The organism is Sphingomonas jatrophae (assembly GCF_900113315.1).
In the GTDB taxonomy this organism is placed as follows: domain Bacteria; phylum Pseudomonadota; class Alphaproteobacteria; order Sphingomonadales; family Sphingomonadaceae; genus Sphingomonas_P; species Sphingomonas_P jatrophae.
In genome coordinates this window covers 953,093-1,010,763 of sequence record NZ_FOZG01000002.1, presented here as the reverse complement: position 1 = coordinate 1,010,763, position 57,671 = coordinate 953,093, and the positions used below count along the sequence as shown (strand labels likewise).

At 70.4% G+C, this 57,671-nt stretch carries 35 protein-coding genes and 1 tRNA gene (2 of these 36 running past the window's edge); 24 read left to right on the top strand and 12 right to left on the bottom strand.

Features of this window, described 5'->3' with window-relative positions:
• Together BM360_RS14070 and infC are read right to left on the bottom strand one after the other, a co-directional pair.
• Positions 1-2,632 carry the 5' portion of a TonB-dependent receptor gene (locus BM360_RS14070; protein ID WP_093315652.1) on the bottom strand. Its footprint begins 197 nt before the window's first position, so the window shows 2,632 of its 2,829 coding nt (coding positions 1-2,632); the start codon lies at positions 2,630-2,632; the stop codon falls past the left edge of the window.
• A gap of 195 nt (positions 2,633-2,827) precedes the next feature.
• Positions 2,828-3,337 carry a translation initiation factor IF-3 gene (infC, locus tag BM360_RS14065; protein ID WP_242653516.1) on the bottom strand — a complete coding sequence of 170 codons (510 nt, stop codon included), beginning with the start codon at positions 3,335-3,337 and terminating at the stop codon, positions 2,828-2,830.
• Positions 3,338-3,484: 147 nt separating this feature from the next.
• Here infC and BM360_RS14060 point away from each other — a divergent pair, with 147 nt between their 5' ends.
• The 3 genes from BM360_RS14060 (at position 3,485) to BM360_RS14050 (ending at position 8,928) form a co-directional block, all read left to right on the top strand.
• Positions 3,485-4,249, top strand: a complete 765-nt coding sequence (locus BM360_RS14060; RefSeq protein WP_093315648.1) for a hypothetical protein — start codon at positions 3,485-3,487, stop codon at positions 4,247-4,249.
• 69 nt (positions 4,250-4,318) lie between these two features.
• Positions 4,319-6,469: an EAL domain-containing response regulator gene (locus BM360_RS14055; protein ID WP_093315646.1), complete on the top strand. Its 2,151-nt coding sequence runs from the start codon at positions 4,319-4,321 to the stop codon at positions 6,467-6,469.
• Complete coding sequence (locus BM360_RS14050; RefSeq protein WP_093315644.1) at positions 6,466-8,928, top strand: ATP-binding protein; 2,463 nt, start codon at positions 6,466-6,468, stop codon at positions 8,926-8,928. Before BM360_RS14055 ends, BM360_RS14050 begins: the two co-directional genes overlap by 4 nt.
• 4 nt (positions 8,929-8,932) lie before the next feature.
• On the opposite strand, the gene BM360_RS14045 is transcribed toward BM360_RS14050, so the two are convergent.
• Entirely contained in the window at positions 8,933-9,868 is a 936-nt protein-coding gene (locus BM360_RS14045; protein WP_207544600.1) for a crotonase/enoyl-CoA hydratase family protein, read from the bottom strand.
• Between the two features lie 259 nt (positions 9,869-10,127).
• Between BM360_RS14045 and BM360_RS14040 the strand changes: the two genes are divergently transcribed.
• Together BM360_RS14040 and BM360_RS14035 are read left to right on the top strand one after the other, a co-directional pair.
• Positions 10,128-10,703, top strand: coding sequence for a hemerythrin domain-containing protein (locus BM360_RS14040; RefSeq protein WP_093315640.1), 576 nt, complete (start codon positions 10,128-10,130; stop codon positions 10,701-10,703).
• Positions 10,704-10,723: 20 nt separating this feature from the next.
• On the top strand, positions 10,724-11,221 hold the full coding sequence (locus BM360_RS14035) for a hypothetical protein (RefSeq protein ID WP_093315638.1): 498 nt from the start codon (positions 10,724-10,726) through the stop codon (positions 11,219-11,221).
• Here the strand turns inward: BM360_RS14035 and BM360_RS14030 are convergent.
• The gene (locus BM360_RS14030; RefSeq protein ID WP_093315636.1) at positions 11,210-12,472 is read right to left on the bottom strand and encodes an MFS transporter; all 1,263 of its coding nucleotides are present in this window, start codon (positions 12,470-12,472) and stop codon (positions 11,210-11,212) included. The genes BM360_RS14035 and BM360_RS14030 overlap by 12 nt on opposite strands.
• 45 nt (positions 12,473-12,517) lie before the next feature.
• Here BM360_RS14030 and BM360_RS14025 point away from each other — a divergent pair, with 45 nt between their 5' ends.
• A complete protein-coding gene (locus BM360_RS14025) occupies positions 12,518-12,973 on the top strand; it encodes a YaiI/YqxD family protein (protein ID WP_093315634.1) in 456 nt (151 codons plus the stop codon).
• 178 nt (positions 12,974-13,151) lie between these two features.
• Here the strand turns inward: BM360_RS14025 and putA are convergent, their stop codons facing one another.
• Positions 13,152-16,262 (bottom strand): bifunctional proline dehydrogenase/L-glutamate gamma-semialdehyde dehydrogenase PutA, encoded by a 3,111-nt coding sequence (putA, locus tag BM360_RS14020; protein ID WP_093315632.1) that lies wholly within the window; start codon positions 16,260-16,262, stop codon positions 13,152-13,154.
• Positions 16,263-16,503: 241 nt separating this feature from the next.
• Here putA and infA point away from each other — a divergent pair, with 241 nt between their 5' ends.
• The 6 genes from infA to BM360_RS13990 all read left to right on the top strand — a co-directional run bounded on the left by infA (position 16,504) and on the right by BM360_RS13990 (position 19,314).
• The gene (gene infA / locus BM360_RS14015) at positions 16,504-16,749 is read left to right on the top strand and encodes a translation initiation factor IF-1 (RefSeq protein ID WP_093315630.1); all 246 of its coding nucleotides are present in this window, start codon (positions 16,504-16,506) and stop codon (positions 16,747-16,749) included.
• A gap of 22 nt (positions 16,750-16,771) precedes the next feature.
• Positions 16,772-17,341: a Maf family protein gene (locus BM360_RS14010; protein ID WP_093315628.1), complete on the top strand. Its 570-nt coding sequence runs from the start codon at positions 16,772-16,774 to the stop codon at positions 17,339-17,341.
• Positions 17,331-18,317, top strand: coding sequence for a ribonuclease (locus BM360_RS14005; protein ID WP_093315626.1), 987 nt, complete (start codon positions 17,331-17,333; stop codon positions 18,315-18,317). Before BM360_RS14010 ends, BM360_RS14005 begins: the two co-directional genes overlap by 11 nt.
• On the top strand, positions 18,298-18,468 hold the full coding sequence (locus BM360_RS14000; protein ID WP_093315624.1) for a DNA gyrase inhibitor YacG: 171 nt from the start codon (positions 18,298-18,300) through the stop codon (positions 18,466-18,468). The genes BM360_RS14005 and BM360_RS14000 overlap by 20 nt, the downstream gene beginning before the upstream one ends.
• Before the next feature lie 64 nt (positions 18,469-18,532).
• Positions 18,533-18,608: transfer RNA gene (locus BM360_RS13995), tRNA-Phe, on the top strand.
• A gap of 91 nt (positions 18,609-18,699) precedes the next feature.
• Positions 18,700-19,314 (top strand): hypothetical protein, encoded by a 615-nt coding sequence (locus tag BM360_RS13990; RefSeq protein ID WP_093315622.1) that lies wholly within the window; start codon positions 18,700-18,702, stop codon positions 19,312-19,314.
• Positions 19,315-19,329: 15 nt separating this feature from the next.
• Here BM360_RS13990 and gorA read toward each other — a convergent pair whose 3' ends face one another.
• Positions 19,330-20,679: a glutathione-disulfide reductase gene (gorA, locus tag BM360_RS13985; RefSeq protein ID WP_093315619.1), complete on the bottom strand. Its 1,350-nt coding sequence runs from the start codon at positions 20,677-20,679 to the stop codon at positions 19,330-19,332.
• Between the two features lie 122 nt (positions 20,680-20,801).
• Positions 20,802-22,742: an acetate--CoA ligase gene (gene acs / locus BM360_RS13980; protein ID WP_093315617.1), complete on the bottom strand. Its 1,941-nt coding sequence runs from the start codon at positions 22,740-22,742 to the stop codon at positions 20,802-20,804.
• Positions 22,743-23,093: 351 nt separating this feature from the next.
• Between acs and BM360_RS13975 the strand changes: the two genes are divergently transcribed.
• The 3 genes from BM360_RS13975 to BM360_RS13965 are packed head-to-tail and all read left to right on the top strand — an operon-like array spanning position 23,094 to position 40,523.
• The gene (locus BM360_RS13975) at positions 23,094-24,812 is read left to right on the top strand and encodes a ShlB/FhaC/HecB family hemolysin secretion/activation protein (RefSeq protein WP_131819274.1); all 1,719 of its coding nucleotides are present in this window, start codon (positions 23,094-23,096) and stop codon (positions 24,810-24,812) included.
• Between the two features lie 19 nt (positions 24,813-24,831).
• Entirely contained in the window at positions 24,832-37,326 is a 12,495-nt protein-coding gene (locus BM360_RS13970) for a filamentous hemagglutinin N-terminal domain-containing protein (protein WP_093315612.1), read from the top strand.
• Between the two features lie 11 nt (positions 37,327-37,337).
• Complete coding sequence (locus tag BM360_RS13965) at positions 37,338-40,523, top strand: CHAT domain-containing protein (protein WP_131819273.1); 3,186 nt, start codon at positions 37,338-37,340, stop codon at positions 40,521-40,523.
• 37 nt (positions 40,524-40,560) lie between these two features.
• Here BM360_RS13965 and BM360_RS13960 read toward each other — a convergent pair whose 3' ends face one another.
• The 3 genes from BM360_RS13960 to BM360_RS19790 are packed head-to-tail and all read right to left on the bottom strand — an operon-like array spanning position 40,561 to position 42,811.
• Positions 40,561-40,995: an acetyltransferase gene (locus BM360_RS13960; protein ID WP_093316061.1), complete on the bottom strand. Its 435-nt coding sequence runs from the start codon at positions 40,993-40,995 to the stop codon at positions 40,561-40,563.
• An 11-nt stretch (positions 40,996-41,006) separates the two neighbouring features.
• A complete protein-coding gene (locus BM360_RS13955) occupies positions 41,007-41,501 on the bottom strand; it encodes a DUF4123 domain-containing protein (protein ID WP_093315607.1) in 495 nt (164 codons plus the stop codon).
• A 5-nt stretch (positions 41,502-41,506) separates the two neighbouring features.
• Entirely contained in the window at positions 41,507-42,811 is a 1,305-nt protein-coding gene (locus tag BM360_RS19790; protein WP_207544599.1) for a PAAR domain-containing protein, read from the bottom strand.
• A gap of 203 nt (positions 42,812-43,014) precedes the next feature.
• Here BM360_RS19790 and BM360_RS13945 point away from each other — a divergent pair, with 203 nt between their 5' ends.
• Positions 43,015-44,028 carry a CPBP family intramembrane glutamic endopeptidase gene (locus BM360_RS13945; protein WP_093315604.1) on the top strand — a complete coding sequence of 338 codons (1,014 nt, stop codon included), beginning with the start codon at positions 43,015-43,017 and terminating at the stop codon, positions 44,026-44,028.
• A 501-nt stretch (positions 44,029-44,529) separates the two neighbouring features.
• Positions 44,530-44,763: a hypothetical protein gene (locus tag BM360_RS13940; protein WP_131819272.1), complete on the top strand. Its 234-nt coding sequence runs from the start codon at positions 44,530-44,532 to the stop codon at positions 44,761-44,763.
• Positions 44,764-44,782: 19 nt separating this feature from the next.
• Here BM360_RS13940 and BM360_RS13935 read toward each other — a convergent pair whose 3' ends face one another.
• Complete coding sequence (locus BM360_RS13935; protein WP_093315600.1) at positions 44,783-46,159, bottom strand: peptidoglycan DD-metalloendopeptidase family protein; 1,377 nt, start codon at positions 46,157-46,159, stop codon at positions 44,783-44,785.
• Positions 46,160-46,319: 160 nt separating this feature from the next.
• Here BM360_RS13935 and tssK point away from each other — a divergent pair, with 160 nt between their 5' ends.
• The 7 genes from tssK (at position 46,320) to BM360_RS13900 (ending at position 57,518) form a co-directional block, all read left to right on the top strand.
• Positions 46,320-47,660: a type VI secretion system baseplate subunit TssK gene (gene tssK / locus BM360_RS13930; protein ID WP_093315598.1), complete on the top strand. Its 1,341-nt coding sequence runs from the start codon at positions 46,320-46,322 to the stop codon at positions 47,658-47,660.
• Positions 47,657-49,135 carry a type IVB secretion system protein IcmH/DotU gene (gene icmH / locus BM360_RS13925; protein ID WP_093315596.1) on the top strand — a complete coding sequence of 493 codons (1,479 nt, stop codon included), beginning with the start codon at positions 47,657-47,659 and terminating at the stop codon, positions 49,133-49,135. Before tssK ends, icmH begins: the two co-directional genes overlap by 4 nt.
• Before the next feature lie 26 nt (positions 49,136-49,161).
• A complete protein-coding gene (tssM, locus tag BM360_RS13920) occupies positions 49,162-52,647 on the top strand; it encodes a type VI secretion system membrane subunit TssM (RefSeq protein WP_093315594.1) in 3,486 nt (1,161 codons plus the stop codon).
• Positions 52,617-53,186: a type VI secretion system-associated protein TagF gene (gene tagF, locus BM360_RS13915; protein ID WP_131819271.1), complete on the top strand. Its 570-nt coding sequence runs from the start codon at positions 52,617-52,619 to the stop codon at positions 53,184-53,186. Before tssM ends, tagF begins: the two co-directional genes overlap by 31 nt.
• Positions 53,183-53,944: a PP2C family protein-serine/threonine phosphatase gene (locus tag BM360_RS13910; RefSeq protein WP_242653485.1), complete on the top strand. Its 762-nt coding sequence runs from the start codon at positions 53,183-53,185 to the stop codon at positions 53,942-53,944. The genes tagF and BM360_RS13910 overlap by 4 nt, the downstream gene beginning before the upstream one ends.
• A gap of 4 nt (positions 53,945-53,948) precedes the next feature.
• Complete coding sequence (locus tag BM360_RS13905; RefSeq protein ID WP_093315590.1) at positions 53,949-56,051, top strand: serine/threonine-protein kinase; 2,103 nt, start codon at positions 53,949-53,951, stop codon at positions 56,049-56,051.
• 75 nt (positions 56,052-56,126) lie between these two features.
• Positions 56,127-57,518, top strand: a complete 1,392-nt coding sequence (locus tag BM360_RS13900; protein ID WP_093315588.1) for a M20/M25/M40 family metallo-hydrolase — start codon at positions 56,127-56,129, stop codon at positions 57,516-57,518.
• A gap of 58 nt (positions 57,519-57,576) precedes the next feature.
• Here the strand turns inward: BM360_RS13900 and BM360_RS13895 are convergent, their stop codons facing one another.
• Positions 57,577-57,671: the 3' end of a DUF5063 domain-containing protein gene (locus BM360_RS13895; protein ID WP_242653484.1), read on the bottom strand. 370 nt of this gene lie beyond the right edge of the window; 95 of the gene's 465 nt are visible here — the last part of the coding sequence; its start codon lies off the right edge, out of view — the gene reads right to left on this strand; it ends in the stop codon at positions 57,577-57,579.

Below are 57,671 nucleotides of genomic sequence, written 5' to 3'. Positions count from 1 at the left end.
CGGGCCCGCGAATGCCGATGCGGGCATTCACCACCTCATAACCCTGCTGCTCCTTCTCGGGCGCGAGATCGGAGCCGGTATTATATTTCGAGGTCATGCGGGTATCGACGTAGAGCAGGCCGCTGATCCCGCTGGAGGTCAGCTCCGGCGTCCAGGCGAAGCTCGCCGTCACCGTATTCTTCGGCGCGTTCGACAGTTGAGCGCCCGGCAGCAGGAACAGCGCAGGATCGAGCGGCGCGGTGGCGCCGCGCGACGTGCCGATCAGATTGTTGCGGAAATGCGTGTCGGCATAGGTGTAGCCGGCCGTCACCTGCACGTCGCGCACCGGGTTGATCGACGCTTCCAGCTCGACGCCCTGCGAGATCAGGCCGGCCTTCCCCTTTTCCGGGCAGGCGCCGGTGGTGCCCGACGCATCCCGATCCGCCCCGTTCAGGTCCGCGCCGCACGCCTGAACGTTCTGGACGATGAAGACGCTGCCGTTGAACGTGTTCAGCTGAAAGTTGGAGAATTCCTGCCGGAAGGCGGCGACGTTCAGGCTGAAGCGGCGCGTCGAATATTTCGCGCCGATCTCGAAGGCGTCGACCTTCTCGGCGGCATATTGCAGGTCGGCCACGTCGCCCGCGCTCCGCGGGGACAAGGCGGAGACGTTGCCCGGCGTCGAGCCGAGCGCCGAGCGATCGAGATTGAAGCCCCCCGCTTTGTAGCCCTTCGAATAGGAGGCGTAGGTCAGCAGCCGCGCCGATGGCTTGAACGAGATCACCGCGGTGCCGGTGAACTCATCCTCCTTGCGCTTGTCGTTCAGCGTGATCGCGTTGAGCAACGAGCTGCTATTGCCCTGGCAGGTCAGCGTGACGATGCCGGCAAGCAATGTTCGCAGCTGCGCGGGCGTGGCGGCGGAGGCGAGCAGCGGCCCGAGCGCCGCCTGCTGCGTCGGGCAGACGGTGTTGTTGTTGTTGAAATTGGCGTCGAGTGTCTTCGTCTCGTTGGTGTAGCGCAGACCGAGGGTCAGGCTGAGCTTGTCCGTGATGTTGAAGATGTTGTGCGTGAACAGCGCCCAATTCTCGCTCTTCTGGTCGAACTGCACGCCCTGATCGCCGACATTGTTGACCGTGCTCAGCCGGTCGAGCGCGCCCAGTACCGCAGGCGCCGCCGCGCCGAAGCTGGCACCCAGCGCACCGCGGCCGATCGGCGTGAGGCAGCCCGGCGCCGCGGGGTTGCGCAGCGCGCCGAGCGGGTTGGCGGTGGCGACGATGCGGCAGGCGGCGAAGGCGCCATATTGGGTGCCGAACACGATGCGATCGACCAGCCGCAGCTTCTCGTTGGTGTAGAAGCCGCCGACCAGCCAGTCGAGCCGATCGTTGAACAGCGAGCCCTGAAGCCGCAGCTCCTGCGTGAATGTCTTGAAGCGGCGGAAATTGTCGTCGGGCCGATAGGCGATATCGACGTTGGTATAATCGACGTCGCCTTCGCCGCCGGCGCGATACTGACGGTATGCGGTAATCGAGGTGAGCGTGGCCGCGTCACCCAGCTCCAGATCGGCCTGGAGCGAGCCGCCATAATCTGTCGTCTTGTTGCGGAAACTGCGGCCCGGCGTCACCGCGATGTCGCGGCTGTACGGATCGACCGTGTTGCCGGCGAGCGGGAAGGTGGCGCCGAGGCTGCGCAGCACGTCGACGATGCGGTTGTTGGGCGCGGTGGCGACGGCGCCGTCAGTGTTGGCGGCGCCCACGTTGACGGTCGGGTCGAACGTCTCGCGCTGCGAGATATAGACCGCGCCGCAGCAGCTCTCGTTGCGGCGCGTGTAATCGCCGATCAGGCGCAGCGTCAGCCGCTCGGTCGGCTCGAACAGCAGCTGGCCGCGGACGAACCAGCGGTCGCGGTCGTTCACGTCGCGCTCGCTCCCGCCGGCGGCCGTGACATTGTCGTAGAAGCCGTCGCGCTTCACGAACACGCCGTCGATGCGGTAGGCGAGCTTCTGGTCGATGATCGGGCCGGTCAGGCTGAGCTGGCCCCGATACATGTCGTAATTGCCGTACTGAAACTCGGCTGCGCCCGATTCCTCATAGGACGGGCGCTTCGACACGATGTTGATCAGGCCGGCCGATGCGTTGCGGCCAAAGAGGGTGCCCTGCGGCCCGCGCAGCACCTCGACCCGCTCCACCTCGCCCAGCTCGTTCAGGCCGATGCCGCTGCGTGAGCGGTACACGCCATCGACGAACACCGCGACCGAGGATTCGAGACCGGGATTGTCGCCGACCGTGCCGATGCCGCGCACGCGGGCGGAGCCGTTCGCCTCCGAGCCGGAGGAGGAGACGAGCAGCGAGGGGGCGAGCTGGTTGAGCTGGCGGATGTCGGTTGCGCCGCTGTTCTGGAGCGATGCGGCGGTGACGGCGGAAACCGCGATCGGCACGTCGGAGAGCGGGCTGGCGCGGCGTGTGGCGGTGACGATGATGTCGTTGCCCGCGCCCGTCTCCACCGCGGCGTCGGCCGCGGCCTCGGTCAGCGGCGGCGCGGCCGGCGTGCCTTGCGGGGCGGCGGGTGCCTGCGCCGGATTGCCCGTGGCATCCTGGGCGAGCGCCGGCGTCGATAGCGCGAGCAGGCCACAGGATAGCGACCATAGCGACGTCTTCATGGCATTCTCCCCTGTTCGCGCGCCACATGCGATCCGCAGCGCGTCATTCGGTGAGGGGAGTAAAACCCGAAAACCGGCCCGCTCCAAACGAAAAGCACGCGGCGTGCCGTGGCACATCCTGAGCGCAGCTTCGTGCGGTACGGTTGCAACAATGTTAAAGGGCAGGCGCCGGCGGCTGCGCCGGCGCCCGAACGCTTATTTGGGGGCGAGCACCATCAGCATCTGGCGTCCCTCCATGCGGGGGAACTGCTCGACCTTGGCGACTTCCGCCGTGTCGGCCTGGACGCGCTGCAGCACCATCATGCCCAGCTGCCCGTGCGCCAGCTCACGCCCGCGGAAACGCAGTGTGCACTTCACCTTGTCGCCCTCGGCCAGGAACTCATGCACCTTCTTCATCTTGGTGTCATAGTCATGGTCGTCGATGTTCGGACGCATCTTGATCTCCTTGATCTCCTGCGTCTTCTGCGACTTGCGGGCGAGGTTCGCCTTTTTCTGCGTCTCGTACTTGAACTTGCCGATGTCGAGGAACTTGGCGACCGGCGGATCCGCATTGGGCGAGACCTCGACTAGATCGAGACCGACCTCACGCGCCTGCTCCATCGCCTCGCGCGTGTACATGACGCCGAGATTCTCGCCATTTTCGTCGATCACCCGAACCTTCTGGCTCTGGATGAATTCGTTGAATCGCGGGCCGTTGAGCGGCATGGGGGTCGGCATGAAGCCGCGACGGGGCATGGGGGGCGGTATAGCGCAGTCTCCTGTTAGCGTTCGGCGGGGCCGCAATGTAGAGAAAAGGCGCGCCGAACGGAAGGGCGCTATAGGGTGCGCCCGACGCGGCATATGGGGATGAGAATGCTGGTCGTCCAGTCCTGGCGCGACGGAGATTGCCCACCCTGGCTGGCGCGCTGCCTCGATAGTGTCGAGGGCTGGGCGCGTGGTGCCGGATTCGCCTATCGCCGGCTGGGCGATGCCCTGTTCGATCCGCTGCCCGCGTGGACATTGGCCGCGGCCGATGGCGCGAGGCTGGCGCTGACCGATCTGGCGCGGCTGCTGTGGATCGAGCCGCTGCTGGACACGGCGGACGCGGTGCTGTGGCTCGATGCCGACGTGCTCGTGTTCGATCCCGCCGCGATGCGGCTGCCGGATGCGCCCGCTGCGCTGGCGCGGGAACGATGGATCTGGCGCGATTCGGCCAGCATCCATGCCGATGAGCGGTTGAGCAATGCCGCGATGCTGTTCACCGCGGGCGATGGCCTGCTCGCCTGGTATCGCCGCACGGCCGAGACGATCCTGCGCGATGCGCCCAAGCCGCTCAACCGCACCGCGCTGGGGCCGCAATTGCTCACCGCGCTCGGCCGCGCGCGGCCGGTGCCGCGGATCGAGTGCGTGCCGACCCTGTCGCCCGCGCTGATGGAGGATCTGCTGGCCGGCGACGGCCCGGCGCTGGCGAGTCACCGCGCCCACTGGGCGCACCCGGTCGGCGCGGCGCATCTTTGTCGGAGCCTCGGCGGCACGCCGGACGCGCCGGATCTGGTGGGCGAGGGCGTGCAGGCCGAGCTCGTCGAGCGACTGCTGCGCGAAGGTGGCACCGCGCTCTCGTCCGCCCAGACCTGCTGAGGCCAACGCAAACCCGCGGGGAACGCCCGTTAACCGAATATTTGCCCTGTTGACTGATAGGCTGAGGCCATGGGCACGCAACAGGTTCTGATCGTCGACGATCGGCCGACAAACCAGAATATCTTCGCGCGGCTGACCAGCGCGCTCGATCCCGACATCGTGGTGAAGACCTGCGGCGACCCGCGCGAGGCGCTGACCCTGATCGAGGGCTGGACGCCCGACCTCATCATCGTCGACTTCTCCATGCCTGAGATGAACGGTGCCGAATTCACCCGTGCCGTGCGCCGCCGTCCGGCAACGCACGAGGTGCCGATCGTAGTCATCACCGCTTATGACGACCGCGATTTCCGCCTTCTTGCGCTAGAGGCCGGTGCCACCGATTTCCTGCAGAGCCCGGTCGATCGGCGCGAATTTCAGTCGCGTGCGCGCACCCTGCTCGCCTTCCGGCGCCAGCAATTGTCCGCGCAGGTGCGCGCTGCCGAATATGAGACGGATGCGGCGCTCGGCAACGCGCTGTCGACGCTGTTCGGCGATGGCGCCGCGCTGATGGGCCAGGTGCTCGATGCCGTGCCCGTGATGGTCGCCGCGACCGACCGCGATGGCCGCTGCCTGTTCGTCAACGCGCATCAGGCCGCGATCAGCGGCCGCGCCCCTGCCGCCCTGGTCGGCAGCGACATTGCCGCCACCTATCCGGCGGATCGGGCCGAGCGCGACCGGGCGGCCAATGCGCGGGTGCTGGAGGGCGGCAGCGCAATCCCCGGCTATGAGGAAGAGATCGAACGCGACGGCGTGCGGCTCATCTACCTCGTCCACAAGGCGCCGCTGCGTGACGGGCAGGGCGAGGTCACCGGCGTGCTCACCTCCGCGATCGACATTACCGGGCGCAAGCGCGCGGAGACGCACCTCAACCACATGGCCCGGCACGACGCGTTGACCGGCCTGCCCAACCGCATCCTGTTCCGCGATCGCCTGCAATCGGCGGTGGCGAAGGCGCAGGCGGACGGCAACCGCGTCGCGGTCTATCTGCTCGATCTCGACCGGTTCAAGTTCGTCAACGATACGCGCGGCCACCGCGCCGGTGACCTGCTGCTGGAAAAGGTCGCCGCGACGGTCGGCCGTATGCTGAAGCCCGGCGAGTGCGCGGCGCGGCTGGGCGGCGACGAATTCGCCGTGCTGATCGGCGGGCTCGACACGCCGGACGAGGCGGCGCAGCGGGCCGAGGCGCTGCTCGCCGCGATCGACCGGACCTATTCGCTGGAGGGACATGACGTTGTCCTCTCCGCCAGTCTCGGCATCGCCTTGTCGCCCGATCACGCGACCGCGCCGGACGAGCTGCTGCGCACCGCCGATCTGGCGATGTATGCGGCCAAGGCCGCGGGCGGGAACACCTTCCGCTTCTTCCACCATGAGATGAACTGGGCGGCGCAGACCGCGGTCGCGCTGGAGGCTGATCTCCACGCCGCGATCGATCGGCAGGAGTTCGAGCTGTTCTATCAGCCCGTCTCGGCCGCGCGCACCGGCGCGATCGTCTCGGCCGAGGCGCTGCTGCGCTGGAACCACCCGGTGAAAGGGCGGCTTGGGCCCGGCGACTTCCTGCGCTGCGCAGAAGAGACCGGCATGATTATCCCGATCGGCGGGTGGGTGCTGCGCGAGGCGTGCCGCCAGCTGGCGGCATGGCGTGCGCGCGGCGTGCCGATCCCGCGCGTGTCGGTGAACCTGTCCGCGCTCCAGTTTCAGCGGACCGACGTGTTCGCGCTCGTCCGTCAGGCGGTGAGCGACTCGGGGCTCGAACCCGACTGCCTGGAGCTCGAGATCGTCGAGAGCCTGCTCGTCGCCAACCGCCAGGCCGCCGCCGAGACGCTGCAACGGCTGCGCGATTTCGGCGTGCGCGTGGCGGTGGACGATTTCGGCACCGGCTATTCCTCGCTGCAATACCTCCGCGACCTGCCGGTCGACCGGCTGAAGATCGACCGCAGCTTCGTCTCGGCATTGCCCTATGCCGCCAAGGACGCGGCGATCGTCCACGCCATCACCAGCATGGCGCACGATCTCGGCCTGGAGACCACGGCCGAGGGCGTCGAGACGGAAGAGCAGCAGGTCATGCTGCGCGCCATCGGCTGCGATCACCTGCAAGGCTATCATATCGGCCGGCCGCAATCCGCACTCGGCCTTGAAGCGCTGCTCGCCAGCCGGCCCGTCGCTCACCGGCGCGCATCGTGAGCGCGGCAGCGGCGCAAGGTGCGTCGCTGTTCAAGCGGCTGCGCGGCCGGCCGGACAGCGAACATGAGATGAGCTTCAATCGCGTCGCCTTCGCGCTGTTCGCGCTGGCGACGACGCTGATCTTCGGGCTCAATCCCGCGTCGATCCCGATCCTGATCGCCTTCCTCGTCCTCAGCACGATCGTGTTCGTCCAGCTATTGTTCGACACCAGCGCGAACGTGTCACGTCGCACGCTGATGATGTTTGTCGATTTCGGCATGATCCTGTCGTTCATCGCGTTGAGCGGCGCGGCATCGGCCGGTTTCTGGCCGCTGCTGTTATGGACCAGCCTCGGCAATGGCTTCCGCTTCGGCCGCAATTTCCTGTTCGCCGCGACGGTGATCTCCACCGCCGGCTTCATCTTCGTCGTCGCGGTGACGCCCTTCTGGCGCGCGAACCTGCCGCTCTCGATCGGGTTGACGCTCGGTCTGGTCGCCATTCCGCTCTATGCCGCGCAGCTGATCCAGAAACTGTCCAAGGCGACCGCCGCGGCCGAGGAGGCGAGCCGCGCGAAGAGCTACTTCCTCGCCAGCGTCAGCCATGAGCTGCGCACCCCGCTGACCGCGATCATCGGCCTGGGCGAGCATCTCGCCGCCACGTCGCGCGAAACGGACAAGCGCGAGACGGCGGGCACGATCGTCGAGGCCGGCCGGCAGCTGCTCACCATGATTACCCGGCTGCTCGATTTCTCACGCTTCGAGGCGAACGGCGCCGTGCTGGAGATCGCGTCCTTCGATCTGGCGCGCCTGCTCGGCTCGGTGCGCGCGCTGATGGAGCATCAGGCGCTGGACAAGGGGCTGAAGCTCAACCTCCATCTCGAACCGGACACGCCGACGGCGTTGCGCGGCGACGAGGCACGGCTGCGCGAGGTGCTCGTCAATCTTGTCGGCAATGCGCTCAAGTTCACCGACCAGGGCGCCATCACCATCATCGCGGGCATGGAGCCGGGTGCGTCCCGGCCGATGCTGCGCCTGGTGGTCGCGGATACCGGCATCGGCATTGCCGAGGAGGCGCAGGAGCATATCTTCGGCAGCTTCCGCCAGGCCGATGCGACCATCATCGACCGTTATGGCGGCACGGGCCTCGGCCTTGCCATCTGCCGCCAGATCGCAACCTTGATGGGCGGGCAGATCGGCGTCGACAGCCGGGTCGGCAGCGGCAGCCGCTTCTGGTTGACCGCGCGCGTCGAGATCGAGGAGGCAGCACCCGAGGCCACCGCACCGGCGCGGCTGCTGCTCTATTCCGACGACCCCGAGCTGGCGCTGGCGATCGGCCGCGGTGTGGTGCGGCGCGAAACCCGCGACAGTATCCGCCCCTTCTACGACCGCGCTGCCGCTACCGTGCTGCTGGTGGATGCGCGTCACCTTGCCGCGACGCGCGAGCTGAGCGACACGGTCGACCTGTCCGACACGCTCGGTCGCGGGGCCGTGCCGATCCTGCTCGCCGATCCCGGCGATCCCGTTCCGCCGCCGGACGAGATCGAGCGCATGTTCGTCTCCCGCCTGCCGCGCCAGCCGACCGCCGACGCGCTCGACCGCGCCGTTTCCACCGCGCTGCGGCTGGCGGGCATCGCCATCGAAGCGGATGCGGGGGAGGTCGCCGAGGTGATCCGCACGCCGCGTCGCATCCTCGTGGCGGACGACAATGCGGTGAACCAGCGCGTGTTCGGCATGATCCTCGACCGCGCCGGCCACGAGGTCGGCTTCGCCGACGATGGCGAGAAAGCGCTCGACCTGATGCGCGACGAGCAGTTCGATGCGGTGCTGATGGACGTCAACATGCCGATCATGAACGGCATCGAGACGACCAAGCTCTACCGCTTCGCCAGCGTCGGCCAGCCGCGCGTGCCGATCATCGCGGTGACGGCCGATGCCTCGCAGGACAATGCCGAGCGGTGCCTGGAGGCGGGCATGGATGCGTGCATCGCCAAGCCGATCGATGCGGAGCCGCTGCTGGACCTGATCGACAGTCTGGTCGAGCGGACGGCGGCACCGGCCGCCGTGCTGCCGGGCTATGATCCGGCAGGCGTCGTGACGCCGCTGACCCGCGCCGAGGCGCCGGCGGCCGAGGCGATCGACTGGTCGGCGCTGGCGGAACTCGACGAGCTGGGCGGCAGCGACTTCGTCGCCGAGCTGATCGGCGTCTACCTGAAGGATGCCGACGGGCTTGCCGCGGCGGTACGTGCTGCGGTGGTGGCGGGCGATGTGGTCGCCTTCCGCACCGACGCGCACGCTTTGTGCAGTTCGGCCGCCAACGTGGGCGCGACCATCGTCGCCGATCTCTGCCGCTATCTCCAGCGGATCGGCGAGGCCGAGTTCCACGAGCGCGGCGCATGGCAGGCGGACCGGCTGGACGATGCTCTGGCCCGCGCGCGCTCGGTGCTGGAAGACTGGCCGCAGCGCACCGCGCGCCGCGCCTGACGGATCAGACCAGCCGCACGCCCGCGCGCGCCGCAGCCATGCGTTTGTCCTGCGCCTGCACCAGCCGCTGCATGATCTTGAGGTCGCGGTCGGTCAGCCGCATCGCGGTTTCCGCCCAGATATCGACCACCTCGCGCAGCTCGTTCAGCGTGACCGGCATGACGCGGCGGCGCGCATCGTAGAGCGCCTTGTGCGTGCTGAAATTGCGCCGCGTGCGGGCGATATGCTCGCGCAGCGCCATCTCGCCGCAGCCGTCATCGGCCAGCACGTCGACCAGCCCCATGTCGTGCATCTCCTCGGCGGTATAGACCTTGCCCGAGAGGATCAGCGCTTCGGCCGCGCGCCGATCCAGCTTGCGGCTGATGAAGCTGTAGGCGCCCATGCCAGGAAACAGGTTGAACAGCACCTCGGGCAGGCCCATCCGCGCGCTGCGCTCCGCCACGATGAAGTCGTAGGACAAGGCGAACTCGAATCCGCCGCCCAGCGCATCGCCGCGAACCAGCGCCATGGTGATGACGGGGCAATCATAAGCGGACCAATTCTCGAACTGGCCCTCGACGCAGCCATAAGCGTATCGGCGCATCGGTTCGATGTCGCCCTGGCGGATACACTGCTGGAAGAAGCCGAGATCGCCGCCGAGATTGTAGACGCCGGGCGTGCGCGAGCCCGAGACGACATATTGGAACGGGGTGGGATCGCCTGGCCGAAGGCCGACGAACTGATCGCGGATCGCCAGCTGAAGCTCGCGATATTCGGCCATCATGCCGAAGCTGAAGCAGGGCCGGCCGGACGGCGCCATGTCGCACCATAGGATGCCGTCTTCCCGGTCGAGCCGTACGTCCAGCTCGCGGAAGCGTAGCTGGCGGATGTCGGCTGAGGCGCCGCCACCCCCGCGATACGGCTCGTCCGCCTCATATTCGCGATACGCCGTCGACCCCATGTCCATCGCCGCGACCCCATCGATCCGGGGGCTTCCGGCCCCTCCTGCGACGAACCGTCTCTTAAAAGTAAGTTAAGTGCAACCGCGCACGGACAAGTTTTGCCGCACTGCGGCAAAATTGTCGTAAGTGTCTGTAATACGCACTGGATCTACGTATTTTGACGTTACGGAATGCGTCAGTTTGCGACACCTGCGGAAAGCGGGAGCTTCGCATCTCCCGCTTCGTTGTGCCCTCCGTATTCCCGACCTGGAGGCTCCCATGGCGACCAAGACCGACTCTTCCACGATCGACCGCAACAGCGCGCTGGCATTCGGCGCTGTCGCCGCCGCCGGCGCGGTGGCCGGATTCGCCGCCAACTTCGTCCGCAAGGCGGTTGTGCAGGCGCCGACCTACCTTGCCGGCAGCTGGGACGAAGCACTGGCGACCGAGCACAAGATGACGCTCGCCATCTTCGACACGCTGGAGAAGACGACCGAGCAGCAGACCGCCAAGCGCGGCTTCCTGCTGATGCAACTGAAGCATGCGCTGGCCAAGCACGCCATGCAGGAAGAGAATGCCGTCTATGCAGCGCTCCGCGACGCGGGCGACCGCGAGACGGCGGACAAGCTGAACGGCGATCACGGCTATGTGAAGCAGTATCTCTACGATCTCGACATGATGCCGCGGTCCGATCCGGCCTGGTTGCCCAAGGCGCGCGAGTTCCGCGCCCTGATCGAGCGGCATGCCGGCGAGGAGGAGCGCGAGGTGTTCCCCGCGCTCAAGGCCAAGCTGACGGAGGAGCAGAACAAGGCGCTCACCGCGGTCATGAACAAGGAAGGGCTGAAGATCGCCTGACCGGTACGGAGGGCTGCCTTGTGTCGACGACGGCGAAGCGTGACGATCCCGCTTTGTGGGAGAAGGTAAAGAAGCGCGTCACCGACGGCGACAAGGGCGGCCATGCCGGCGAATGGTCCGCGCGCAAGGCGCAGCTCGCCGTCAGCGAGTATAAAAAGGCTGGCGGCGGCTATGTCGGCCGCAAGCGCGCGGACAATTCGCTGCACGAATGGACCGAGGAGGAGTGGGGCACCAAGTCGGGCAAGGAGAGCCTGGAGACGGGCGAGCGCTATCTGCCCAAGAAAGCGCGCGAGGCGCTGAGCGACGGGGATTATGCCCGCACCACCGCCAAGAAGCGGCGCGACCTGAAGAAGGGCCGGCAGCATTCCGCCCAGCCAAAGGACGTCGCCGAAAAGGCCGCCCGCGCCCGGCATGGCGAGCCGACCAAGGCAGACCTGCTGGCCGAGGCGCGCAAGCGCGACATTCCCGGCCGCTCCAAGATGGACAAGGCCGCCTTGATGAAGGCGCTAGGCCGCTGATCGCCGCCCCGCCGCCACAAGCGCCACAAGGCTGATCACCGCACACCCGCCGAGATACAGGCCGACCGGCGCCAGCCCGCGCTGCGCCGCCAGCGCCGTCGCCACCAGCGGCGCGAGCCCACCGCCGAGAATGCCGCCGACGTTGAACGCGATCGACGCGCCCGTATAGCGCACGCGCGGCGGGAACAGCCCCGGCAGCCACGCGCCGAGCGGCCCATAGACGAAGCCCATCGCCGTCAGCGCCAGCGCGAGCCAGACGAACACCAGCGCCAGCGATCCCGAGCCGAGCAGCGGCCCCAGCACCGCGCCGGTCACCACCGTCATCAGGCAGCCCCAGATCAGCACGCGGCGTGGATCGAACCGGTCGGACAGCCAGCCAGAGGCGAGAATGCCTGCCGCCATGAACAGGATGCCGCCGAGCTGCGCCTGCAGGAAGTCGGTGCGGCTGTAACCGCCCGCGCCGGTGCCCCAGCTGAGCGCGAAGGCGGTGGCGATATAATAAAGCGCGAAGCAGGCGACGACGCCGAACGTGCCCGCCAGCGTGGCACCGAGATGGCGCTGGAACACCGCGGCGAACGGCACTCGCTCAGGCGGTGCCTCCGCCAGCGCGGCGGCGAAGGCGGGCGTTTCGCTCAGCGTCAGCCGCACCCACAGGCCCAAGCCCACCAGCACGGCGGAAACGAGAAAGGGGATGCGCCAGCCCCACGCGGTCAGGGCCTCCGACGACATGGTCAGGCCGAGCACGAGGAAGAAGCCGTTGGCCGCGAGGAAACCGAGCGGCGCGCCGAGCTGCGGCACCATGCCGAACCGCCCACGCCAGCCGGGCGGCGCATGCTCCACCGCCAGCAAGGCCGCGCCGCCCCATTCGCCGCCAAGACCGAGACCCTGGCCGATCCGCAGCAGGCAGAGCAGCAGCGGCGCCAGCGCGCCCGCCATCTGGTAGGTCGGCAGGAAGGCGATCAGGGTGGTCGATCCGCCCATCAGCAGCAGCGAGGCGACCAGCGTCGACTTGCGCCCGATGCGATCGCCGAAATGGCCGAACAGGGCCGCCCCGATCGGTCGCGCGAAGAAGGCGAGAGCGAGGCTGGCGAACGCCGCCATCTGCTGCGCCAGCGCCGACGATGCGGGAAAGAAAAGCGGGCCGAAGAACAGGCTGGTCGCGGTCGCGAAGATGTAGAAATCGTAGAACTCGACGCCCGTGCCGGCGAGGCTCGCCAGCAGCACGCGGCGGGTGGTTGCGCGGTCGCTCATGCCCCTCTCCTTGCCCGGGCGCGTGCCTTAGCCCTAAGTCGCGCCATGCGCATCCTCGTCGACGCCGATGCCTGCCCGGTGAAGGAGGAGATCTACAAGGTCGCCTTTCGCCACGCCGTGCCGGTCGAGATCGTCTCCAACCAGCATCTCCGCATTCCCGCCCATCCGCTGCTGACGCGCACCGTCGTGGGCGCGAGCTTCGACGCGGCGGACGATCACATCGCGGAGCAGGCGGGACCCGACGCGGTGGTCGTCACCGCGGACATCCTGCTGGCGGATCGCTGCCTCAAGGCGGGCGCCACGGTGATCGCGCCCACAGGCAAGCCGTTCACCCTAGCGGGCATCGGCGCCGCCGTCGCCACCCGCGCGATCATGGCGGACCTGCGCGCAGGGATGGGCGACAACATCGGCGGCCCCGCGCCGTTCGCGAAGGCGGACCGCTCCCGCTTCCTGTCCGCCTTGGACGAGGCGCTGGTGCGCGGGAAACGGGCGGGGCGATAGAGGACCGCGCGCCGCCGGCTTACGCCCTCTCTTCGAAACCCGCAGAGCATTACCGCGGCGCTTTTTCTTACCTCGTCATGCTGAACTCGTTTCAGCATCCACCGGGCGGAACATCATGCGGCCGCTCAGCCAAGCCGCCCGGTGGATCCTGGAACAAGTTCAGGATGACGGAAGGGCTCTACAGATTCAGCAGCGCCGGATCGCCGCCCTGCGCCGCGATGTTCACCGACACCGCGCGCTCCACCGCATAGCGCAGCAGCGCGTGCGGCCCGCCTGCCTTGGGGCCGGTGCCCGAAAGCCCTTCGCCGCCGAAGGGCTGCACGCCGACCACCGCGCCGATGATCGAGCGATTCACATAGACGTTGCCCGCCGGCACCGCCGCGCGCACCTCCTCGGCGAAGCGTTCGATGCGGCTGTGGACGCCGAGCGTCAGGCCATAGCCGCGCTCGGCCAGCTTGCCCGTCACCTGCGGCAGCACCTCGGGATCGTAGCGATAGACGTGGAGGATCGGGCCGAACACCTCCCGCTCGAGGAAGTCGGGCGAGGGCACCTCGGCGATCACCGGGCCGAAATAGCAGCCCTTCTGGCCCCAAGCGCCCGGATCGAGCCGGCGGATCACCTTCGCCTCGCGCTCCAGCCGCGCGACATGCGCCTCGAGCTGCTTGCGCGCATCCTCGTCGATCACCGGGCCGATGTCGGTCGCCGGGTCTGCCGGATCGCCCACGACCAGCGCATCGAGCGCACCGGACAGGGTGGCGATGATCTCGTCCGCCGAATCATGCGGCAGATAGAGGACGCGGAGCGCCGAGCAGCGTTGCCCGGCCGAGCCGATGGCCGAGACGATCACGTCGTCCACCACCTGCTCGCGGAGCGCCGTCGTATCGACGAACATGCCGTTCAAGCCCCCCGTCTCGGCGATGAAGGGCAGGATCGGGCCGTTCCGCGCCGCCAGCTGGCGGTTGATCGCCCACGCCGTCTCGGTGCCGCCGGTGAAGGCGACGCCATGAATGTGCGGGTGCGCCACGAGCGCCGCGCCCACGTCCGTGCCCTCGCCCGGCAGCAGGGCCAGGAGATCGGGATTGAGCCCGGCGCGGTGGAACAGGCGAACCGCCTCCGCGGCGATGAGCGGGGTCTGCTCGGCGGGCTTGGCCAGCACCGCATTGCCCGCCGCCAGCGCGGCGGCGATCTGGCCGGTGAAGATCGCCAGCGGGAAGTTCCAGGGCGAGATGCAGACGAACGTGCCGCGTCCGCGCAGTTCAAGGCTGTTCACCTCGCCGACCGGGCCGTTGAGCGTCGTCGGCCCGGCAAACTGACGCTCGGCGAGGTGCGCGTAATAGCGGCAGAAATCGACCGCCTCGCGTACCTCGGCCACGGCGTCGTTCAGCGTCTTGCCCGCTTCCTCCGCCAGCAGCGCGACGAGCCGGTCCATGTCGGTCTCCAGCGCATCGCCCATGGCGCGCAGCGTCCGGGCGCGAGCCGGGCCGCCGCGGCGATCCCAGGCCGGCTGGGCCGCCCGCGCGCGCTTGGCGGCGGCGTCGATGTCGGCGCGCGTTGCCGCGCTGACCGCGCCGAGCAGCCGGCTGCGATCCACCGGCGAATGGAGCGGCACCGCGCCTGCCCCGGCGAGCAGCTGTCCGCCGACGATCGGCCCGGCCGCGATATGGTCGGCCAGGGCAAGGCCGGTCGCCCGCGCGGCTGCCGCGCGCACGTCCCAGCGGCTGTAATCGCGCCCGAGCGGGTTCTTGCGCTCCGCCCCGTAAAGGTCGGCGGGAACGGGAATCTTGGGATGGCGGCCGGGCTGCGCCTCGACCGCGGCGATCGGATCATGCACCACCTGCTCGGCGGGCACGCGCGAATCGGTCAGCGCGTGGACGAAGCTGGTATTGGCGCCATTTTCCAGCAGCCGGCGGACGAGATAGGGCAGCAATTCCTCATGCCCGCCGACCGGCGCATAAGCGCGCAGATGCGCTTTCGCGCCGTCATGCGGCACCTTGTAGAGCGCCTCGCCCATGCCGTGCAGCCGCTGATGCTCGATCGGCACGTTCGCGCGCGCCGCCATCAGCCGGACCGCGGCCAGCGTGTGCGCATTGTGCGTCGCGAACTGCGGATAAAGGTGCGGGCTCGCCGCGATCAGCGCCTCGGCGCAGACCAGATAGGACAGATCCGTCGCCGGCTTGGTGGTGAACACCGGATAGTCCGGCCGCCCGGCCAGCTGCGCGCGCTTGATCTCGCTGTCCCAATAGGCGCCCTTGACGAGGCGGACCATCAGCCGCCGTCCCGTCTCGCGCGACAGTGCCGCCAGCCGCTCGATCACGTGGATGCCGCGCTTCTGATAGGCCTGCACGACGACGCCGAGGCCGGTCCAGTCGCTTAAGTCCGCCTCGCGCGCCAGCCGCTCGATCAGCTTCAAGGAGAGGACCAGCCGGTCCGCCTCCTCCGCGTCGATGGCGAAGTTGAGATCGTGGCGCTTGGCGATCAGCGCCAGCCGCTTCATGCGGGGATAGAGCTCCTCCCACACGCGCGCTTCCTGCACCGCCTCATAGCGCGGGCAGAGCGCGGAGAGCTTGACCGACACGCCGTGCCCGTCCTCGGGCCGCTGACCCTGAGCGCGGGCGCGGCCGACCTTTTCGATCGCGTCGGCATAGATGCCTTCGTAGCGCGCCGCGTCCATCGCGGTGCGGGCGCCCTCGCCCAGCATGTCGAACGAGCAGAGCCAGCCCTCGCGCTTGGCCCGGCGGAGCGCCGCATCGACATCGCGCCCGAGCACGAACTGCTCGCCCATCATGCGCACCGCAGCACCCACCGCCTGGCGGATCACCGGCTCGCCCACGCGGGCGGTCAGGCGCTTCAGCCAGCCGCCGACATCCTGCTTGGCCTCCTCGTCCACGTCGATCAGCCGCCCGGTCAGCATCAACCCCCAGGTAGAGGCGTTGACGAACAGGCTCTCCGACTGGCCGAGATGCGCCGCCCAGTCCGCCGCGCCGATCTTTTCCGCGATCAGCCGGTCGCGCGTGTCCGCATCGGGCGTGCGCAGCAGCGCTTCGGCGAGGCACATGAGCGCGAGGCCCTCGCGCGTGCCGAGGCTGAATTCCTTGAGGAAGCTCTCGACGACGCCCTGCTTGGCGGTGGAGGCGCGGGCCGCCTCGACCAGCTGCACCGCATGATCCACCACCGTGCGCCGCTCGGCGGGAGACAGAGGCGTGCGGGCGAGCAGCGCGCGGACGCTGTCGGCCTCATCCTCGTCCTTGTGCGCATCGAGCGCATCCCAGGTGGACATTTCGGGCAGCATGAATGGAGGCTCCGGAGTGCGAGGAAGCGCCTCCCATAGGCGCAGCCGCCGCGCGGGTGAACCGGTATCGTTTGAAACTTGGCCGCTCGGCCGGGAGAGCGGCGCAAAGCGCGTCCGATTCCAACGTCATCATTCTGGCGGCTAATATCCCGCTTCGGATGATGACATTCGCCCCTGCGCTTCCCATTTCAGGCCCGTAGCGCTACAGGCGCGCAGACTTTGCTATTCAAACTGAGGGTCGATGCCGAAGGAAGACACGCTCGAAATGCGGGGGCAGGTGGTGGAACTGCTGCCCAACGCCATGTTCCGCGTCAAGCTCGAGAATGATCATGAGATCCTCGGGCACACCGCGGGCAAGATGCGCAAGAACCGCATCCGCGTGCTGGTAGGCGACGAGGTGCTGGTCGAAATCTCGCCCTATGATCTGACCAAGGGGCGGATCAACTATCGCTTCATGCCGGGCCGCAGCGGACCGCCTGGCCGTTGATCCCCGCACGGGCTTGAGGCCCATGCTGATCCTCGCATCCGCCAGCCCCCGGCGGCTGGAGCTGCTCGCCCGGCTGGGGCTGACGCCCGCGGCCGTGGATGCCGCCGACATCGATGAATCGCCGCAGAAGGGCGAACTGCCGCTGCCCTATGCCCGCCGGCTTGCCGCCGCGAAGGCCGCAGCAGTGGCCGCGCGGCGGGCGGACGCGTGGGTGCTCGCCGCCGACACGGTGGTTGCCGCTGGCCGCCGCATCCTGCCCAAGGCCGAGGATGAGGCGACCGCGGCCACCTGCCTCGATCTGCTCGCCGGACGGCGCCACCGCGTCCACACCGCGCTTGCGCTGGCTGGGCCTGACGGGCGGATGCGCACGCGCGAGGCCACCAGCGTGGTCGCGTTCAAGCCGCTCTCCGCGGCCGAGCGGGCCGCCTATCTCGCCGGTGGCGAGTGGCGCGGCAAGGCGGGCGGCTATGCCATCCAGGGCTATGCCGAGGCGTGGGTGCGGCATCTGGCGGGCAGCCACTCCAACGTCGTCGGCCTCCCGCTGTTCGAGACTCGCGCATTGCTTGCCGCGGCGGGGCTGCTTGCCGGCTGAGTGGGTCTGGGAGGCGGGCGTCGGCGAGACGCGGGCTGCCCTGATCGACGACGATGCCATCCTTGCCGCACGGATCGAGCGGGACGGGGCCTTGCGCGAAGGCACCGTCTGCCGCGGCCGGTTGCTGCGGATGCTGCCCGAGACGAACCGCGCGGTGGTGCGGCTGGACGGGGGCGAGGAGGTGCTGCTCCGCCCCGCGCCGCGCCTGTCCGAGGGCGCCGCGATCAGCGTCGTCATCACGCGCGAGCCGATCCCCGAGGAAGGCCGCCTGCGGCCGGCGCATGCCCGCCTGGCAGAGCAGGGTGCGGCGGCCGCCGCGGCACCGACGCTGGCCGAGCGGCTTGGCGCGGGGGGCGTGCCGGTGCGACGCCTGTTATCGCACCAGCCGGATGCCCTTGAGGCGGCCGGCTGGTCCGAACTGCTGGACGAGGCGGCATCGGGCGCGATCGCCTTCACAGGCGGGCTGCTGCGCCTGTCGCTCACCCCGGCGATGACCCTGTTCGACGTCGACGGCCAGCTTGGGGCGGATGCGCTGGCGGTGGCGGGCGCGCGCGCCGCCGCGGTGGCGATCCGGCGGCTGGATATCGGCGGCTCCATCGGCGTCGATCTGCCGACCGTGGCCAAGCCGGCGCGCGCGGCGGCGGCAGCGGCGGTGGACGCGATCCTGCCGCAGCCGTTCGAGCGCACGGCGGTCAACGGCTTCGGCTTCCTCCAGATCGTCCGCCCACGGTCGCGCGCCTCCATTCCCGAGCTGGTCCGCGGCAACCCCGCGCTGTCGGCCGCGCTGGCGCTGCTGCGGCGGGCGGAGCGCGAGCCGCTGCACGGGCGGCGCACCCTGGTGGCAGCGTCAGCAGTGCTGGCGCGGATCATGCCGGAGTGGCAGGCCGAGCTGGCGCGGCGGCTGGGCACCGATATCGGCTTGCGGGCGGACGCCGACCTGCCCATCTCCGGCGGATATGTCGAACCTGCGCGCTAAGGGCTGCCCGCTGTGCGGCGCCCCCACCAACCCCGATTATCGCCCCTTCTGCTCGCGCGGCTGCCGCGACCGGGATCTGCTGCAATGGATGGGAGAGGGCTACCGCGTGCCGGGGCGTCCGATCGACGAAGTAGCGGACGAGGAAGACTGACTGCAACGAGAGGCTGGACAGCGCCGATCCACCCCCCTAAAGGCGCGCCTTCCAACGCTCCCGTGCCCAGGTAGCTCAGTTGGTAGAGCACGTGACTGAAAATCACGGTGTCGGCGGTTCGATTCCGTCCCTGGGCACCATCTCCTGATCATCGGATGGTTAGCGACCCGTTTGGAACGGGTGTGTCGCGATCACGTTGGCGGTGGATCGGGCCGGAGGAGGGCCGATCCCATGAAGCATGTCCTGTCCCTGATCGCCTTGGCCGCCGGGCTGACCGCACCGGCCGCGGCACAATCGCGCTACGGCGCGCCCGCCCCCGGCCAGTATCGCGCCGAGCAGCGCGAAACGGCACGGCTGAACGCGCAGCAAGACGTGGAACAGGACGATTACGGCGCCGACGATGCCGCCAATGCGCCGCCGATCGGCGGCGATTATGCGCGGGACCGGGCCGATTACGAACGGGAGCTGGCCGAGAACCGGCGCGCGCGGGACGATTACCGCCGCCGCTCCGCCGAGCACCGGCAGGATCTGGCGCGCTGGCGCGAGCGGGTGGCCGCCTGCAATGACGGCGTGCGCGAGGCCTGCGCCGGATATGAGGAGCGGTATGGCAGCTATGGCAATGGCCGCTACGCCCCGCCGCCCCCCGTCTATCGCGGGGCCGGCCGCTATGCCGACGGGCGGGACTGGCGGGACGACGCGCCACCGCCGCCTCCCCCGCCCTCGCGTTACCGTCCGCCAGCGGACGACAGCTATGAGGATGGCCCGGACGGTTACGACGACGGCTATGCCGCGCCGGATGACGGCTATAGCGCGCCCGCACCCCGCAACCTCCCGCCCTATCGCTAGAGCGGGAGCGGCGGATCACTTCAGGAGGACGAGTTCCTCCGCCATCGACGGGTGCAGCGCCACCGTGTCGTCGAACGCCTGCTTGGTGAGCCCGGCCTTGACCGCGATCGCCGCCGCTTGAAGGATTTCGGGTGCGTCCGGGCCGATCATGTGCAGGCCCAGAACCTTGTCCGTCACCGGATCGCAGATCATCTTGTAGAGCGCGCGCTCGTGCCGGTCGGCCAGCACGTTCTTCATGGCGCGGAAGTCGGACGCATAGACCTTGACCGAGCCGAACTTGGTCTTCGCCTGGCTTTCCGTCAGGCCGACGCCGGCAAGCGGCGGGTGGCTGAACACCGCACTCGGGATGCAGCCATAGTCGACCCGGTGCGGCTTGTTGCCGAACACCGTGTCGGCAAAGGCTTGGCCCTCACGGATCGCGACCGGGGTCAGCTGCACGCGGTTGGTGACATCGCCCACCGCGTAGATGGATGCGATGTTGGTGCGGTTGTCGTCGTCGACGCGGACGGCGCCCTTGTCGTCCAGCTCGACGCCGGCGGCGTCGAGGCCGAGCGAGTCCGTATTCGGGCGGCGGCCGGTCGCGAACAGCAGCAGATCGCATTCCAGCGGCTGCTTGGCATCCTTCAGGTGCACCGTGATCGTGCCGTCCGCGGCCTTTTCCACCCGGTCGAACGCGGCGTGGAAGCGGAAGTCGATCCCTTTGGTCATGCTGATCTGGAGGAGGCGATCGCGGATCTGCTCGTCATAGCCGCGCAGGATCACGTCGGAGCGGTTGACCAGGGTCACCTGCGCGCCGAATTCGTGGAAGATGCCGGCGAATTCGTTGGCGATGTAGCCGCCGCCGGCGATCACGACGCGCTTGGGCAGCGTTTCCAGGTGGAACACCTCGTTCGAGGTGATGCCATGTTCGCAGCCGGGCACGTTCGGCACGTCGGGCGTGGCGCCGGTGGCGATCAGGATGGTCCTGGCCGTCAGCTCACGGCCCGAGGCGAGGCGGATCGCGTTGGGGCCGGTCAGCACCGCGCGTTCCTTGATTACCTCGACGCCGTTATTGCCGAGCGTCTGCGTGTAGATGCCCTCCAGCCGCGCCACTTCGGACAGCACGTTCTCGCGCAGCGTCGGCCAGGAGAAGGCGCAATCGGGCACGTCCCAGCCGAAGCGGCGCGCATCCGCCAGATCCTCGGCGAAATGCGCGCCATAGACGAGCAGCTTCTTCGGCACGCAGCCGCGGATCACGCAGGTGCCGCCGACCTTGTGCTCCTCCGCCACGGCGACCTTCGCGCCATGTGCCGCGGAGACGCGCGCGGCGCGCACCCCGCCCGACCCTGCGCCGATGACGAAGAGGTCGTAATCAAAATCCGCCATGTTCGGCTCCGTGGATGCTGGCCCGCGCCCGAGAACGAGCGCGCTCGCTGACGGTTCAGCGACGTTGGCCCCGCCCTATCGCCTTCGCGCGGCAGGTGAAAGCACGGGGCCGGCAGTCAGGATCAGCCGACGCGGTTCGCCACCAGATCGTCCACCACCGCCGGATCGGCGAGCGTCGAGGTATCGCCCAGCGCGTCGACCTCGCCCTCGGCGATCTTGCGCAGGATGCGGCGCATGATCTTGCCCGAGCGCGTCTTGGGTAGGCCGGGGGCGAACTGGATCGCATCGGGCGTGGCGATCGGGCCGATCTCGCGGCGGACCCAGTCCTTCAGCGCCTTGCGTAGGGTCTCGTCGCCCGTCTCGTTCGCATTGAGCGTGACATAGGCGTAGATGCCTTGGCCCTTCACGTCGTGCGGCATGCCGACCACCGCCGCCTCGGCCACCTGCGGGTGGAGGACGAGCGCGCTCTCCACCTCAGCGGTGCCCATGCGGTGGCCGGAGACGTTGATCACGTCGTCCACCCGGCCGGTGATCCAGTAATAGCCATCCTCGTCGCGGCGGGCGCCGTCGCCGGTGGTGTACTTGCCGGGGAAGGTGGAGAAATAGGTCTCGAAGAAGCGCTGGTGATCGCCCCAGACGGTGCGCATCTGCCCCGGCCACGAGCGGGCGATGACGAGATTGCCCGACGCGGCCCCCTGCTGCACGATCCCCTCGCTATCGACGATCTGCGGATCGACGCCGGGCAACGGCTTGGTCGCGGAGCCGGGTTTCAGCGGCGTGGCGCCCGGCAGCGGCGAGATCAGCGCGCCGCCCGTCTCCGTCTGCCACCACGTGTCGACGATCGGGCAGCGGCCCCCGCCGACGATCTCATGATACCAGCGCCATGCCTCGGGGTTGATCGGCTCGCCCACCGTGCCGAGCAATTTCAGCGAGGCGCGCGAGGTGGCCTGCACGTGGCCGTCCCCCTCCTTCATCAGCGCGCGCAGCGCCGTCGGCGCGGTGTAGAGGATCTCGACCTTGTGCCGATCGACCACCTGCCAGATGCGCGACGCATCGGGCCAGTTGGGCACGCCCTCATACATCAGGGTCGTCGCGCCGTTCGCCAGCGGGCCGTAGACGATATAGCTGTGGCCGGTGACCCAGCCGATATCGGCCGCGCACCAATAGACCTGGCCCGGCCGGTAATCGAACACCAGCTCGTGCGTGACGGCCGCCCAGAGAAGGTAGCCGCCGGTGGAGTGCAGCACGCCCTTCGGCTTGCCGGTGGAGCCCGAGGTGTAGAGGATGAAGAGCGGATCTTCCGCCCCCATCGGCTCGGGGGTGCAAGTGGTCGGCACGCCCTCCGCCAGATCGCGATACCAGTCGTCGCGGCCGGCCTGCATCGGCACGTCGGCGCCCGTCGCCTTCACCACGATCACGCGCTTGAGCGACGGGGCGTGCGCGGCGGCGGCGTCGACATTGGCCTTCAAAGGCACGCGCTTGCCGCCGCGGCGGCCCTCGTCGGCGGTGACGACGATGGAGCTGTCGCAATCCTGGATGCGGCCGGCGAGCGCCTCGGGCGAGAAGCCGGCGAAGACGACCGAGTGGATCGCGCCGATCCGCGCGCAGGCGAGCAGCGCAAACGCCGCCTCCGGGATCATCGGCAGATAGAGGGTGACGCGGTCGCCCTTCTTCGCGCCCGCGGCCTTCAGCACGTTGGCGAAGCGGCACACCTCGTCGCGCAGCTGGGCATAGGTGTAGCGGCGCGGCGGCTCCGCAGGATCGTCCGGTTCCCAGATGATGGCGACGCGATCCGGATGCGTGCGGGCGTGGCGATCGACGCAATTGGCGCTGGCGTTGAGCTTGCCGTCGGCGAACCAGCGGATGTGGAAATCGGCCTTGTCGAACGACCAGTCGCCGGCAATTTCCGGCCGCTTGATCCAGTCGAGCCGGCGCGCCTGTTCCAGCCAGTAGGTGCCGGGATCGGCCAGCGAGCGGCCGTAGAGCTTCGCCGCCGCAGCCTCGTCGATGCGCGTGCGCTTCGCCCAGGCGGCAGGAACGGGATAGGTCGTCTGGTCGCTCAAACCGCTCTCCGTCTTCGTCTTTCAACCTCCTATCCCCCGCCCGCGGGCCGCGCGCAAGCGCCGCCCCTGCGACAAGCGTGACGCGCCGCGCGACGAACATGCCGCTACGGCAGGCATGCCATGTTGCGATCACATGAACGAATTGACAGGAAGAGCGGCGCACGCTTACGACGCGATCAAAGAATAGGTGAGTCAAACAATGGCTCATCGCGGGTCGCGTGCAGGCATGGTGTTGGGGGCGGGCACGCACCTGACCAAGGGGGGCTCTGTATGCTGTTTCGCGTTCCGGCGGCCCGTATGTCCGCCGGCCTTGCCATGTGCTTGGCTGGGCCAGTGCTGGCGCAGGCACCATTGGCACCACCGCCCGGATTAGGCGCCGTCCAGGCGACACCCACACCGCAACAGCTCGACCTGCCCAAGCCGGATCCCGCGACGGCCGCGCCGCGCATCCGGGTGGAGGCGGACGCGGCGGTGCCGACGGCGCCTTGCCCGCTCGCCAATTACGACATCCAGGTGCAGATCCGCTCGATCGACTTCGTCGGGCCGAGCGTGCTGAGCGAGGGCGGCCAGCCTTCGCCCACCCCGCTCGCCCCCGAGATCCGCACCCTGCTGGCCGACATCGCCAGTGCGACTCCGCCAGGATCGCAGCCGGTGAAGATCGTCTGCGACATTCGCGACAAGGCGGCCGCACGGCTGCGGGCCGCAGGCTATGTCGCCTCCGTGCAGATCCCGCCGCAGCGGATCGAGGATGGCGCGCTGCGGCTCGAGGTCGTCACCGCCAAGATCGTCGAGGTGCGGGTGCGCGGCGATGCCGGCCCCTATCGCGACGTGCTGGCCGCCCGGATCGAGCAGCTGAAGGCGCTGACCCCGCTCAACGAGCGCGATGCCGAGCGGGTGCTGCTGCTGGCGGGCGATATCCCCGGCCTCGATGTGCAGCTGGCGCTGCGCCCCGCCAATGCGCAGCCCGGCGAGGTGATCGGCGAGCTGACGGTGGTCTACAAGCGCTTCTCGCTGCTGGCCAACGTGCAGAATTACGGCTCGCGCCAGCTCGGCCGCGAGACGGGCTATGTCCGCGGCGAACTCTACGGGCTGACCGGCGCTGCCGACGTCACCTATGTCGGCGCTTCCTCGACCTTCGATTTCCAAGAGCAGATCGTCGCGCAGGCCGGCCACATCATGGGGCTGGGCAGCAGCGGCACGACGCTGGCCGGCAGCTTCACCTATGCCTGGTCGCGGCCGGACGTGGGCGAGCTGGACCTGCGCTCCCAATCGCTGATCGGCGGGATCGAGCTGCGCATGCCGATCACCCGCTCGGTCAACAACAATGCCAGCATGTCCGGCGGCTTCGAACTGATCGAGCAGCGCACGCGCGTCCACGCCAACGGCTCCAGCTCGCCGCTCAACCGCGACAAGCTGCGCGTCGCCTTCCTGCGCATGGAAGCGTCCGCGGGCGAGCGGCGGCCGGACGGCGCGGACAAGTGGTTCCTGCGCGGCGAGGTGGAGGTGCGCCAGGGGCTCAACGTGCTCAAGGCGAGCAGGCGGGCCGAGACCAAGGGCGGCTACACGCCGTCGCGCTTCGAGGGCGATCCGCAGGCCTCGGTGGTGCGCGGCGAGCTGGACGGCATCGTCGGGCTGGGGCCGATCTTCAGCCTCTATGCCGGCGCAAGGGCGCAATATTCCAGCGGGCCGCTCCTCAACTTCGAGGAATATTCGCTCGGCAACCTCACCTTCGGCCGCGGCTATGATCCGGGTGCGAACAGCGCCGACCGCGCGGTGGCGGTGCGGATCGAACCGCGTGCCAAGATCTTCCAGTCGAGCGAGGTGCGGACCGACCTCTTCGGCTTCTACGACCTCGTCTACATCCGCAATCTCGACAGCAACGCGATCGAGAACCGCCGCACGCTGGACAGCTTCGGCGGCGGCCTGCGCATCGGCTGGGCCAACCGCCTGCTCGCCGAGATTACCTATGCCCGCCCGCGCGACAAGGCGCTGCTGATCCCCGGCGCGAAGCGCGCGCCGGATCGGCTGCTGCTGTCGATCACGGGCCAGTTCAGCCCCACCGTCAAGTAAGCGGGGCAGGAGAGACAAGATGTCGAACACGCGCACAAGCCTCCGGGCCAAGCTCTCGCTGACCACCGCGCTCGTCGGCGGCGTGATCGGCATCACGACACCCGCGCGCGTTGCGGCGCAGCCGGCGCTGCCCTCCGGCGCGTCCGTTGGTGCAGGTACGGTCGGGTTCCGCGTCGATGGCGCGGCGACCGCGCCGGGCGATGTCACCGGGGCGGGGACGCGGCTGGACGTCGATCTCGGTTCGTCCCGCTCGATCATCAACTGGAACACGTTCAACGTCGGCCGGGTCGATGCGGCGACGCCGAACGTGGTGCAGTTCAACAATGGTTCGGGCGGCGACGCGGCGGTGCTGAACCGCGTGATCGGCGCCGGTGGTGCCAGCGGCATCAGCGGCACGATCCAGTCCGATCCGAACGTCTCGGTCTATCTGATCAATCCGCAGGGGATCACGTTCGGCTCGGGCGCGAACGTCAATGTCGGCGCGATGATCGCCTCGACGCTCGGCATTACGGACGCCGACTTCAACAACGACACCCCGTTCGGTAATTTCTCGACCCAGTTCACCGGCACCGGCGGCGCGATCAACATCTCCGGCGGCACGATCAGCACCCGGGGAGACCTCGTGTTCATCGGCGCGCAGGTCACCGCGACGGGCGGCACCCAATCTGCCGGCGGCGATACCGGCTTCATCGTCGGCCAGGACGTCACCGTCGCGCGCACCACGGGCAGCCCGCTCGCCTTCACGATCGCGGCCGGATCGACGGTGGATGCGGACATGACGGTGAACTCCACCGTCAACGGGCAGACCGTGACGCTGGGCTTCGCGCGCGCGGCGGGCGGCGGCATCGCGCGCTCGCTGCTGGTCGGCGGACGGATCGAGGCGACATCCGCGGTGGCGACCGACCGCGGCATCGTGCTGGCGGCGGGCTCCGTCTTCTCGCCGAGCGTCTCCATGCCGTCCAATCTGCAGGACAGCGGCATCGTGCAGTCGGCAGGCGCAGCGCCGGCCGGGCTGGTCTCCGGCGGCAGGATCAACGTTCAGGGCGCAGGCGCGGTCAGCCTCGCCGGCAACATGACCGCGGGCGGCCAGCTGACCGTCGGCGGCACCAGCGTGTCGGTGACCGGCACGGTGAGCGCGGGCGGCAACTACAATGTCGGCAGCGGCAGCAGCATCACGTTGGGCGGCACGCAGAGCGCGAACGGCGCAGTGTCGGTCCGGGCGAGCAGCAGCATCACCGGCAATGCCGGGCTGGTCCTGACGGCCAACGCCGCGGGAGCGAGCGCGACGGCAGCAGACAATGGCCTGACGCTGCGGACCACCGACGCGAACGGGTCGATCAATTTTGCCACCGCAACGCCGGGCACGACGACCACCAGCCTGGTAGCGGGCACCGCCGCCAGCCGCACCGACCTGACCATCGTCCAGCTGGGCGACGGCAGCCCGTTGGCGCTGGGCAACGTCACCGCGAACAGCCTGCTCTCGACGACGCTGGGGACACCCCCGACCGCGACGCCGGGTGTGTCGCGCCTGTCCGGCAACCTGCGCTTCAACAATCTCGACCTGAACCAGAGCTTTTCGGCCTCGACGCTGAACGGCAGCATCGCCGTCGGCGCAGTGACAATCCGCGGTGACGGGCAGACGCTGACGCTCGACGCGCGTGGCGGGCCGCCCGCCGGGCTGGTGACGGCGACCGGCAATCTCGCCGCCGATGGCGCGATCACGGTGACCGGGCAGGGGGCGGTCAACCTCGCCGGGCTCAGCACCCGCGACGGGGACGCGACGATCACCTCGACGGGCAGCAACGTGTTCGTCACTGGCGGGGTGGCAGGCACGTCGCCGGTGACGGGCGACGTCAGCATCGAGGGCGGATCGGTGACGCTGGGCGATGCAGGCGGCGCGGCGCGCGTGCTCGCGGCGACAGGCGGCGTGACGCTGACCGCGCGCGGCGCGGGCACGATCACCGGTCGCAGCGGGCTGACGCTGACCGGCAACAGCGGCGGCGCGGGCAGTGAGGCGATCACCTTCGTCCCCGGCGCGGGCGGCATCGCCTTCGCCGGCACGACGATCATCGGCGGCACCGCGGCGGACGGCACGCCCAACCGCAGCTCCGACGTGTTCGTCGGCGCTGGCGATACGCCGCTGACCCTCGGCAACGTCACGGCGCGCACGCTCGCTCCCTCCGGCAGCGTCGGCGGCATCGTCCGCTCCACCGCCTTCACCGCGGGCACGCTGGATGTCGCCAACACGCTGGACGTCAGGGCGCTGTCGATCTCGACCCAGGCGGTCACGGTGCGGAACAGCGGCGCGCTGCTGCGCTTCACCTCGGACGGGGGGACGATCGGCACCGGCGCGCTGACCAACAGCGGCGGCAACGTGACGCTGAACGCCATCGGCGGCGGCACGATCAACGTCGGCAACATCGTCAGCGCCGGCGCGACCACGGCGACGGGCAGCAATCTCGTCACCACCGGCACGATCAATGCCGGCGACGACGTGACGGTGCGCGGATCGACCGTGACGGTCGGCGCGATCACCGCCTCGCCTGCCGGTGCGGATGTGATCCTGGAGGCGCTGGGCGACAACCTGATCGCGCCGACCATCATCGCGGGCGGCAATGTCAGCCTGACGGCGAGCCTCGACGTGACGGTGCCCGGCGCGATCAGCGCGGACGGCACCTATGACGTCACCGGCAATGCGGTGGGCCTGGGTGTCGATGCCGATGCGGAGACGCAGCGCGCGGGCGGCGCGGTGACGATCACCGCGCGCACCGGCGGGATCACCGGCGGCGAGAATTTGACGCTGCAATCGGGCAGCGGCGCGGGCGCGAACCTGACGCTCAGGACCAATGCGGCGGGGCAGGCGATCAACTTCGCCGCCAATTCGCAGCTGAACGGCGGCAGCGAGACGACGCGCACCGCCGTGATCCTCGCCACCGCCGACCAAGCGGGCGCGACGACGCTGGGCAACGTGCGCGCGGCGGCGCTCCGCTCCAGCGTCGGCGCGGGCGGCATCCTCGACGGCGTGACGCGGACGGGCAATCTCACGGTCGGCGCGGTCGACCTGACGGGGGCGACGCTGGCGCTGACCAGCACGGGCGGCAACGTCTCGGTCGGCGCGATAAACGTGACCGGCGCGAACAATGGCGTCAGCCTGACCGCGGCCAACGGCGCGCTGACCAACAGCACGGGCGCCGCAGCGCTGGCCGCTATGTCGGCGTCGGGCGGGATCATCCTGACGGCGCGCGACGGCTTCTCGACGGGGCAGCTGACGAGCACGGGTGCGGACGGATCGACGGCGCCGGACATCACCGCGACCTCCACCGCCGGCACGCTGACCGCGGCCGGCGCGAGCGCGGTGCTCGGCAACGTGCGGCTGAGCGGCGCGACCGGCCTGACGGTGACCGCGGCCGAGGGCGTCGACATCGCGCTGACCACTGACACCGGCACGATCACCGCATCCACGCTGACTGCGCGCGACGACATTGCGGTGCGCGGGCCGAGCCTTCAGGGCGGCACGTGGCGCTCGGGTGCGACGGTCGGTGGACTGGCGGCGACGGATGCGGCGGGTGTGGCGGATACGCTCGCCGGCGGCACGCTGGTCGGCGCGGACATCGACGCGACCGGCGGGCGCCTGCTGCTCACCACCGCGCAGGCCGGCCTCAATTCGGTATCGTCCAACGACGACCTGCGGCTGACCGCGACCGATACCTTGCTGCAACTGGGCGGCGGCAGCGTCGCCGGCAATGCGACACTGACCAAGACGGGCGCGACCGATCTCCTGAGCGTCACCGGCACGCTCAACATCGGCACGGCGAACGGCAATGCCGCCACGCTCGGCAGTGCGGTGATCCGGTCGCAGACGGCGGCGCAGCTCAATACCGTCATCGCCAGCGGCGACCTGGACGTGCAATCGACCGGCGTCGGGCTGGTCAACGCGATCACGCTGACCAACGGCGGCGGCCGCGACGTCGTGCTGCGCGCTGCCGGCACCATCGTCGCCACGACCCTGTCCGCCCGCGACGACATCGTCATCCGGGCCGGCGCCGCCGCGTTCGCTACCGGCACGTCGTGGACGAGCGGCACCGGCGTTGCCGGCCTTGGCGCAGCCGATGTCACCGGCGCGGCCGATGCCGTGCTCGGCGCCGGCGCGCTTGCCGGCAACGACATTGACGTGGCGGCGAACGCGATCACCATCCAGCGGATCGATGCGAGGGGCACGGGATCGGACATCCGCCTCGATGGCGCGATCGTGCAGCCCCTGGCCGAGGCCGACTTCTACGCGACGGCGGGTGGCAACGTGACGCTGAACAGCGCCGTGCAGGCGCGCGACATCGCGATTTCCGCGGGCGAGCGTGTATCGGTGCTGGCGCTGACCGCGCGCGACGACGTGGCGATCCGTGGCGGCGCGGGCGGGATCAGCACGGGCACCATCACCAGCGGCGCGACCGCCAATGGCGCGGGCCCGACCGATGCGGCGGGCGCCGCGGACGCGCTGCTGCCTGCGGTCAACTTCACCGGGCAGGACGTGGATCTCGCCTCGTCCGGTCCGATCACCTTCGCAGCGATCCAGTCGGCGGACGACGTGCGGATCAACGGCGGCGGCACCATCGGCGATGCCGCGGCCGACCTCGTCATCACCGCGACCGGGGCGATCGCCCTCGGCAACACCGCGATTGGCCGCGACATCGCGCTGAATGGCGCCTCGGTCTCCACCGCGGCGCTGAACGCGCGCGACGACATCGCCATCCGGGCGGACACGGCGACCGGCACGATCAGCACGGGCGCGATGCAATCGGGCGTCGAGGTCGGCGGGCTCGCGCCGGTCGAGACGGGCGCGGCCGGGGCGGCGGACCTGCTCGCCGGCGGCCTGCTGGCGGGTGCGGACATCGATGCGCGGGGCGCGACCGTTCTTGCGACCACCGCGACGGCGAACGGTGCCCAGGGCGACCTGCGCCTGACGGCAACGGCACGCCGGCTGGAGCTGGGCACGGGCACGGCAGGCGCGGACGTGCTGCTGACCAAGCAGGGCGCCGACACGAACGACCTGATCGTCACCGGCACGGTCACCGCCGGAACGGCAGCGGGCGCACCGGCCAGCGTGACGATCGTTTCGGCGACCAACGTGCGGCTGAACAACGCGGTGGCGTTGGCCGATCCGCTGTCCGCCACGCAGGCGCGCGACGTGAACGTCACCGCGACCGGCGCGGTGCGGGCCGGCACGCTCACCGCCGCGCGCGACGTTCGCGTGACGGCGGGCGCTGACGCGGAGATCGCCGGTACGGTGCAGGCCGGGCGCGACTATCTCGTCCAGGGCGGGCGCGTGCTGCTCGGCGAGACGAACGTCGCGGTGCGCCAGCAGGCGAACGGGCGCGTGCGCATCGTCTCCACCGCGGGCGGGATCGACGGACGCGCGGGGCTGACGCTCGTCGCCAATCAGGACGATATGGCGGCGGGTGCGGAGAGCCTCGTGCTCGATGCGACGGGCGGCAACATCGCCTTCGTCGAGGGCACGACCCTGCTCGGCGGGGCGACCAACCGCGCCTCCAACATCGGCGTCCGCCTGGCGACCCCCGGCAGTTCGCTGACGCTCGGCACGGTGGCGGCGCGCAGCCTGCGCGGCACGGATGCGACCGGAACCACCTTCGGCGCGCTGGCGCTGGATGCCGGCAATGTCGCCTTCGTCGGCGATGTGAGCGTGCGCGCGGGGCTGCAGGTGACGACCTCGGGCGACATCGCGACGCGCAAGGTTACCGTCACCGGCTTCGACGGCGCGCGGCAGTCGCTGGTGCTGAGCGGCCGTTCTCTGACCGCGACCGACACGCTGGCGGCGGAAGGCGACGTGTCGCTGTCGACCGGGCTCGGCCTGCTCTCGCTCAATGCCTCCGGCGGCGCGCTCGGCGCGCAGGCGCGCGGCGGCAACCTGACCATCGTGGCGGGCGGCGATGCGACCGGCACCGGCATTGCGGCGGCGGGCAGCGTCACCTCGACCGTGGCGGGCAATGACAGTATCGCGGTGGTGCGTGCGGGCCTGATCGTGCCGTTGATCGGCGAGACCGACCCCAATCCGGACGGCGTGACGGTGCCGCCGGCGAGCGCGGGGCTGAACCCGGCCGACGCGACGCTGACCGCCGGCTCGATGACCAAGACCTTGGTCTCCGCTGGTCGAGACGTGGCGATCCGCACCACCACCGGCGACGCGACCGTTCAGGACGTGTCCGCGGGCGACGACATCGCTATCCGCGCCGCGGGCGCCATCGTCGGCACAGGCTGGGTGAGCGGCGTTGCGCCGTCGCTCGACGCGGCGGGCGCGGCGGACACGCTGGTCGGAGCGGTCGACCTGACCGGCAACGACATCGACGTGGCCGGCAGCAGCGTCCGCATCGGCGCGGCGACCGCCAACGGCTTCCTCTCCGACATCCGGATTGCGGGGCCGGTCTCCGGCGGCGATCCGGCGGGCGATCTGTCGCTCACCGCCGGCGGCAACATCTCGCTGACGAACGATGCCGTGGCGCGCGACGTGGCGCTGGGTGCGGGCGGCTTCATCTCGACTGCCGGCATCACCGCGCAGGACGATATCGCGCTGCGGGCTGGCGGCGGCATCGGCGTGGGCGCGCTGCAGAGCGGTGTCGGGGCGATCGATGCCACGGGCGTGGCGGATACGCTGGTCGGAGCGACGCTCGACGGGAACGACATCGACATTGCCGGCGCCAGCTTCGGCGGCACCACGATCACGACGGGCAATGCAGGCGGCGACCTGGCCGTGCTGGCGCGCTCCGACGCGCTCGTCTTCACGACCGGCGACATTGCCGGCGCGGCGCGGATCGAGAAGCAGGGCGGCGTCGACGAACTCCAGGTGACGACGCTGACCACCGGCGGCGCGACCCCGGCGGCGCCGACGACGATTCTGTCGTCGACGAGCATCCGCCTCGGCACCGTCACCTCGCAGAGCGGCACGCTGACCGTCACCGCCGCCAACGAGGCAACGGGCATCGGCGCGGGCGGGCGCGCGACGTTGACCACGCTGGATGCGGCGAGCGACGTGCTGGTCACCGCGGGCACGCTGGCGCGGCTGGCGACGGTGACCGCGGCGCGCGACTTTGCCGGCACGACCAACGGCGCGGGCGCGCCGACGATCGACGTGACGGCGGCGAGCGCCGGGCGCGACATCGCGCTGTCCACCGGCACGCTGGTGGCGACGACGCTGGCGGCCGGCGACGACATCGCCATCCGCACGACGGGCACCGCCACCGGCCTGAGCTGGACCTCGGGCGCGACCATCGGCGGCACGACGCGGGGCGATGCCCCGGGAGCTGCCGATACGCTGCTGACCGGCGTGGACCTGACCGGCCGCGACACCGACGTCGCCGCGACGGCGATCACCATCGGCACTGTGCGGGCGGTGGGCGCGGATGCCGACATCCGGTTGAGCTCGGCCAGCGTGACGGGCGGGACCGTGGACGGCGACCTCGATCTCGGCGCGGGGCGCGACATCGTGCTGACCGGCAATGCCGCCGGGCGCGACGTGGCGCTGGGCGCCGCTCGCGACATCACGGTGGCGCGGATCGACGCGCGTGACGACATCGCCATCCGGGCGACCGGCGCGGTCGTCACCGGCGATCTGGCCAGCGGCGTGACGGTCGGCGGGCTCGGCCCGGTCGACGCGGCGGGCGTGGCAGATGCGCTGCTGGGCGGCGGCACGGCGCTTGCGGGCAACGACATCCAGGTGGATGGCGGCACGGTGCGCATCAGCAATGCGGCGGCGAGCGGCGTCGACGGCGACCTGCGCGTGACCGCGGGAAGTGGCCGGCTGGAGGTGACCGGCACGGGCAGCGCCGGGCGGAACGTCAGCCTGACCAAGCTGGGCACGACGGACACGCTCGTCGCCGGCACGCTGATCGCGGGACGCGACGTGACGGGCAACTCCGCCACGTCGGCGACGATCGGCACGGCCGAGGCCGGGCGCGACGTGGCGATCGGCACGGCGATCGACCTGACGCTCGGCACGGGCACCGGTCGGGATATCGCGCTCAATGCCGGCGGCAATGTCATCGCCACCACGCTTGCCGCGCGCGACGACATCGCGATCCGCGCGGGTGGCACCGTCACGGGCGACAGCTGGACCAGTGGAGCAGCCGCGGACGAGCCGGGCTCGGCCGACGCGCTGCTGACCGGCATCGACATGACCGGCAACGACATCGACGTCGCCGGCACCGCGATCGCGATCAATCGCGCCAGCGCCAACGGCGCAGGCTCCGACGTGCGGCTGCGCGGCCCGGTGACCTCCGGCAGCGGCGGCGCGAACGATCTTGCCATCACGACCGGCGGCGACATCACGCTGATCGACGCGGCACAGGGCCGTGACGTGGCGCTGAGCGCCGGCGGCGCGGTGACGGCGGTCGCAATCATCGCGCGCGACGACGTGGCGATCCGGGCAGGCGGCGCGATCCGCACCGCGGCGATCGTCTCGGGCGGCAGCATCGGCGGGCTCGGCCCGGTCGATGTGGCGGGCGCGGCGGACGCGCTGACCGGCACGGCGCTGGCGGGCAACGATATCGACGCGGCGGGCGCCAGCTTCTTCGCGCCGAGCGCGACCGCCAATGGCACCGGTGGCGACCTGCGGCTGACGGCGACGACCGGACGGCTGGAGCTGACCTCGGGCAGCGTCGGCGGGCGGACAACGCTGACCAAGCTGGGCGGCGACGACCTGCTGCTCGTCAACGGGCTGACCGGCGGCATCGCCTCGGCCGACGCCGACGTGACGCTCACCTCGGACACGGCCATCCAGTTCGGCGTGGTCGCGGCCGCGACGGGCAATGTCACGCTCACAGCGAAGACGGATATCGGCCCGATCTCCGGTGCGCTGTTCAACAGCCTCGTGGCAATCGGCGAAACCAAGGACATCCGCGTTGTCGCTGGCCGGAATGTCACGCTCGGCAACGTCAGCTCCGGCCGCGACCTCGCGGTCGTCGCGGGCACGGCGGGCGGTTCTGCCGGCACGATCGACCTGACCAATGCAGGCGCCCGCGATATCGCACTGACGGCTCGGGGCGGCGACATCCTGACCGGCAATCTTTCGGCGCGGGACGACATTGCGGTGCGTGCGGACGGCAACATCTCCGGTTCGACCTGGTCGAGCGGCACCCTGGCCGGCGCGGACTCGGATGCTTCCGGTGTGGCGGACGTGCTCGTCACCGGCGATGCGGCGGCGGGCTCTCGCTGGGCGCGCACGAGCCTGACCGGCGCGGCCGACATCGTCGCGAGCGCGGGCGGCGCGATCACGATCACCTCGTTGACCGCGACGGGCGGCAATCTGGGCGTGGACGCGGCGTCGATCACCGTCACCGGCACGACGGTGGACCGTGATGCCGCGCTGACGGCGCGCACTGGCTCAATCCAGCTCGACACGCTGGCCAGCGGCGGTGCGGCTGCGCTCACCGCTGCAGACGCGATCACCGCCAACCGGCTCGAGACAGGACCGCTGACCGCGACGGCGGGCGGCGCGATCCGCGTCGTCTCGCTGACCAGCGGGCCGGCGACGATCGACGGCGGCAGCGTCACGATCGACCAGCTGCGCAGCGGCGACCTGTCGGTGCGCGCGCGGACGGGTGACCTGACGCTCGCCAGCGCAACCGCCGACCGCGCCGACGTGACCGGCGCTGCGACGCTGACGACCGATGCGGGCGACATCATCGTCGGCCAGCTCGGCGTGACCGGCCCGGCCAGCTTCACCTCGGCCAGCGACGTGCGGCTGCGCACCGTCTCGTCCGGCGGCGCGATGACCATCGTGGCGGGCGCGGGCGAGGTGACGGGCATTGACGGCGGCCGCGCGGACCTGACGGCGGGCGGGGCGCTCACCATCACCGGCGGCACGCTCGTCCGCCTCGGTAGCGCGAGCGCGGGCAGCGATCTTGCGGTCACGGCGGACACGATCGACGTGACCAACGCCACGGCGACCGCGGGGGCGCTCAGCCTTGTCGCCGACGTCGGCAGCATCGCGCTCGGCACGGGCGCGGCGGGCACCAGCGCCACGATCGATGCGGGCACCACCGCAGCGATCGGCACGCTGAGCGCGGGCGATGCGGCCAGCGTGCGCAGCCGCGGCGCCACCACGATCGGCACGATCCGCACGACGCGCGGACCCATCACGCTCGACGGTGCGGCGCTGACCGTCGGCACTGCGGCGGCCGGCGGCGCGCTGGCGGCGACTGCGCGGTCCGGGGATCTCACGCTCACCAGCGGCCGTGCGGGCGGCACCGCCACCCTGACGAGCGGCGGCAGCGGCGACATCGTGGTGACCACGCTGACCAGCGGCGGGGCGACCACGATCACGTCCGCCTCCGATGCGCGGCTGGGCGACATCGTTGCGACCGGCGGCGCGCTCCAGGTGACGGCGGCGGCGGGCGAAGTCACCGGCATCGGCGCGGGGGCGGCCAATCTCCGCTCGGGCAATGGCGCGGTGACGGTGACGGGCGGCACGCTGGCCCGGCTCGGCACGGTGGATGCGGGCACGCTGATCGACGTCAGCACCGACCGGATCGCCACGACCCGCGCCACCGCGCGCGGCGGCCTGCTGCGCCTCGTCGCGGATGTGGGCGACCTGACCCTGGGCGACGGCAGCGCGACGACCAGCGCGACGCTGACTGCCACGGGCGCCGTCACCGTCACCGGCGGTGTCGCAGCGGCGGGCGGTGACACGACCATCCGCGGCGCTTCCGCGACGATCGGCACGGCGAGCGCATCGCAGGCGCTCACCCTGACGACGACGGGGGCGGCGACGCTGGCCAACGGCACGGCGGGCGGCAATGCCACGCTGGCGATCGGCGGCCCGCTGAGCGTGACGAGCGCGATCACCGCGGGCGGCGCCCTCTCGATCAATGCGGCGAGCGCCACGATCGAGAATGCGACGGGCGGCACCAACGCCACGCTGGCCATCGCCGGCAATCTGCGGGTGCGGGGCAAGCTGGAGGCGACGCGCGGCAACCTTGCCGTGACGGCGGCCTCGGCGGATGCGGCTGGCCTGGGCATCGGCACCGCCGTGTCCGGCCAGGCCATGACGCTGACCGCGACCGCGGGCAACCTGCAGCTGACCAGCGCCACCGCCGGCACCACGTTCGAGCTCAACGCCGCCAACGAAGCGGTGATCGGTCTGGCGAGTGCGGAGGGCACCGGCGGCGTCACCGTCGGCGGCAGCGGCCGCACCGCGGCGAACAGCGCCGTGATCCGCGCCAACGAGCTCGACCTTTACGGCCCGCTCACCGCCGGTGCGGTGCAGCTGGTCAACCGCTCGCCCGTCGGCGCCACGACCGCGACGATGGTGCTGGGCGATTTCACCGCCGGCACCAGTGGCGCGAGCGGCACCACCATCGCCGCGCCGACCGGCGGGTTCGACCTGACAGCGGCGCAGTTCAACCGCATCACCTCGCCCACCATCACGCTGGTGCAGACGTTCGGCGATGCGGCGCGCAACGTGGTGATCGGCAACGTCACGCTCGCCGCCGGCACCGGCAGCAGCCGCATCGACGTGCTGACGACCGGGCGGATCGACCTGTACGGCACGGTCACCGATGCCGGCGCGATCAGCGCGGGGCGCACGCTGCAACTCGGCGGCACCAGGAGCGCGATCGTGGCGACGGGCGGCAGCGCGGGCACGCCCGAGGATGTCGGCCGTGCGTCGCTGATCGTCGCCACCGCGACGCCGCAAGGGGGCGGGCGCATCCTGCTCGGCGGGGTGACGCAGGGCACGCCCGGGCCGACGCTGAGCGGCGATGCCACGGTGGACCTGCGGGCGAACCGCATCGCCTTCGGCCTGCGCTCCGACTTCCTCGGCCAGCCCGATGCCACCGACGCGACGAGCCTGAACCTGTCGGGCAACGGCACGGGGATCGATTTCAGCCGTGTCGCGCGCGAGTTCATCTCCAACTCGACTTCGACGCTCTACAATTCGGCGGCGCGCAACCCGGCCAACACCTATGCGGACGGCGCCAACCTGCTGACCGCGACGACGCTGCGCGTCACCTATGGCGATTATGCGCTGTTCCAGAATACCGGCCAGCCGAACCGCGCCAATCCGAATACGGGCGTGGTGGCCGGCAATCTGGTGAGCCTGACCAGCCAGGGGCCGTCCTCCGGACCGGCGGGGCCCAACGGCCTTGCCCTGTTCGGCGTGATCAACCAGCTGCAGGGCAGCAGCGCCGCGCTGCAGGGCGGCAGCGTGATCGTGCTGAACACGTTGAACCCGGCCAACAGCCGCATCAACGGCTGCCTCGTCGGATCGGGCGGCGGCGGCTGCCTGATCAACGCCGTCGCCACGCCGCTGCTCAACATCTTCGACGAGGCGCGCGCCAACATCTTCCGCACCGCGGACGATCTGGCGGTGCAGTTCGACCCCGTCGTCGGCACCAACAACGAATCGCTCTTCTCCGATCTCGGCACGATCGACTTTCAGTTCGACGACCAGAAGTGCGACCCGGCGACCGATTCCACCTGCCCCGCCGAAACCCCGACCGACCAGTGAGGGCCACCGCCATGATCCGCCGTTCCGCCCTCCTGCCCGCCGGGCTGCTCTCCGCCGGCCTGCCGCTGCTGCTCGCCGGCTGTGCCTCAGCGAGCGGCGGCGGGGGTGTGCTGCCCGACCGCATCGCGCTCGGCCGCGACGGCACGGGGGAGCCGTGCATCGCCAACCGCAACTGGAAGGACCCGCAGCTCGGTGGGCCGTTCGACCGTGCCTATGCGCTGACCTGCCGCAGCGTGGCGGCGAGCCGGCCAGTCGGCTCGGTCGCCGCGGTGCTGACGCGCGAGGCCAAGGCGGAGGATGCGGCGCTGTGCGGCGCGCCGGGCGCGGTCACCTTCCGCGGCCAGCCGGCGGAGGCGCGGCGCTGCTTCGACAAGGCGCTTGGCACGCAGACGGTGGTGGTCCGCTTCACCCGCGGCGGCCAGACCTATCGCGGATCCGCCACCCCATCGGTGCAGGGCCCGATGGAGGCTGCGCTTGCCGCCCTCGCCGGGCTGGGCGTGCCCGCCGATACGGGGACTGCCGCGCCGACCTCGTTCCAGACGACCGAACTGGCGGCGGCGCCGGGTGCGGGTGAGGCGGGCGGCTATGATGCCGGCTTCGATGCGCAGATCGCGCTGCGCGAGGGCATCGTGCTCAATCGCCAGGGCCAGTCGGTCGATGCGTCGCGCGTGCTCAACGACGCGCTGTCGCGTCTGCCGCGCGGCGCCCTGCCGGGCACGCGGGCGGAGCTGGCGCTGGAGGCGGGGCTTGCCGATTCCAACATCCGCTTCAACGACGCGTCGGACGATCATTTCGCGCTGGCCAAGACGCTGCTGGACGAGAATCCGAACGTCGACCGCGCGCCGTTCCTGCTCCAGAAGCTGTCCGTCTACCGCGCGCTCGACCGTCTGAACCGGCGCGACTGGACGGGGGCGCTGACCGCGCTGGACGTGAAGCTCCAGCCCGAAGGCTCGCTGCTCCAGAATAGCGGGCTGCTGGCGGACCTGAACCAGGCGCCGCAGGATTCGGCCACGGCGTCCGCGGTGGTCGGCGGGCCGTCCACCGCGGAGCTGAACCAATATGTCATCAACGCGCAGCGTTACTGGGCGGCGAGCGTCGCCTATCTCGCGCGCGGCGGCACCGATGCGGTGGCGCAGAGCCAGGCGGCGCTGGACGGCGCGCGCGACAATCTGGTCAAGCTGCTCGGCGGGCGGATCGATCCGGCCTCCGTGCTGTGGCTGATCGCGCAGGTGGAGCGGCAGAGCGGGCGGCTGGACGCCCGGCGGGCCGAGGTGGCCGGCGGCGATGCGGTCAACGCGGGCTATGCCACCGCGATCGCCAAGTTCGACTGCGCGGTCGCCGCGCTGCAGGCGACGCTGCCGCCGAGCACGGCGGCCGGCCAGTGCGCGGTGCCGCTGAGCGATGCCACGCGGGCGCGGCTGATCAGCACCAACGCCATCGCTAGCGGCCCGATCGCGGCGGAAACGCAGATGGAGCGGGCGGGCCTGCTGCGCCGCGCGGGCGCGCCGACCGAGCGGGTGCTGGCCGACTATAACACGGCGGTGGACGCGCTGATCGCAACCAGCCGGTCGAGCGGCGGCACGCCGACGGGGATCGAGAATTATCTCGACCTGCTGACCGAAGAGGCGAAGGCCAACCCGTCGTCAGACGCCGCCGAGCGCTTCTTCCGGGCGGTGCAGGCGATCGGCGAGCCGGGCATTGCGCGGCAGATGTCGCAGCTGCAGTCGATCGTGACGTCGGGCGGCACCACGGCGGCGCGCGTGCGCGACCGGACGGAGCTTGGCCGCGAACTGTCCAGCCTGCGCTACGCCATCACGGCCGAGCAGGACCCTGCCCGCCGCACCAGTCTCGAACAGCAGCGCGACGCCAAGCAGGCGCAGCTCGACGCGATCGAGGCGGAGCTGGGCGCCAACAGCCGGCTGGCGCAGATCGACGACCGGCCCGTCACCGTCGCGGACATCCAGGGCGCGTTGCAGCCGGGCGAGATCTACCTGAAGCTCGTCGAGATCCGCGCGCGCGAATATGGCATCGTGATCGGCAAGGATCAGGTGCAGGTCTATCCGCTGGCCGCCCCGGCGCGCGACCTGAAGACGATCGCGAGTGTCGTCCGCCTGTCGATCCGCGACGAGGCCGACCGGCGCATCCCGGTGTTCCGCGTGCGCGCCGCCAATGGCCTGTTCAACCTGATCGCGGGCCCCGCGCGCGACCAGATCAATGCCGCCAAGGCGATCGTCGTCGATCCCGCCGGCCCGCTCGTCACGCTGCCGGTCGGCGTGCTGGTGACGGATACGGAGAGCGTGAAGGCCTATGAGGCGGCGGGTGCCACGGCACGCAACGATTACAGCAAGGTCGCCTTCCTCGCGGCGCAGGCGGACATTTCCAACGCGCTCAGCCCGCGCTCCTTCCTGATCTCGCGGAAGACGGCGGAATCGACCGCGCGCAACGCCTTCATCGGCTTTGGCGAGCATGCGCCGCCGCCGCCGGTGATGGTCGCCTCGCGCGGGCCGGTGTCGCTCGGGCTCGGCTGCCCGATCGAGTTCACCGAGCTGGCGCGCGCGCTGCGCGAGAGCGAGCCGATCTCGGCCCGGCGTATCGCCATCGCCGCCGACGCACTGGGCGTGCCCAATGCGCCGCGCGTGACGGGCGCGGCCTTCACCGACACCGCGGTGACCAGCGAGCAGGACCTCGACCAATATCAGGTGCTGCATTTCGCGACGCACGGCCTGCCCGAGCAGCAGGTCGGCTGCACCGACATTCCGCCGTCGCTGATCACCTCGGTCGGCGAAGGGGCGTCGGACGGCTTCCTCAGCTTCTCCGAAATTGCCGGGCTGCGGCTGAACGCCAATCTCGTCGTGCTGGCCGCCTGCCAGACCTCGGCCGGGCTCAGCCGCGAGCTGGCGCGGCAGAGCGGGCAGGAGGAAGCGGGCAAGTCGCTCGAAGGGCTGGTGCGCGCCTTCCTGACGGCGAATGCGCGCGCGGTGCTGGCGACCTACTGGAAGGTTTCGGTGGAGGCGGAATCCGACGCCTTGTTCAAGACCTTCTACGAAACCGGCCGCCGGAAGAGCATCGGCGACGCGCTGCGCGTGGCGCAGGGCACTCTGATGAAGAGCCCGCGTTACTCGCACCCTTATTACTGGGGCGCCTATTTCATCGTCGGCGATGCCAGCAAGACGATGCTGAGCCCGACCAAGGGGTGAGGAAGAGCGGCCGGCGCCATTGCTCCGGCCGTCCTGCTCAGCCAGCCGCGCGCAGGTGGATCAGCGGATAGGGGCGGCCCTGCCCGTCAGTCGCCGACCGGCCGACCGGCACGAAGCCGAGCCGGAGATAGAAGCCGAGCGCCTGTTCATTCTGTTCGTTCACGTCGGTGGTGAGGCCCGGGTGCAGCGCCAGCGCGTGCGCGACCAGCAGCCGCCCGATGCCGTGGCCGCGATGCGCCGGATCGATAAACAGCGCCTCCATATGCGCGTGATCCAGCAGCATGAAGCCGAGCGGCCGATCCGCCGCATCGACCGCCAGCCAGAGCGGAGCGGCGGGGAGGAAATCGCGCACCTCCGCCTCGATGGCGATCCGGTCCGCGCCCGAGAGGAAATCGTGCGTGGCGTCCACCGCATCCCGCCAGATGGCGAGAATGCGCGCGCCATCCGCCGCGCGGGAGCGGCGGAGCCGGATGGCGGCGTCGGTCAGAGCAGTTCCTGAAAGTTCGCCGGCACGACCTTGAGCCCGCCCGCCGTCTGGATGTGGCGCATCAGACCCTGCGGCGATTCGATCACCCAGCTCTGGATCGGGCCAAAGAAGGGCGTGAGCTGATCCTTCTCCGTCGCGGCGAGGAAGGGCGCGAAGACGCGCGGATCCCAGAAGCGGAACAGCACCGGGCCGCTGCCATCGGGCAGGCGCACCTGCATGAACTTGCGGACGTGGCGGCGCACCGTCTCGAGCGGCTCGGCGCTGGTGAGGAACAGGCCCCACGCCTGCCCCGGCCCTTCCGCCGCCCAGCGCTGGATCAGCGTGGGCGCGCTATCGAACGCGAACAGGAAGGGCGAGGCGCGGCGCACCTCCTCCGCGATCTTGCCCGCGAACAGGCACGGCACGTCCGCGGCCTGCAGCGTCTGCAGCATGGGATAGAGCTGCGGCGCACGCGCCATGTCGGCAATGGCGTAGCTGCGAAGGACGGCCATGGCGCTTACCAGCCGTCCGACGCGCCGCCGCCGCCCGACTGGCCACCACCGCCCTCATAGCTGTCGCCGGTCAGGCTGTCCCACATGTCGGCGGCGGCCTGCTTCGCCTTGTCGACCCCGGCCTCCGCCTCGGCGAGCGCGGCCTTGGCCGCGGCTTCGGCGGCGGCGGCGGCGGCCTTGTGCGCCTCGATCGCCTGATCGACGGCCTGCTTGGCCTGGTCTGCCGCCTGCTGCGTCTGCTGGACGACCTGATCGGCCTTATGTTTCAGATTGTCCTTGGCATTCTGAGCGGCGGTGCTGGCGGCATCCTGCGCCAGCTGCTTGGCGAGCGCGAGCGCCTGCTCGGTCTGCCCGGCTGCGGCAAGCGCGGCGACCTGCGCCACCTGTTCCGCGCTGGCGGCGAGATTGTCCGTCAGCTTGGCGACCGTGTCGGCCAGCTTCTGCGCGACCTCCGCCGCCTTCTGCGCGGCGGCACCCGCGGCCTTGCCCGCCGCCTCGCCGCCATGGTCCGTTGCGGCCTGCGCCGCCTTGGCGGCGGCTTCCTTCGCGGCATCGGCGGCGGCCTGGGCCGCGTCCTTTGCCGCCTGCGCCGCCTTCTGCGTCATCTCCGCGGCGACCTGCGCCTTCTTCGCGGCATTGGCGGCGGCCTGTGCGGCCTGTTCCTTCGCATAATCGGCCGCGGCCTGCGCGGCCTGCGCCGCGGCCTGCTTCACGGCGTCATTCGCATCGGCCATTGCCTCGGCGGCGAGCCGTGCCGCCTCCGTCGCCTTCTGCGTCGCATCGGCGGCGGCCTGCGCCGCCTCCCGCTGGGCGGAGACCGCCTCGTCCTGTGCGGCGTCGGCTTCCTTGCGTGCCTTTTCCTGCGCCTGCTTGAAGCAGATCTCGCAGAAAGGTGCGCCGCTGGCGGCGGCCTGCTGGAGCGTGGCGGCCTGCGTCGCGGCGTCGCTATGCTCGATACTGACCCAGCCTTCGGCGATGGTGGTACCCTCGGCCGTGCCGAAGCGCCCGCCCGACAGGCCCGCCCCGCCGCCGCCACCGCCGCCACCGCCCGTATTGTCGCCGATCAGCACGGTCGGCAGGCCCATGACGATCGATCCGCCATGCGTCGTCGGATCGCCGATGCGCGCGGCGGCGAGATTGCGCACGAACACGCTGATCGATCCCTTCAGGATCGCATCGGGCGGGCCGACGCAGGTACACAGATCCGTCATCCGCGCCTGCGGGATCAGGCCGGTGAGCACCGTTGGCTCGCACGGCGGCAGGATCGGCCCGCCGACATGCGGGATCGGGGGCACCCCCGGTGTGACCATCGGACAGACATGCATGTCGCCGACGCGAGCTGCTGGCATTCCCATGAACAATAAAATAGCGGCAAGTCAGGCAGACAGAAAAGACGGCACTGCAAAAAGATAAATCGCTATTCTTGTGACACGGGGCACAGCCGCGGCGCAGAATGACGCGAGACAGGATCGCGCGGGCGTTCGTCCCGCGCCAAGGGGGCGGGGGAACAGGCGTGGGGCGCAATCTGGCGGACGAGGAAAGCGAGGCGATCGCCGCGCTGCTGGGCCCACGCGGCGGCGGATCGTCGATGGCGGGCAGGCGCGAGCAGCGCACCGCGCTGCGCCCGGGATCGCCGCCGCCTGCGCCGGGTGCCGGCACCGCGATGCAGACGGCGCGGGTCGGCGCGAGCGCGGCGGCGGCGCCCGCTTGGCTGCCCTGGGCGGCGCTGCTGGGCGGAACGGTGATTGGCGTCGGCTGCATTCTCGGCGGGCTTGCCGTGGCGGAGGCGGTGGCGGGCGCCGTGTGGCCGGAGGGGACGGACGCGGCGTGGCGGGTGGACGCGCTGTTCGCCGCGATCATCTTCGCGCCGATGCTGGCTCTGGCGCTGGGTGCTGCATGGGCGACGCGGGTGCGGGCGCTGCCGCGCGGGCGCGCACCGCTGGCGATGCTGGCGCTCGGCCTTGCGGTGGGGCTTGGCGGGGTGACGGTGGCGACCGGCTATGCCGCCTTTGCCGGCGTGGCGCAGGCGGGCGAGGCGGCGGTGCTCGGGCCGCTCCTGCTGCTGGGATCGGCGATGATGCTGCTGCAATCGGGCACGGAGGAGGTGCTGCTGCGCGGGTGGATGCATGGCGGCATCGCGCGGCGCTGGGGGGCGTGGCCGGCCATCCTGCTGACGGCGGCGGTGTTCGCCGGGCTGCACGTGCTGGGCGGCGCGCGCGGGATCATCGAGCTGGCCAATCTGACGCTCGGCGGCGTGCTGTTCGGGCTGCTGCGGTGGAAGAGCGGCGGGCTGCTGGCGCCGGTGGCGGCGCATTATGGCTGGAACTGGCTGGAGGGGCTGGGCCTGGGGCTCGACCCCAATCCGGGGATCGGCGCTTATGGCGCGGTGACGAATGTCGATCTGGTCGGTCGGGCGCTGTGGGGCGGATCGCCGGTGGGGCTGAATGGCAGCCTGGCGATGCTGATGGTGCTCGCCGCGCTGATCGTGCCGATCGTGCTGTGGCGGCGCGGCGGCGAGCCGGCCTGAGCGGGGTCGTGTAGGACGCCGCCGCGGATTTCACCCGCAAAGACAAGGAGTAAGAGGCCGACCGGCGCGTCCTGGTGCGCGCATCCGGGAGGGGGTCGCCCGCGTGACCGGGCCGCCCGCCTCAAGTTGTGGCGCGTCTGCCTTCGAGACGCTGCCGGTTCGGATGGGGATGGTGGCGGGGAAAGCGACCATGCCCCGCGACTGCCCGCATCCCGGCCCGGGGTATCGCCCGCGCCGTTCAATCTATCTTGCGAAGCTTCGACTGGGAGCCGGATGTCTTCGCGCCGGTCGGTGCCCGTAAGGCTGCCCCTTGCCCGCCGCCGCGATCACTGGTGGCGAGCGGGCAGGCTGTTAGCCGATATGGTTCGTTCTGTCAAGGTCCTTATAGCCATAGTGGCCTGCTTGACCTCGGCCGATGGGACCGATTGACAGGATCGGCCGTTCGCATAGCCTCCCTCGTCCGAGAGGAATTGCACCATGCGGATTTTATTGATCAGTCTGATGATCGCGGCCCCCGCAGCCCCGGCGCTGTCCCAAGGCGCGAAAGGCCGCGCGCTCAGTTTCGGGACGCAGGAGGGGCCGGGCTATGGCGGCCTGAGTGGCCCCACTTACTCGGACCAGATCTGCCTCAAGCACAAGCGGACGGGCAAGCGCATCTGCAAGGACCGGTTGGGCTGGGAGCGGGAAGCGGCCCGTCTTTCCGCAGCCACCCAAACCAACGGGCGGCGGCCGTAACAAGCCGGTGATGGCGGCGTCAGCCTGCCCGAGCGGCGCGGGCGACGTCGATGCGGTCGCGTTCCTTGATGAAGGCGGTGCGGGGGGCGCCGGTCAGGGTGCGGCCGCTTTCGGTCTGGATGCTCAACGGGTCGACGGGCGCGCCGTCGATGTGAACTTCGTAGTGGAGGTGCGGGCCGGTCGAGCGGCCGGTGGTGCCGACCTTGCCGATCTCCTGCCCCTGGTGGACGCGCGCGCCCGCGACGATGCCGGGCATGAACGCGCTCTGATGGAGGTAATAGGTCTGCCAGCCATTGTCGTGGCGCAGGATGGTGAGGTTGCCGTTCGCACCCTTCATCGCCGCCCACTGCACCGTCGCATCGCCCGAGGCGTAGATCGGCGTGCCGGTGGGGGCGGCGAAATCGGTGCCCTTGTGCATCTTGACGAAGCCCAGCACCGGATGCGTGCGGATGCCGAATTGCGAGGAGACGCGCGCGCCGTCGACGGGCGTGCGCATCAGCGCGCGGACGATGGAGGCGCCGTTGCCGTCGAACCAGCCGCCCTCCTCACCCGCCGGCTGGAACCAGTAGAGCGAGCGTGACTTCTCGCCCGTCGTCAGGCTGGCGAAGAGCAGGCGGGGCGTGCCGACGGGCTGGCCGGCGGCGTTCTTCTGCTGCTCGAACGCGGCCTCGAACACGTCGCCGGGATGGATTTCGCGCTGGAAGTCGAAATCGAAGGCGAAGGCCTTGGCGAAATCGGGAATGAGCGTGTCGGTGACGCCCGCGGCGACCGCCGAGGTGTAGAAGCTGTTGGCATCCATCTCGCCGCGGATCACGGTGACGACGGTGGAGAGCGACGCCTTGACCGGCGCGGCGTCGAAGCCGCCGGCGCTGCGCTTGACGACGACACCGGACGAATCCTCAAACGACGCATCCAGCCGGGCGAGGCGGGTGGCGGCGCCCCCCTGCAACAGGGTCAGCACCGCGCGCAGCTCCCCCTTGCGCTCGCCGATCGTCCGCAGCGCCGCGGCGGCGGCGGCATCCGCCTCGGTCGCGGGGACGCCCGCATCTGCGAGCGCAGCGCGCAGCTCGGAGGCTTGCGACAGGACGAGCGTGCGGCGCGCCTCCGCCACCGTGGCGGCAGGCGCAGTCTTGGCCGCGGGCGTGGCGGCGGGGGCGACGGGCGCCGACGGCTGCGGCCCGCCGGGGCGCGAGACGAGCGCGGCGACGCCGCCCGCCACCAGCAGCGCCAGCGCCGCACCGCCGCCGAGCAGCGCAGGCGAGGGCGCGCGCCGTTCGCGCTGCGGCGTCGCCTCGGGCGAAGGCGGCGCGGCGGCGGGGGCGGCGCCGGGCGTCGTCGCGCCCGCCGCGGACCAGGTGCGCGGATCGAAGGAAGGATCGTCCTCGTCCGACATCATCAACGCGCCCCCCGACACACGACATTATCGAAGAATTGCGCGACGAAAGTGCTCCACGTCACGCCCGATATGTCTTGGGCTCCGCATAACGCCGCTTCCGGCTCCCGTGAAGCTGTGCTTAAATGGTGGCGCGGCGTGGAGTGCCGGGGGGAAGTAACGAATGGCTGGCAAAAGCCGCGTCGCGTGGCGGGAGGGCTTGTTTCTCCGCCCGCAGCATTTCCAGCAACAGGATCGATTCTTCTCCGGCGAGTTGACCGCGCGGATCGATGGCGTGCGTCCCTATCCATGGGGGCTGACCGAGATCGTCGTCGACGAGGATCTGGCGACGCTCGGCAAGTTCGGCGTGAAGCGCGCCGTGGGCGTGATGCCCGACGGCACGCCCTTCGCCATTCCCGACGACTTTCCCCCGCCCGAGCCGCTCGACATGCCGGGCGACGTGCGCGACGGCCTCGTCTCGCTGACGCTGCCCGCGGCGCAGGCGGGCGCGATCGAATTCCGCGAATCCGATCAGGCGGGGCATGATGCGCGCTTCCTGGTGGACGAGAGCGAGGTTTCCGACGCCTTTTCGGACGAGCGCGCGCACGAGCCGATCGAGGTGGGCCGGCCCAACCTGCGGTTCGGCGTGACGCGCGAGCAGACCTATGGCCGCGTGACGCTCGGCCTCGTCCGCGTGCGGGAAGTCGCGAACAAAAGGCTGATGTTCGACGACCGCTATATTCCGCCCGCGCTCGACATCGTCGCGTCGCGGCGGCTGAAGGGGGGCTTGGCCGACATTCTCGGCCGGGCCGAGCAGCGCGCCGACGAGCTGGCGCTGCGCGCGGTGGAGGCGACGGACGGCGGCGCGGAGACGTTCGCCAGCTTCCTGCTGCTCCAGGCGCTCAATCGCTGGGTGCCGATGATGCGGCACATGGACAGCCTGCCGCGCATCCATCCCGAGCGCCTGTTCGAGACTTTGGTGGGGCTGGCGGGCGAGCTGGCGACGCTGACCAAGCCCGAGCGGAAACCGCCGGCCTTCCCGCGCTACGACCATGAGAACCTCCAGCTGACGTTCGAGCCGGTGTTCGACCTGCTGCAATCGATGCTGTCGGCGGTGTTCGACCGCTCCGCCATCCAGATGCCGCTCGATGCGGCGGGGCCGGGCGCCTACGTCTCGACCATCGTCGATCACAACCTCTACCAGCACGGTTACTTCTATCTCGCGGTCAATGCCGCGGCGCCGCTGGACGAGATTCGCGGGCGCTTCCCCGCTGTCGCCAAGATCGGCGCGGTGACGAAGATGCGGCAGATCGTCGAGAGCGCGCTGCCGGGCGTGCCGCTCCGTCATACGCCGACGCCGCCGCCGCAGCTGCGCGTGCTGCCGGGCTATGTCTATTTCGAGCTGGACCGCGGCGCCCCCGACTGGCGCGACTTTGCCAGCGCGCCCGCGCTCGGCCTGCACGTGGCGGGTGACTGGCCGCAGCTGAAACTCGAACTCTGGTGCGTGAAGAGGGCCGGGCGATGAGCAACGGGAACGATTCGGGCGGCAATCGCACGGTGTTCCGCCCGTCGCCGCTGCAGGGCTTAGGGCGCGGGCAGCAGCCGCCGGCGGCGCCCGGGCAGGCCCCGGCCTGGGGCAGCGCGCCCGCCTCCAACACGCCGGCCTGGGGCTCGGCGCCGTCCGCCGGCGGCTGGGAAGCGCCGTCGCATTACGAGCCGGCACCCGCGCAGCCCGCTTATGCGCCGCCGCCACCGCCGTCCGCCGCGCAGCCCGCGCCGCAGCCGCGGATGCGCGACGACGACGTGCCGCAGCCATCGAAGCCGCAGGACGTGCGCAACCGGCTGATGTCGGAGGCGGCGCCGCTGCTGGCGCTGGCCTCCTCCGTCCGCTCGGGCCGCGCGCGCACGCCGATGCCTGAGCTGCACCGCCAGGCCTCCGCCGCGATCGCCACGTTCGACCGCGCGATCGCCGGCCACTACCCGGAAGAGATTCGCCAGCGCGCCAAATATGCGCTGTGCGCGACGATGGACGATATTGCGCAGAACCTGCCGGGATCGGGCATGGACGCGGCCGAATGGGCGCGCCGTTCGATGGTGGTGCAATTCTTCCAGGAGAATATCGGCGGCGACCGTTTCTGGCAGCTGACCGACGACATGCTGGCGCGCCCGGCGCAGAGCGCGGACATCATCGAGCTGTTCCACGCCTGTCTGGCGGCGGGCTTCGAAGGCCGGTTCCGCATCATGCCCGACGGCAAGCGGCGCCTGTATGAGATCGCCAGCCGGCTCTACGCCGCGCTCGAATTTCCGCGCAGCCTGTCGTCGCAGCAGATGGTGACGGCGTGGCCGGGCGAGAAGGCGCCGCTGAAGAAGGTGGGCCTGTGGGGCTATGTCGCGCTGGCGGCGGCGGCGGCGGCGGCGGTGCTGCTGCTCGTCTACATCCTGCTGCGCGTGCTGCTGATGGCGGGGGCGAGCGATCCGTTCGCCGCGCTCGGCAAGATCAATCCGGATGCGCCGCTCCGCCTGTCGCGTGCCGCCGCGCCGCCGCCGCAGGCCGCGGCCAGCCCGCAGGCGGACAAGCTGACCGAGTTCCTCGCGCCCGAAATCGCGCAGGGGCTGGTGAAGGTGGAGGAGGATGCCTCCACCGTGCGCGTGCGCACCACGGTCGGCCAGCTGTTCCAGTCCGCCTCCGACCAGCTCGACGAGGGGCGTGAGGCGCTGTTCCACCGCATCGGCAAGGCGATTCAGAGCGAGCCGGGGCAGGTGACGGTGGAAGGCCATGCCGACAGCGACCGCGTCTCCACGCTCGCCTTCCCGGACAATACGACCCTGTCCAAGGCGCGCGCCGATACAGTCGCGAACATCATCAAGAGCGAGCTTTCGGACCCGGCGCGCGTCGTCTCCGAAGGCTATGGCGAAGCCCGGCCGATCGCCTCCAACGACACCGCGGAGGGCAAGAGCCTGAACCGCCGCGTCGAGGTGGTGGTGCCGCGGCGCAACTGACGAATTCGAGCGGGGGCTCTGAAGGCATGGGCGCGGTCAAGCGGTTCCTGACGAACTGGTGGTTCGTCTCCATCGTGGCGGCGCTGTTCGCGCTGCTGGTGCTAGCGGTCGGCCTGCCGATCTTCGTCGGCTTCCTCAGGCCCTGGTGGGTGCGGCTGATCGCCGCGGTGGTCGTGCTGGCGGTGTGGGGGCTGCTGGCGTTCCTGCATGTGCGCAAGGGCCGCAAGGGCGCCGATGCGATCGCGGCCGAGCTGGCGGCGCCGCCGTCCGCCGCGGACGAGGAGAGCAAGCTGCTCGCCCAGCGGATGGGCGAGGCGCTGGGCCAGCTGCGCACGAGTGCGGCGGGCAAGAAGCAGCGCGATTATCTCTACACGCGGCCCTGGTACATCATCATCGGCCCGCCGGGTGCGGGCAAGACGACCGCGCTGCTCAATTCGGGCCTGCGTTTCCCCTTCGCCGATCAGGCGTTCAAGGGATCGGGCGGCACCCGCAACCTGGACTTCATGTTCGCCGACGAGGCGGTGCTGGTCGACACCGCCGGCCGCTACACCAGCCAGGATTCGGACCGGGAGGTCGATTCCAAGGGGTGGACGGGATTCCTGTCGCTCCTGAAGAAGAACCGGCCGCTGCAGCCGATCAACGGCGTGATCGTGGCGATCGGCATCGACGAGCTGGTGCGCGGCGACCGCGTGTCGATCGACAATCATGCCGCGGCGGTCAGGCGGCGGCTGATGGAGCTCAGGCGCACGCTGGAGATCGCCGTCCCCGTCTATGTGCTGCTGACCAAGGCGGATCTGCTGGCGGGCTTCGTCGAATATTTCGAGGATCTCGACGTCGAGGGCCGGCGCGCGGTGCTCGGCCATACGCTGAAGTTCGGCACCGGCGCCAAGCCGTCGGCCGAGCAGCTGATGACCGCCTATGACGAGATGGCGCGCGAGGTGGCGGACCGCCAGGCCAAGCGCCTGTCGGAGGAGCCCGATGCCGCGCGACGCGCGCTTATCCTCGGCTTCCCCGCGCAGCTGACCGCGTTGCGGGCGCGGCTGCTGCGCTTCCTCGACGGTGCGTTCGTCGCGGGCGACGATCCTGCGGGCGTGCTGCGCGGCGTCTATCTGACCTCCGGCGTGCAGGAAGGCGCGCCGTTCGACCGCATCATCTCGGGCATGGCGCAGGTCTATGACCAGCCGCGCGGGTCCGGCGGGGCGCAGGGCGGCGGGCGCGCCTACTTCCTCAACCGGCTGCTGGCCGAGGTGATGTTTCCCGAGGCCGGGCTGGTCCAGTTCGACCCTGCCGCGCGCAAGCGGCAGCGGGGCATGCTGATCGGCGCGATGGCGGGCGTGGGCGCGATCGCCGCCATCGTGCTGCTGCTGTGGGCGATCAGCTTCGTGCGCAATCGCTCGTTCGAGAGCGAGCTGATGGCCAAGGCGACCGAGGCGCAGGGCCTCGTCCGCCAGACCGGCATCGACATGCAGGAGGTGCGCGACAGCGACCCCGATCTGCCGCAGGCGCTGGAGGCGCTGCGCGCGCTCCGGAATCTGCCGCGCGGCTATGCCGAGCGGCAGGCGGGCTGGGCACCGCTCTCCATGCGCTGGGGCCTGTTCCAGAGTGGCTTGAGCGAGCAGGCGGAGCAGACCTATCGCGAGGGCGTGCGCCGCATCCTGCTGCCGCGCATCCTGCTCCAGCTGGAGAAGGTGATCGCGGCCAACCAGTCCAACCCGCTGTCCGTCTACGAGCCGCTCAAGGTCTATCTGATGCTGGGCGCGCAGGGGCCGATGAACAAGGGCGCGGTCCGCTCCTGGGTGGAGACGCACTGGGCGCAGACCGAATATCCGGGCGCCGACAACCAGACGATGCGCGCCGAGCTGAACCAGCACCTCAAGGCACTGCTGGAGGATGACGACCTCGCCGGCGTGTGGCCGGGCCGCAAGGCGCCGCTGGACGGGCAGCTGATCGCCTCGGCCCGCGCCGCGGTCGGCCAGATGTCGATGGCGGAGCGCGCTTATGCGATCCTGCGGCAGAAGGTCGCCTCGTCGGGCGCGGCGCCGTGGACCAGCGCCAACGTGCTGGCATCGGGTGACGCCGCCGCCTTCGCCAATGGCGACGAGGTGCTGCAGCAGCGCGTGCCCTATTTCTTCACGCGCGGCGGCTTCGAGAAGTCGTATCAGACCGGCCTGCAGACGGTGCAGCTGGATCTGCGCAAGGATCTGTGGGTGATGGGCGGCGATGCCGACACGACCGCGGTCAAGGAGCAGATGACCGGCGTGAAATCGGGTGTCGCGAGCCTTTATGCGCGCGATTACAACGCCGCGTGGGACAAGGTGATCGCCAGCCTGCAACCGGCCGATTACTTCCACAATCCGGCGGCGCTGGCGGCGGTCACCCGCTCGCCCTCGCCGATCAAGCTGATGCTGCTGGAGGTGCGCAAGAACACCACGTTCGAAGGCGGCTTCCGGGCGTTCAAGGAACAGCAGGTCGAGGATTTCGTCCGCGACAACAAGGACCTGGCCGAGCTGAACATGGGATCGACCACGTTCGACGCGGCCGAGGACATCACCATGCACTTCTCGGCATCGAACGATTATGTCGGCGACGGCAAGTCGTCCGCCCCGATCGACGAGTTCATCGCCGCGCTGAAGGATGCGGGCACCGCGGTGCAGACGGCGAAGATGGCGGGCGGGGGCCTGGGCGGCGAGGCGGCGCAGGCGCAGATGAACGAGGCGATGGCCAAGGTCGGCACCGCGGCCGCCGGCGCGCCGCCGCAGCTGCAACCCTTTGTCGAGAAACTGAGCGAAGGCGGCGGCGCGGCGCGTGTCGGCGCGGCGACGGGTGCGGTGACGGAGGATTATGCGCAGAACATCCTGCCCGCGTGCAAGGCGGCGGCGCAGGATCGCTATCCCTTCTTCACCGCGTCCGCCAACGACGTGACGCTCGTCGATGCGACCAAGGTGTTCGGCATGGGCGGCACGCTGGACCAGTTCGTCAGCCAGCGGCTGATGCCGCTGCTCGACACGACCGGCCCGGTGTGGCGCTGGAAGGAAGGCGATCCCGTCGCCGCCGCGCTCGACCCGGCCGTGCCCGACCAGTTCGCCAAGGCCGCCGAGCTGCGCGACCTGATGACAGCGGGGCTGACCATCCGCATCGCGCCGGCGAGCTTCGCCGGCACGATCGACGCGGCGCAGTTCAAGGCGGGCGACGCCACCTTCCGCTGGGGCAAGGCGGACCTTGCCGCCGCGGCGCCCAAGCCGCTGCGCTGGACCGCGCAGGGCGGCACGCCCGAGGCGAGCGTGACTCTGTTCCAGGGCGACAAGGCGGTGGCGACGCTGAGCGAAGAGGGGATCTGGGCGCTGTTCCGCCTGATGGAGAAGGCGACGCGCGAGAATGCCGGGCCGACCGCCTTCCTCGCCACGTTCGGCGATGCGAGCGCGGGCGCGACCTTCAAGGTGACGCTGCCGAGCGAGAAGAATCCGTTCGCCAAGGGCGGCATGTGGACGTTCCGCTGCCCGGTGACGCTTTGACCGCGGCGCCCGCTGCGCCTGCGGCGATGCTGTTCGGCAAGCTGCCGAGCCATGGGGACTTCATCGCGCGCGGGCTCGATCCGGCGCGACGGCAGGCGCTCGACGAATGGCTCGCCTCTGCGCTGGCGGAGGCGCAGGACGTGCATGGCGACACGTTTGAGCCACGCTATGACAGCGCGCCGGCGTGGCGCTTCGCCTGGGAAGAGAGCGAGGGCTGGCTGGCCGGCGCAATGGCGCCGTCAATGGATTCGGTCGGCCGGCGTTTCCCCATCCTCGTCGCCGCGCACACCGGGGAGCGGAGCGCGGCGGCAGGGCTGGCGCAGGCCTGCGAGGATGCGATCTACCAGGCCTTCGCGCGCGGGCTGGACGCCGATGCGCTGCATGCCGGGCTGATCGCGCTGGCCGAGGAAGCGCGCGCGCCCAAGCCGCTGCCGGGCTGGTGGACCGCGGGCAACGACGCCTTCCCCGCGGCGCGGCTGGAGGGCGAGCGCCCCCAGGGCCTGTTCGCCATGATGCTGGGTGCGGGAGAGCAAGCGTGACGGTGGCAGGGCTGCGGCTCGACGCGCTGGTGCGGACCGATGTCGGCCGCGTGCGCGATCACAACGAGGACGCTTATTGCGAGCGGCCGCAATCCGGCGTGTGGGCGGTGGCCGACGGCATGGGCGGGCATGAGCGCGGTGAGTGGGCCTCCGCCACCATCGCCGAGGCGTTGGGCCAGGTGCCGCCGCAGCCGGACTTCGACACCCTGCTGCAACGCGCCGCCGACGCGATCCACGCCGCCAACGGCCGCATCTTCGCCGAAGCCGAGGCGAAGGGCGCGCAGATGGGCTCCACCGTCGTCGCGCTGGTGGTGAAGGACCGGCGCTTCGGCGTGCTGTGGGCGGGGGACAGCCGCGGCTATCTGCTGCGCGGCGGCTTCCTCCACCGGCTGACGCGGGACCATACGCAGGTGCAGGAGATGGTCGATCGCGGCCTGCTCACCCCCGAGGCGGCGGAGGGGCACCCGATGGGCCATGTGCTGGCGCGGGCGGTGGGCGTGCGCGGCACGCTGGAGCTGGACGCCATCGCCGACGGGGTGGAGCCGGGCGACGTCTTCCTGCTGTGCAGCGACGGCCTGACCGGCGTGGTGGAGGAGCCGGAGATTGCGCGCATGCTCGACCCCTCCACCGCGCGCACCGCACCCGACGCGCTGGTCGAGCTGGTGCTGGAGCGCGGTGCGCCCGACAATGTCACCGTGGTGATGGTGTCGGCGAGCGAACCGACCTTGCTTTCCTTCGCGGCAGGCGAGACAGGATGACGCTATGACCGGCGACGACGACAAGAAGCCTCCGCAGGAGGAGCGGACGGTGTTCATGCCGGCGCCGGGGCAACAGCCGCCCGCGGCCGATCCGTGGGGCGGAGCGCCGCCGCCGCCGGCACCGGTCGACTGGGGCAGCCCGCCGCCTTCCCAGCCCGCCGACTGGGGAACGCCGCCTGCGCCGCCGCCATCCTCGCAGCAGACGCAGGGCGGCTGGGGTGCGCCGCCGAGCGACCGGCGCACCGCCCCCGGTGTGCCGGTGCAGCCGGCCCCGCCGCCGAGCCAGGACCAGACCGCGTTCAACCGCACCTACATGCCGATGGCACCGCGCCTCGATGGCGACCGCATCCAGATCGGCGACGTGCTCAACCACATCTTCCGCGTCGATCGCTTCATCGCGCGCGGCGGCATGGGTGAGGTGTTCGAGGGATCCAACGTCAATTCGGACGAGCGCGTCGCGATCAAGGTGATGCTACCCGCGCTCGCCGCCGATCCCAACGTGCAGGCGATGTTCCGCAAGGAGGCCAAGACCCTCACGCGGCTGACGCATCCCGCGCTCGTCCAGTATCGCGTGCTGGCGCAGGAGCCGCAGCTGGGCGTGCTCTACATCGTCACCGAATATATCGACGGCAAGAATCTCGCCGACGTGCTGGGCACGCTGCGCCCGAACGAGGACGAGCTGGCGATGCTGACGCGCCGGCTGGCGGACGGCCTGCGCGTGGCGCATTCGCTGGGCGCGATCCACCGTGACATCTCGCCCGACAACGTGCTGCTGGAGGACGGGCGGCTCGACAAGGCCAAGGTCATCGATTTCGGCATCGCCAAGGATCTCGATCCCGGCAGCAAGACGATCGTCGGCGATGGTTTCGCCGGCAAGCTCAACTATGTCGCGCCCGAGCAATTGGGCGATTTCGGCCGCGACGTGGGGCCGTGGAGCGACGTTTATTCGCTCGGCCTCGTCATCCTCGCGGTCGCGATGGGCCGCAATGTCGAGATGGGCGCGACCCTGGTCGATGCGGTGGACAAGCGCCGCGCCGGGCCGGACCTGACGCCCATCCCCGAAAAGCTGCGCCCCGTGCTGGCGAAGATGCTCGCCGCCAATCCGGCGGAGCGGCTGCGCTCCATGGAAGAGGTGATCGCCGCGCTGGACGGCGGTGCGCGCGGGGCGGCGCCCGCGGCAGCGCGTGTCGCGGAGCCGGCGGCTGCACCGGCCAAGTCGAAGACGCCGCTGATCGCGGGCGGTGCGATCGCCGCGCTGCTGGTGCTCGGCGTCGGCGGCTGGGCGCTGACATCGGGCGGGGACAAGCCGGCCGACCCGACCGTGGCTGCGGCGGGCGGCGCGGGCGCGGGGGCGGTGGCCGATTCCGGGCTGCCCGTGGCCGATCAGGCGCGCGGCGCGATCGATGCGGCGCTGCCGGGCATCGGCTGCACCTGGCTGGACATCACCGACATCACCCAGCGCGGCGAGCGCGGCGTGGCGGTGGCGCTGAACGGCGTGGCGGATGCGCCCGGCCGCGCGCAGGGCGCGATCTCCAAGGCGTTGCAGGAAAAGGGCATCACCGCCGCCGACATCAATTTCGAGGAAGTGGCGACCGTTCCCGCCAGCATGTGCGACGCGCTGGACGCGTTCCGCGCGATCCGTGCGCCGAATGCCGAGGGGCTGACCGTGGCGCAGCGCAAGTGGGAGCGGGCCAAGGGCGCCGACGGCGCGACCGGCGCGGACGTGGTGCTGAACATCGATCTCGGCCCGGCGAACCAGGGTGTCGGCTTCTTCGGGCTGACGGAGACGGGCGCGGTGGAGAACGTCAACTCGCCCGACGGGCCGGTGACCAAGCGCGCGACGATGGAGGGGCTGCTGAAGGGCGTGCTGCCCAACGTCACGCCGCTCGGCGGCAACAAATATCGCGTGCCCCTGTTCATCGACCATCTCGGCTGGTCGGGCTTCATGCTGCTGACGGGTAAGGAGCCGTTCGACGGCGCGCTGATCACCACACCGCCCGGACAGCGCGGCGCGGACTGGAAGCAGAAGTTCGAGGGCGAGGCGCAGCGCGGCGGCTGGAAGTCCGAGATGGTGTGGTTCAAGACGGTGGACGAGATACCGGGCTGAAGGCGGCGCGGCGCCCCTTGCGTGGGCGCGCATCCTCTGGTTCGGTCGGCGCCTCGCCAGCAGGAGGCCGCACGCATGTTCCGAACCCTCGTTTCCGCTCTCGCCCTGTTCGCGACGGCGGCGGGCGCGCAGGCGCCGCGGGCGGACCAGGCGGTGTTCCGCGATCTCTACAAGGCGCTGGTGGAGACGGACACGTCGGTGGCGACCGGCAGCTGCACCCGCGCGGCGGAGCTGGTGCGCGACCGGATGCGCGCGGGCGGCTTCACCGATGCGCAGCTGACGCTGTTCAAGGACGACAAGCTGCCGCTGGATGGCGGCATCGTCGCGATGCTGCCGGGCAGCGACCCGAAGGCCAAGCCGATCCTGCTGCTTGGCCACATCGACGTGGTGAATGCACGGCGCGAGGATTGGACGCGCGATCCGTTCAAGTTCATCGAGGAAGGCGGCTATTTCTACGGCCGCGGCACCGCCGACATGAAGGGATTGGCGGCGATCTGGATCGATTCGCTGATCCGGATGAAGCAGCAGGGCTACAAGCCGAAACGCACGATCAAGCTGGCGCTGACCTGCGGCGAGGAATCGGGCGCGCGGATGAACGGGGTCGAGTGGCTGGCCAAGAACCGGCCCGACCTGATCGCGGCGGAGTTCGCGCTCAACGAGGGCGGCGGCGGCGATGCCGATGCGTCGGGCAAGCTGATCAGCCAGACGATGCAGGTGGGCGAGAAATCCAACCGCAGCTATGAGCTGACCGCGACCAATCCGGGCGGGCACAGCTCGATCCCGATCGATGACAATGCGATCTACGCGCTGGCCGACGCGGTGCAGAAGGTGCGCGCATACAAATTCCCGGTGCGCTTCAATGATACGACGCGCGCCTTCTTCGCCAAGGTGGGCGCGGATCGCGACGACGAGACGGGGCGCGCGATGGTGCGGCTGGCGGCGAACCCCGGCGATGCGGCGGCTGCCGCGATCGTCTCCCGCGACCGGACCTACAATTCGATGCTGCGCACCACCTGCGTCGCGACGATGCTGGCGGCGGGCCATGCGGTGAACGCGCTGCCGCAGCGCGCCACCGCGACGATCAACTGCCGCATCATCCCCGGTGAGGATGGCGACACGACCAAGGCGGCGTTGATCGCGGCGGTGGGCGATCCCAAGCTTGCCGTGACGATGGTCGGCCGGCTGCGCCCGATCGCGGTGCCGCCGCCGCTGTCGGCGAAGATCATGGCTCCGGCGGAGCGGCTGGTGGCGAAGCATTTCCCCGGCGTGCCGCTGATCCCCGCCATGTCGACGGGCGCGACCGATGCCACCTACCTCACGGGCATTCCGACCTATGGCGTGCCGGGGCCGTGGGGCGATCCGGACGGCAATGGCGCACACGGGCTGAACGAGCGGATGGGCGTGAAATCCATCTATGCGGGGCGCGATTTCCTGTTCGAGCTGGTGAAGGCCTATGCGGACGAGTGAGGGGGAGGCTGGTTCCGGCCCGACAGCGGCCGATCAGTTGTCGAACGAAGTCAGGCGTTCACTCCAGTCGCTCGGACAGGCGTGCGTGCAGGAACAGCGCTAACTCTCTCGCGTGGCGCCCCCAATGCGCCTCATACATGAAACGGAGATACC

What these genes read in the sequence shown, in the direction of transcription:
- infC (WP_242653516.1), bottom strand. Translation starts at nt 3,337, where the DNA reads ATGCCGCTCAACGGCCCGCGATTCAACGAATTCATCCAGAGCCAGAAG.
- BM360_RS14060 (WP_093315648.1), top strand. Translation starts at nt 3,485, where the DNA reads ATGCTGGTCGTCCAGTCCTGGCGCGACGGAGATTGCCCACCCTGGCTG.
- BM360_RS14055 (WP_093315646.1), top strand. Translation starts at nt 4,319, where the DNA reads ATGGGCACGCAACAGGTTCTGATCGTCGACGATCGGCCGACAAACCAG.
- BM360_RS14045 (WP_207544600.1), bottom strand. Translation starts at nt 9,868, where the DNA reads ATGGGGTCGACGGCGTATCGCGAATATGAGGCGGACGAGCCGTATCGC.
- BM360_RS14040 (WP_093315640.1), top strand. Translation starts at nt 10,128, where the DNA reads ATGGCGACCAAGACCGACTCTTCCACGATCGACCGCAACAGCGCGCTG.
- BM360_RS14030 (WP_093315636.1), bottom strand. Translation starts at nt 12,472, where the DNA reads ATGAGCGACCGCGCAACCACCCGCCGCGTGCTGCTGGCGAGCCTCGCC.
- BM360_RS14025 (WP_093315634.1), top strand. Translation starts at nt 12,518, where the DNA reads ATGCGCATCCTCGTCGACGCCGATGCCTGCCCGGTGAAGGAGGAGATC.
- putA (WP_093315632.1), bottom strand. Translation starts at nt 16,262, where the DNA reads ATGCTGCCCGAAATGTCCACCTGGGATGCGCTCGATGCGCACAAGGAC.
- infA (WP_093315630.1), top strand. Translation starts at nt 16,504, where the DNA reads ATGCCGAAGGAAGACACGCTCGAAATGCGGGGGCAGGTGGTGGAACTG.
- BM360_RS14010 (WP_093315628.1), top strand. Translation starts at nt 16,772, where the DNA reads ATGCTGATCCTCGCATCCGCCAGCCCCCGGCGGCTGGAGCTGCTCGCC.
- BM360_RS14000 (WP_093315624.1), top strand. Translation starts at nt 18,298, where the DNA reads ATGTCGAACCTGCGCGCTAAGGGCTGCCCGCTGTGCGGCGCCCCCACC.
- BM360_RS13990 (WP_093315622.1), top strand. Translation starts at nt 18,700, where the DNA reads ATGAAGCATGTCCTGTCCCTGATCGCCTTGGCCGCCGGGCTGACCGCA.
- gorA (WP_093315619.1), bottom strand. Translation starts at nt 20,679, where the DNA reads ATGGCGGATTTTGATTACGACCTCTTCGTCATCGGCGCAGGGTCGGGC.
- BM360_RS13970 (WP_093315612.1), top strand. Translation starts at nt 24,832, where the DNA reads ATGTCGAACACGCGCACAAGCCTCCGGGCCAAGCTCTCGCTGACCACC.
- BM360_RS13965 (WP_131819273.1), top strand. Translation starts at nt 37,338, where the DNA reads ATGATCCGCCGTTCCGCCCTCCTGCCCGCCGGGCTGCTCTCCGCCGGC.
- BM360_RS13955 (WP_093315607.1), bottom strand. Translation starts at nt 41,501, where the DNA reads ATGGCCGTCCTTCGCAGCTACGCCATTGCCGACATGGCGCGTGCGCCG.
- BM360_RS19790 (WP_207544599.1), bottom strand. Translation starts at nt 42,811, where the DNA reads ATGGTCACACCGGGGGTGCCCCCGATCCCGCATGTCGGCGGGCCGATC.
- BM360_RS13940 (WP_131819272.1), top strand. Translation starts at nt 44,530, where the DNA reads ATGATCGCGGCCCCCGCAGCCCCGGCGCTGTCCCAAGGCGCGAAAGGC.
- BM360_RS13935 (WP_093315600.1), bottom strand. Translation starts at nt 46,159, where the DNA reads ATGATGTCGGACGAGGACGATCCTTCCTTCGATCCGCGCACCTGGTCC.
- tssK (WP_093315598.1), top strand. Translation starts at nt 46,320, where the DNA reads ATGGCTGGCAAAAGCCGCGTCGCGTGGCGGGAGGGCTTGTTTCTCCGC.
- icmH (WP_093315596.1), top strand. Translation starts at nt 47,657, where the DNA reads ATGAGCAACGGGAACGATTCGGGCGGCAATCGCACGGTGTTCCGCCCG.
- tssM (WP_093315594.1), top strand. Translation starts at nt 49,162, where the DNA reads ATGGGCGCGGTCAAGCGGTTCCTGACGAACTGGTGGTTCGTCTCCATC.
- BM360_RS13905 (WP_093315590.1), top strand. Translation starts at nt 53,949, where the DNA reads ATGACCGGCGACGACGACAAGAAGCCTCCGCAGGAGGAGCGGACGGTG.
- BM360_RS13900 (WP_093315588.1), top strand. Translation starts at nt 56,127, where the DNA reads ATGTTCCGAACCCTCGTTTCCGCTCTCGCCCTGTTCGCGACGGCGGCG.